At 68.2% G+C, this 56,268-nt stretch carries 50 protein-coding genes and 2 pseudogenes (2 of these 52 running past the window's edge); 9 read left to right on the top strand and 43 right to left on the bottom strand.

The genetic code is table 11. The annotated features are described in order from the left end of the window. Both U1F38_RS08500 and U1F38_RS08495 read left to right on the top strand, forming a co-directional pair. Nucleotides 1-282, top strand: partial view of a family 1 encapsulin nanocompartment shell protein gene (locus U1F38_RS08500; RefSeq protein ID WP_409986619.1) — the 3' end only. Its footprint begins 528 nt before the window's first position; only the last 282 of its 810 coding nucleotides appear in the window; its start codon lies off the left edge, out of view; its stop codon occupies nt 280-282. A 55-nt stretch (nt 283-337) separates the two neighbouring features. Next, nucleotides 338-955: a Maf family protein gene (locus tag U1F38_RS08495; protein ID WP_409986618.1), complete on the top strand. Its 618-nt coding sequence runs from the start codon at nt 338-340 to the stop codon at nt 953-955. 24 nt (nt 956-979) lie between these two features. Here the strand turns inward: U1F38_RS08495 and U1F38_RS08490 are convergent, their stop codons facing one another. The 7 genes from U1F38_RS08490 to U1F38_RS08460 form a co-directional block, all read right to left on the bottom strand. Next, the gene (locus U1F38_RS08490; RefSeq protein WP_409986617.1) at nt 980-2,584 is read right to left on the bottom strand and encodes a cytochrome D1 domain-containing protein; all 1,605 of its coding nucleotides are present in this window, start codon (nt 2,582-2,584) and stop codon (nt 980-982) included. 184 nt (nt 2,585-2,768) lie between these two features. Next, a complete protein-coding gene (gene nirJ / locus U1F38_RS08485) occupies nt 2,769-3,983 on the bottom strand; it encodes a heme d1 biosynthesis radical SAM protein NirJ (RefSeq protein ID WP_409986616.1) in 1,215 nt (404 codons plus the stop codon). 3 nt (nt 3,984-3,986) lie between these two features. Continuing rightward, nucleotides 3,987-4,466 (bottom strand): Lrp/AsnC family transcriptional regulator, encoded by a 480-nt coding sequence (locus U1F38_RS08480; protein ID WP_409986615.1) that lies wholly within the window; start codon nt 4,464-4,466, stop codon nt 3,987-3,989. Next, a complete protein-coding gene (locus U1F38_RS08475) occupies nt 4,456-4,932 on the bottom strand; it encodes an Lrp/AsnC family transcriptional regulator (RefSeq protein ID WP_409986614.1) in 477 nt (158 codons plus the stop codon). Before U1F38_RS08475 ends, U1F38_RS08480 begins: the two co-directional genes overlap by 11 nt. Then, nucleotides 4,919-5,932, bottom strand: coding sequence for an Lrp/AsnC family transcriptional regulator (locus U1F38_RS08470; protein WP_409986613.1), 1,014 nt, complete (start codon nt 5,930-5,932; stop codon nt 4,919-4,921). The genes U1F38_RS08475 and U1F38_RS08470 overlap by 14 nt, the downstream gene beginning before the upstream one ends. A 3-nt stretch (nt 5,933-5,935) precedes the next feature. Beyond that, complete coding sequence (locus U1F38_RS08465; RefSeq protein WP_409986612.1) at nt 5,936-7,165, bottom strand: cytochrome D1 domain-containing protein; 1,230 nt, start codon at nt 7,163-7,165, stop codon at nt 5,936-5,938. A gap of 10 nt (nt 7,166-7,175) precedes the next feature. Continuing rightward, on the bottom strand, nt 7,176-7,514 hold the full coding sequence (locus tag U1F38_RS08460) for a c-type cytochrome (RefSeq protein WP_409986770.1): 339 nt from the start codon (nt 7,512-7,514) through the stop codon (nt 7,176-7,178). A 142-nt stretch (nt 7,515-7,656) separates the two neighbouring features. On the opposite strand from U1F38_RS08460, the gene cobA reads away from it, so the two are divergent. Then, nucleotides 7,657-8,481, top strand: coding sequence for a uroporphyrinogen-III C-methyltransferase (gene cobA / locus U1F38_RS08455; RefSeq protein ID WP_409986611.1), 825 nt, complete (start codon nt 7,657-7,659; stop codon nt 8,479-8,481). 50 nt (nt 8,482-8,531) lie between these two features. Continuing rightward, a complete protein-coding gene (gene rng, locus U1F38_RS08450; protein WP_409986610.1) occupies nt 8,532-10,022 on the top strand; it encodes a ribonuclease G in 1,491 nt (496 codons plus the stop codon). A gap of 28 nt (nt 10,023-10,050) precedes the next feature. On the opposite strand, the gene U1F38_RS08445 is transcribed toward rng, so the two are convergent. From U1F38_RS08445 to U1F38_RS08415, 7 genes are all read right to left on the bottom strand, one after another. Further along, nucleotides 10,051-11,016, bottom strand: a complete 966-nt coding sequence (locus U1F38_RS08445; RefSeq protein WP_409986609.1) for a zinc-binding dehydrogenase — start codon at nt 11,014-11,016, stop codon at nt 10,051-10,053. An 80-nt stretch (nt 11,017-11,096) separates the two neighbouring features. Beyond that, nucleotides 11,097-11,846: an enoyl-CoA hydratase-related protein gene (locus U1F38_RS08440; protein ID WP_409986608.1), complete on the bottom strand. Its 750-nt coding sequence runs from the start codon at nt 11,844-11,846 to the stop codon at nt 11,097-11,099. 16 nt (nt 11,847-11,862) lie between these two features. Further along, a complete protein-coding gene (locus tag U1F38_RS08435) occupies nt 11,863-13,518 on the bottom strand; it encodes an acetolactate synthase large subunit (RefSeq protein ID WP_409986607.1) in 1,656 nt (551 codons plus the stop codon). 69 nt (nt 13,519-13,587) lie between these two features. Then, nucleotides 13,588-15,078: a coniferyl aldehyde dehydrogenase gene (locus tag U1F38_RS08430; protein ID WP_409986606.1), complete on the bottom strand. Its 1,491-nt coding sequence runs from the start codon at nt 15,076-15,078 to the stop codon at nt 13,588-13,590. Further along, entirely contained in the window at nt 15,075-15,923 is an 849-nt protein-coding gene (locus U1F38_RS08425) for an SDR family NAD(P)-dependent oxidoreductase (protein WP_409986605.1), read from the bottom strand. Before U1F38_RS08425 ends, U1F38_RS08430 begins: the two co-directional genes overlap by 4 nt. Continuing rightward, nucleotides 15,920-17,554, bottom strand: coding sequence for a GMC family oxidoreductase (locus U1F38_RS08420; protein WP_409986604.1), 1,635 nt, complete (start codon nt 17,552-17,554; stop codon nt 15,920-15,922). The genes U1F38_RS08425 and U1F38_RS08420 overlap by 4 nt, the downstream gene beginning before the upstream one ends. A 51-nt stretch (nt 17,555-17,605) precedes the next feature. Continuing rightward, nucleotides 17,606-19,213 carry an FAD-dependent oxidoreductase gene (locus tag U1F38_RS08415; RefSeq protein WP_409986603.1) on the bottom strand — a complete coding sequence of 536 codons (1,608 nt, stop codon included), beginning with the start codon at nt 19,211-19,213 and terminating at the stop codon, nt 17,606-17,608. Nucleotides 19,214-19,298: 85 nt separating this feature from the next. Here U1F38_RS08415 and U1F38_RS08410 point away from each other — a divergent pair, with 85 nt between their 5' ends. Next, on the top strand, nt 19,299-20,324 hold the full coding sequence (locus tag U1F38_RS08410) for an AraC family transcriptional regulator (RefSeq protein WP_409986602.1): 1,026 nt from the start codon (nt 19,299-19,301) through the stop codon (nt 20,322-20,324). Nucleotides 20,325-20,414: 90 nt separating this feature from the next. Here U1F38_RS08410 and pdxK read toward each other — a convergent pair whose 3' ends face one another. The 14 genes and pseudogenes from pdxK to U1F38_RS08340 form a co-directional block, all read right to left on the bottom strand. Next, nucleotides 20,415-21,278: a pyridoxine/pyridoxal/pyridoxamine kinase gene (pdxK, locus tag U1F38_RS08405; RefSeq protein WP_409986601.1), complete on the bottom strand. Its 864-nt coding sequence runs from the start codon at nt 21,276-21,278 to the stop codon at nt 20,415-20,417. Further along, the gene (locus U1F38_RS08400; RefSeq protein ID WP_409986600.1) at nt 21,275-22,105 is read right to left on the bottom strand and encodes a YggS family pyridoxal phosphate-dependent enzyme; all 831 of its coding nucleotides are present in this window, start codon (nt 22,103-22,105) and stop codon (nt 21,275-21,277) included. The genes pdxK and U1F38_RS08400 overlap by 4 nt, the downstream gene beginning before the upstream one ends. 218 nt (nt 22,106-22,323) lie before the next feature. Continuing rightward, nucleotides 22,324-23,148 carry an SDR family oxidoreductase gene (locus U1F38_RS08395; protein ID WP_409986599.1) on the bottom strand — a complete coding sequence of 275 codons (825 nt, stop codon included), beginning with the start codon at nt 23,146-23,148 and terminating at the stop codon, nt 22,324-22,326. 37 nt (nt 23,149-23,185) lie between these two features. Further along, complete coding sequence (locus tag U1F38_RS08390; protein ID WP_409986598.1) at nt 23,186-24,208, bottom strand: zinc-dependent alcohol dehydrogenase family protein; 1,023 nt, start codon at nt 24,206-24,208, stop codon at nt 23,186-23,188. Nucleotides 24,209-24,254: 46 nt separating this feature from the next. Continuing rightward, a complete protein-coding gene (locus U1F38_RS08385) occupies nt 24,255-26,066 on the bottom strand; it encodes a CocE/NonD family hydrolase (RefSeq protein ID WP_409986597.1) in 1,812 nt (603 codons plus the stop codon). A gap of 161 nt (nt 26,067-26,227) precedes the next feature. Then, entirely contained in the window at nt 26,228-27,793 is a 1,566-nt protein-coding gene (locus tag U1F38_RS08380) for a cation:proton antiporter (protein WP_409986596.1), read from the bottom strand. Further along, the gene (locus U1F38_RS08375) at nt 27,780-28,445 is read right to left on the bottom strand and encodes a flavodoxin family protein (protein ID WP_409986595.1); all 666 of its coding nucleotides are present in this window, start codon (nt 28,443-28,445) and stop codon (nt 27,780-27,782) included. The genes U1F38_RS08380 and U1F38_RS08375 overlap by 14 nt, the downstream gene beginning before the upstream one ends. 208 nt (nt 28,446-28,653) lie before the next feature. Continuing rightward, nucleotides 28,654-30,648, bottom strand: a complete 1,995-nt coding sequence (locus U1F38_RS08370) for a CocE/NonD family hydrolase (RefSeq protein WP_409986594.1) — start codon at nt 30,646-30,648, stop codon at nt 28,654-28,656. Between the two features lie 13 nt (nt 30,649-30,661). Next, entirely contained in the window at nt 30,662-31,810 is a 1,149-nt protein-coding gene (locus U1F38_RS08365; RefSeq protein WP_409986593.1) for an aldo/keto reductase, read from the bottom strand. Nucleotides 31,811-31,852: 42 nt separating this feature from the next. After that, nucleotides 31,853-32,734, bottom strand: a complete 882-nt coding sequence (locus tag U1F38_RS08360) for a formylglycine-generating enzyme family protein (RefSeq protein WP_409986592.1) — start codon at nt 32,732-32,734, stop codon at nt 31,853-31,855. Continuing rightward, nucleotides 32,731-33,564 carry an SDR family oxidoreductase gene (locus tag U1F38_RS08355; protein WP_409986591.1) on the bottom strand — a complete coding sequence of 278 codons (834 nt, stop codon included), beginning with the start codon at nt 33,562-33,564 and terminating at the stop codon, nt 32,731-32,733. The genes U1F38_RS08360 and U1F38_RS08355 overlap by 4 nt, the downstream gene beginning before the upstream one ends. Continuing rightward, nucleotides 33,561-34,454, bottom strand: coding sequence for an aldo/keto reductase (locus tag U1F38_RS08350; RefSeq protein WP_409986590.1), 894 nt, complete (start codon nt 34,452-34,454; stop codon nt 33,561-33,563). The genes U1F38_RS08355 and U1F38_RS08350 overlap by 4 nt, the downstream gene beginning before the upstream one ends. Nucleotides 34,455-34,474: 20 nt before the next feature. Next, on the bottom strand, nt 34,475-35,491 hold the full coding sequence (locus U1F38_RS08345; protein WP_409986589.1) for an aldo/keto reductase: 1,017 nt from the start codon (nt 35,489-35,491) through the stop codon (nt 34,475-34,477). Between the two features lie 90 nt (nt 35,492-35,581). After that, nucleotides 35,582-35,992, bottom strand: a pseudogene (locus tag U1F38_RS08340) (alpha/beta hydrolase); the annotation flags it as partial. A 176-nt stretch (nt 35,993-36,168) separates the two neighbouring features. Here U1F38_RS08340 and U1F38_RS08335 point away from each other — a divergent pair. Continuing rightward, nucleotides 36,169-37,395, top strand: a complete 1,227-nt coding sequence (locus tag U1F38_RS08335) for an ISL3 family transposase (RefSeq protein ID WP_409986588.1) — start codon at nt 36,169-36,171, stop codon at nt 37,393-37,395. 10 nt (nt 37,396-37,405) lie between these two features. On the opposite strand, the pseudogene U1F38_RS08330 reads toward U1F38_RS08335, so the two are convergent. The 5 genes and pseudogenes from U1F38_RS08330 to U1F38_RS08310 all read right to left on the bottom strand — a co-directional run. Continuing rightward, nucleotides 37,406-38,062, bottom strand: a pseudogene (locus U1F38_RS08330) (alpha/beta hydrolase); the annotation flags it as partial. A 41-nt stretch (nt 38,063-38,103) separates the two neighbouring features. After that, nucleotides 38,104-38,769, bottom strand: coding sequence for a carboxymuconolactone decarboxylase family protein (locus U1F38_RS08325; RefSeq protein WP_409986587.1), 666 nt, complete (start codon nt 38,767-38,769; stop codon nt 38,104-38,106). 88 nt (nt 38,770-38,857) lie between these two features. Continuing rightward, on the bottom strand, nt 38,858-39,325 hold the full coding sequence (locus U1F38_RS08320; protein WP_409986586.1) for a cupin domain-containing protein: 468 nt from the start codon (nt 39,323-39,325) through the stop codon (nt 38,858-38,860). Nucleotides 39,326-39,562: 237 nt separating this feature from the next. Further along, a complete protein-coding gene (locus tag U1F38_RS08315) occupies nt 39,563-40,495 on the bottom strand; it encodes a LysR family transcriptional regulator (protein ID WP_409986585.1) in 933 nt (310 codons plus the stop codon). Between the two features lie 3 nt (nt 40,496-40,498). Continuing rightward, nucleotides 40,499-41,401: a LysR family transcriptional regulator gene (locus U1F38_RS08310; RefSeq protein WP_409986584.1), complete on the bottom strand. Its 903-nt coding sequence runs from the start codon at nt 41,399-41,401 to the stop codon at nt 40,499-40,501. A gap of 336 nt (nt 41,402-41,737) precedes the next feature. Here U1F38_RS08310 and U1F38_RS08305 point away from each other — a divergent pair, with 336 nt between their 5' ends. Then, entirely contained in the window at nt 41,738-42,514 is a 777-nt protein-coding gene (locus U1F38_RS08305) for a type 1 glutamine amidotransferase (protein WP_409986583.1), read from the top strand. Here U1F38_RS08305 and U1F38_RS08300 read toward each other — a convergent pair. From U1F38_RS08300 to U1F38_RS08285, 4 genes are all read right to left on the bottom strand, one after another. Then, complete coding sequence (locus tag U1F38_RS08300) at nt 42,432-42,986, bottom strand: VOC family protein (protein WP_409986582.1); 555 nt, start codon at nt 42,984-42,986, stop codon at nt 42,432-42,434. The two genes, U1F38_RS08305 and U1F38_RS08300, sit on opposite strands and share 83 nt — an antisense overlap. A gap of 67 nt (nt 42,987-43,053) precedes the next feature. Beyond that, on the bottom strand, nt 43,054-44,694 hold the full coding sequence (locus U1F38_RS08295) for an FAD-dependent monooxygenase (RefSeq protein ID WP_409986581.1): 1,641 nt from the start codon (nt 44,692-44,694) through the stop codon (nt 43,054-43,056). Between the two features lie 149 nt (nt 44,695-44,843). Further along, nucleotides 44,844-45,809, bottom strand: coding sequence for an MBL fold metallo-hydrolase (locus tag U1F38_RS08290; RefSeq protein WP_409986580.1), 966 nt, complete (start codon nt 45,807-45,809; stop codon nt 44,844-44,846). Nucleotides 45,810-45,863: 54 nt separating this feature from the next. Further along, a complete protein-coding gene (locus tag U1F38_RS08285) occupies nt 45,864-46,733 on the bottom strand; it encodes an IclR family transcriptional regulator (protein ID WP_409986579.1) in 870 nt (289 codons plus the stop codon). A gap of 87 nt (nt 46,734-46,820) precedes the next feature. Between U1F38_RS08285 and U1F38_RS08280 the strand changes: the two genes are divergently transcribed. Both U1F38_RS08280 and U1F38_RS08275 read left to right on the top strand, forming a co-directional pair. After that, the gene (locus U1F38_RS08280; RefSeq protein ID WP_409986578.1) at nt 46,821-47,372 is read left to right on the top strand and encodes an NADPH-dependent FMN reductase; all 552 of its coding nucleotides are present in this window, start codon (nt 46,821-46,823) and stop codon (nt 47,370-47,372) included. Nucleotides 47,373-47,532: 160 nt separating this feature from the next. Continuing rightward, on the top strand, nt 47,533-48,045 hold the full coding sequence (locus U1F38_RS08275) for a disulfide bond formation protein B (RefSeq protein WP_409986769.1): 513 nt from the start codon (nt 47,533-47,535) through the stop codon (nt 48,043-48,045). 12 nt (nt 48,046-48,057) lie between these two features. On the opposite strand, the gene guaD is transcribed toward U1F38_RS08275, so the two are convergent. The 6 genes from guaD to xdhC form a co-directional block, all read right to left on the bottom strand. Then, complete coding sequence (gene guaD, locus U1F38_RS08270; RefSeq protein WP_409986577.1) at nt 48,058-49,332, bottom strand: guanine deaminase; 1,275 nt, start codon at nt 49,330-49,332, stop codon at nt 48,058-48,060. Nucleotides 49,333-49,511: 179 nt separating this feature from the next. After that, nucleotides 49,512-50,813 carry an NCS2 family permease gene (locus U1F38_RS08265; protein WP_409986576.1) on the bottom strand — a complete coding sequence of 434 codons (1,302 nt, stop codon included), beginning with the start codon at nt 50,811-50,813 and terminating at the stop codon, nt 49,512-49,514. Nucleotides 50,814-50,842: 29 nt separating this feature from the next. Continuing rightward, nucleotides 50,843-51,814, bottom strand: coding sequence for a LysR family transcriptional regulator (locus U1F38_RS08260; protein ID WP_409986768.1), 972 nt, complete (start codon nt 51,812-51,814; stop codon nt 50,843-50,845). Between the two features lie 97 nt (nt 51,815-51,911). Further along, nucleotides 51,912-54,344, bottom strand: a complete 2,433-nt coding sequence (xdhB, locus tag U1F38_RS08255) for a xanthine dehydrogenase molybdopterin binding subunit (protein WP_409986575.1) — start codon at nt 54,342-54,344, stop codon at nt 51,912-51,914. Nucleotides 54,345-54,376: 32 nt separating this feature from the next. Further along, entirely contained in the window at nt 54,377-55,942 is a 1,566-nt protein-coding gene (xdhA, locus tag U1F38_RS08250; protein WP_409986574.1) for a xanthine dehydrogenase small subunit, read from the bottom strand. Nucleotides 55,943-56,077: 135 nt separating this feature from the next. Further along, nucleotides 56,078-56,268, bottom strand: partial view of a xanthine dehydrogenase accessory protein XdhC gene (gene xdhC, locus U1F38_RS08245; protein ID WP_409986573.1) — the 3' portion only. Its footprint extends 697 nt past the window's final position; only the last 191 of its 888 coding nucleotides appear in the window; its start codon lies off the right edge, out of view — the gene reads right to left on this strand; it ends in the stop codon at nt 56,078-56,080.

Here is a 56,268-nt window from a genome sequence, read left to right as displayed (position 1 = left end):
GAGGCCTACACCGCGCTGCAGGAGGCCAACGACAAGGGCTATCCGGTGCTCAACCACATTCAGCGCCTGGTCGGCAGCGAAAACATCATCTGGGCGCCGGCCATCGAGGGCGCTTACGTGCTGTCCACGCGCGGCGGCGACTTCGAGCTGAACCTGGGCGCCGACCTGTCGATCGGCTATCTGAGCCACACCGACTCGAAGGTGCGGCTGTACCTGGAAGAAACGCTCACCTTCCGCCTGCTCACCGCCGAGGCGGTGGTGGCGGTGCTGCCCAAGGGCTGAAGCCGCCCGCGGGCACCGGCGCGGCCACCGCCGCCCATGCCCGCTGCGACCGGACATGACCGATTTCATCTACTTGGCCTCCCAGAGCCCGCGCCGGCGCCAGCTGCTCGATCAACTGGGCGTGCGCCACGTGCTGCTGCTGCCCCATGCCGCGGGCGAGGAGGCCGAGGACGCGGAGGGCCTGGAGGCCGCGTTGCCCGGCGAGTTGCCCGACGCCTATGTGCAGCGCGTGACGGCGCTCAAGCTCGACGCCGCCGTCGCCCGCCACGCGCGCCGCGGCCTGCCGCCGGCGCCCATCCTGTGCGCGGACACCACGGTGGCGCTGGGCGAGCGCATCTACGGCAAGCCGGCGGACGCGCGCGACGCGGCGCGCATGCTGGCCGAGCTGTCGGGCCGCGCGCACCAGGTGCTGACCGCCGTGGCGCTGCAGGCGGGCGCGCGGCGCCTGGCGGCGCTGTCGGTCTCGCGCGTGCGCTTTGCCGCCATGACGGACGCGCAGATCGCCGCCTACGTGGCCAGCGGCGAGCCCATGGGCAAGGCGGGCGCCTACGGCATCCAGGGGTCGGTGGCGCAGTACGTGGAACACCTCGAGGGCAGCTACACCGGCATCATGGGCTTGCCGCTGTTCGAGACCGCGCGGCTGCTGCGCGATGCCGGGGTGCTGCGCGATTGAGGCCCGCGGTGGAGCGCCCTGGCTTCAGTGCGAGGTGCCCTCGCTGCGCGTGATCTTGTTCCACACGTTGTACTTGCCCACTGGCTTGCTCATGGGCAGGCGCTTGACTTCCTTGAACGTCGCCGCGTCGTAGACGACGATGGCGCCGTCCATCTCCCACACACTCGCCAGGGCGTAGCGGCCGTCGCGGGTGAATTCGATGTGCGCCAGCGTCTTGCCGGGCTCGCGCACCTCGGCCACGGAGGCCAAAGTGCGCTTGTCGATGATGGTCAGGCGATCCTTGGCGTCCTTGCTCATCATCGAATCGGTCCAGGCGTAGGGCGTGTTTTCGTGGCTGCGCATGAAAAAGCCCGCGCCGGGCGTGGGGATGGTGCGCACGGTCTTCCAGCTCTGCATGTCGATCACGTCCACCCCGGTGCCGCCCAGGTTGGGGCTGGCCAGCACCGTGCTGCCGTTCCAGGCGAAGGTGATGCCCGAGCCCAGGTGCGGCATGCCGGCAATCGGCAGGTCGGCGATCTTGCGGCGCACATCCAGGTTCACCACCTGGGCGCTGGCCTGCTGCGATGGGCCGCCCTTGGCGCGGGTGGCGCCCAGCACATGGCGGTAGCTCTGGTCGAAGAAGAAGTCGTCCAGCGGCTCATCGAGCGGCGTGCGGCGCACGCCCAGGTAGCCGGGCTTGGCCAAGCCTTCCTTCATCCGGTAGTCGTGCACCAGGCCGTCGTAGATCGGTGCGGCCTTTGGGTCGTAGGAGATTTCCCAGATCTCGGGGATGTCCTTGAGTGCGACGACAAAGCTGCTGCGCGGCGTGGCGTCGTACACCGCCGATACGCGAGAACTGGCCTTGCCGTCCAGCGTTTGGGCCTCGTAGGTCTTGACCAGATTCAGGTCCGCGTCAAACAGAGCCAGGCTGTGCGGCAGGTAGTTGGCGGCCATGACCCAGCGGCCGTCGCCACTGACCGCCACGTTGCGCATGTTCAGGCCGGCGCGCACCTCGGCCACCACGGCCAGGCGCCACAGGTCGTACTTGGTGATCCAGCCGTCGCGCGATCCAAAGAACACGTAGCGCCCGTCGGGCGTGAACTTGGGCCCGCCGTGCAACGCGTAGCGGCTGGCAAAGCGGGTGATGACGGTGAAGCGGTCGCCGTCGAGCAGCGAGATGTGGTGATCGCCCCCTTCGACGACCACGAACAGGTTCATCGGGTCGGCATCCCACTTGGGCTTGACGGGCTCATCCTGGGGCAGCGGCGTGGCGATGCGCGAAGCCCGGATGTCGGCCTCGTCCCAGCGCGGCGCGGGCAGCACCGGGGTGCGGATCCAGTCGGCCAGCGCCTTGATTTCATCCTTGGACAGTTGCTCGGCAAAGCCGGCCATTTGCGTGGCCTGGCGCCCCTCGGTGATGACGCGCAGCACCTCGGCGGGCCGTGTGCGCTCCAGGCTCTCGGGCAGCAGGGCCGGGCCCATCAGGCCGGTGCGCTGCGCGCCGTGGCAACTGGCGCAGTGTTGCTGGTAGAGGGCGGCGGGATTGGGCTGGGCCCCGGCCGGAGTCCAGAGGGCCAGTGCGAGGAGGGCGGCGGGGAGGACGCGGGGGAGGATTCGCAGGGACAAGAGTATCTCCAAAATTGATAGCATTTCGCGCTTGATGGGCGGACGCTGGGCGTTATTTCTCCCTCCCCCTCTGGGGGAGGGCTGGGGTGGGGGCCAGAGGTGCGGGTGCTCAGCGGGCCCCGAGCCCCCATCCCAACCTTCCCCCAGAGGGGGAAGGAGCTGAAGACCGGCGTTCAGCAAGCGCAATGCGCTATCAAAATCATAATTTTCAGGCCGCCACCACCTCGATGCGCCGGCGCTTGGGCGGTGCCGGCTCGAACGGCGTGCTGGCGGCGCCCACTTCGGCGTCGGTGAGGTAGCAGCCCGGGTCTTCAAACCAGAAGTTGCCCGTGAGTTGCTGCGCGCGCACGCGGGTGTTGCCGTTGCAGATCGCCAGGTGCCGGCATCCGGCACAGCGGCCCTCGACGGGGCGCGGGTGCTGCTTGAGGCCCGCCATCAGCGGGTCGCTGGTGTCGTTCCAGATCTGCGAGAAGGGGCGCTCGCGCACGCAGCCCAGGTCGTGGTGCCACCACATGGTGTCGGGGTGCACATGGCCCAGGTTGTCGATGTTGGCGATCTGCTGGCCGCTGGCGTTGCCGCCCCAGGCAATCAGGCGCGCGCGCAGCGGCTCTACCCACTGCGGCAGGTGCGCCTGCACCCATTGCAGCAGGTAGGCGCCGTCGGCGTCGTTGTTGCCGCTGACGTAGTCGTCCATGCTGCCGGCCTGGGCGGCGGCCCAGGCGCGGTCGAACAGCATGTCCATCGCGGCGCGCGTGGCCTGGTGGTGCGCGTCCTTGCCGCGGTGGATGTTGCCGCGCCCGGCGTAGTTCAGGTGCGAGAAGTAGAACTTGTGCGCGCCCACCTCCTGCATCAGGTCGAGCAGTGCCGGCAGATCGTGGCCGTTCATGGCCGTCATGGTGTAGCGCAGGCCGACCTTGACCCCGACCTTGTCGAGGTGGCCGATGGCGGCCAGGCTGCGGTCGAAGGCGCCCTCCAGGCGGCGGAACTTGTCGTGCGTGGCCTTCAGGCCGTCCAGGCTGATGCCGACGTAGTCGAAGCCCGCGTCGGCAATGCGCCGCGCCATGGGGGCGTCGATCAGGGTGCCGTTGGTGGACAGGCCGGTGTAGAAGCCCATCTCGCGTGCGCGCGCCGAAACCTCGAAGATGTCGGCGCGCAGCAGCGGCTCGCCGCCCGAGAGGATGAGCGCGGGCACGCCAAAGGCCTTCAGGTCGTCCATGACCGTGAAGACTTCCTGCAAAGACAGCTCGCCCGCGTATTCGTGGTCGGCCGAGAAGGCGTAGCAGTGCTTGCAGGTGAGGTTGCAGCGGCGGATCAGGTTCCAGATCACGACCGGGCCGCGCGCCTTGCGGTCCTTGACCACGGGATAGGCGCCGGTGGCTTGGGCTTGCGCGAGTTCGCGCATGTATTGGCTGATGCGAAACATGGTTCAGTCCTTCAAACGCAGGCCGGTTTTCTTCAGGATGGCCGTGGAATACAGAATGTCGTGGCTGCGGCAGGCGTTGCCCAGCAACCGCGCGATTTCTTCGGCTTGCTCCGCCACGGCCTCGCGGCTGGTGCCGTGCAGCATGGCAAACAGGTTGTAGGGCCAGTCGGGCAGGTGGCGCGGGCGGCGATAGCAGTGGCTCACGCCCGGCAACTGCGCTACCCTGGCGCCGAGCTTGGAGACCTGCGCGTCATCCACATCCCACACGCTCATGCCATTGGCGGTATAGCCCAGGCGATAGTGGTTGGGCACGGCGCCGATGCGGCGCACCAGGCCGCCCTTCAGCATCTGCGCCAGGCGCTCGCGCACCTGCTCGCCGGGCACGCTGAGCATGGCACCCACGGCTTCGTAAGGGCGCGCCACCAGGGGCAGTCCCCCTTGGGTGGCGGCGATCAGGGCGCGGTCGAAGGCATCAAGCGCCATCGCGGGCCCCCGTTGCGGCGAGAGCCGGCAGGCGCAGCTCGACGAAATACTCTTCCTCCTTGGGGAACGCGTAAACCTTCAAGCCCACGGCGTCCTCGATGCGGGCGATGGCGTCGGCCGCCTGCGCGGGCGACTCGGCCGCCACGACGAACCACATGTTCAGTGCGTGCGTGCGCCGGTAGTTGTGCGCCACTTCGGGAAAGCTGTTGACCACCGCATTGACCGCGTCAAAGCGGTGCTCGGGCACGGCAATGGCCGCCAGCACGAACTGGCCGCCCGCGCGCTCGATCTGAAACAGCGGGCCAAAGCGCGTGAGCACGCCCTGGGCCAGCAGCTGATGCAGGCGCTCGATCACGCGCTCTTCGCTCCAGCCCAGCGCCTTGCCGACGGCGGCAAAGGGACGATCGACGAGCGGAAAACCGCCGTGCAGGTGGTCGATCAGGCGGGCGTCTTCAGGCGTGAGCATGCGGCGCTCCCTGGGTCTTGGGGATATGGTGGGCAAAGCGCCGCGCGCCGGTCTGCTTGAAGCGGCGCAGCGAAAACAGCGTGGCCTGGGGCTTGTCGCGCAGACCAGCCTGGGCCACCGCCTGGGCCACCGTCTGGCGCACACTGGCGCGGTCGCGCCCATGCACCATGCAGTACAGGTTGTAGGGCCAGCCATGGGCCCGCGCGCGCTGGTAGGCCAGCGTCACGCCGGGAACCTGCGCCAGCGCCTCGCCGCAGGCATCCACCTCGTGCGCGGGCACGTCGAACACCGTCATGGCGTTGGCGGTATAGCCCAGCTCGTGGTGGCGCACGACCACGCCAAAGCGGCTCAGGGTCTTTTGATCGAGCCAGCACTGCAGGGTGTGCAAGACGGCCTCGACCGGTTGCCCAAGCTGCCGGCTCCAGGCATCGTAGGGGCGCTCCACGAGGGGAAGGCCCTGCTCGGCCAGGGCGGCCAGGGGTTCGTCGGCCAGCGCCAGGCGTGATGCCGCCCAGTGCGTGGCGCCGGTGGCATCGGACTGGCTGGCGCGCAGGTCAAACCCGGTGTCGATGCGGTAGGGCCGCAGCATGGGCAGGCGCAGCACGGGCAGCCGGGTGTCGGCCTCGATGGTGCGCAGCAGTTGCTCGACCGCCGCGTCATCACGCCCGGTGGCGACGAACCACAGGTTGGTGGCGTGTTCGCGCTCGTAGTTGTGGTTGACGCCGGCGTGGCGCGACACGTCGATGGCCACGCGCTCGAGCCGATCCTGCGGCACGGCCATGGCCGCCAGCAGCGACGCGCCGCCTGCGCCCGGCGCAAACACCGCGCCGATGCGGCTGAAACTGCCTTGGTCTTGCAAACGCGCATAGTGGGCCAGCACCGCGGACGCATCGACGCCGACGCTGCGGCCGATGGCGGCGAAGGGCTCGCGATCGAGCGGAAAGCCGCGCTGCCATTGGTTGAGCAGGGTCAGCTCCAGGGCGCTGTGCGGCTTGTGCATGCTTCAGAACCCCATGCGCTGCGCGCGCGCGGTAAAGAAGATGCCGCTGGGTGCATCGACAGCCAGGCTGGCCTGCAGCTGGCGCGTGTGCGTGTCATAGACTTGTACGCGGTTGTCGTCGCGGCAGCTGATCCAGACCGACTCGCCGCGCGGCGTGAACTCCATGTGCAGCACGGCCTTGCCGGGCTCCAGGGTGTCGATCACGCGCTGGCTGGGCGTGTCGATGACCTGGACGCGGTTGTAGTCCGGCACCGAGAAGTTGACCCAGACCTGGCGCCCGTCGGGCCGCGCCATGACGAACACCGGCTGGCCGGCCACCGGGATGCGTGCCACCTCCTGCCAGCTTCCGGTATCGACCACCAGCACCTCGTGCCGGCCAATGGCGGGCAGGTAGGCGTGGCGCCCGGCCATGGCCCAGCCGCGCAGGTGCGGCATCTTGTACACCGGCAGGGGCTGCTGGCCGCGCCCGTAGCCGGCGAGGATGCGCCGTGCCTGGGGCTGCTCGTCCCACAGATCGACCATGGCCAGGCCGTCCTCGCCGAACAGGCCGGCAATGTAGTGGCGGCCGTTGGGCGAGACCAGGGCGTCGTAAGGCTGGCGGCCAATGCCCTGCAGCGTGGTGATGCTTGGCTGGCGCGGCTTGCTGCAGTCGGCAATGCAGATCGCCTCGGCGTCGAACAGGCTGTAGATGAAGCGCCGCTCGGGCAGATCGGCCAGGCCCACGACGCGCGAGCGCTTGCCGTCGGCCATGGCGGCGGGCACATCGGACAGCAGCTCCAGCGTGCCGGCATCGAACACCTTGATGCCGCCGGGCTGGTAGTTCTGCGCTACCACCAGGCTGCCGTCGGCGCTGATGGCGCCGCCGATGGAATTGCCCGCCTGCATCTCGCGGTGGGTGATGCGCTGGGTCAGGATGTCCACGCGCGTCAGGCCCCCGTCGCGGCCGAAGACGTAGGCAAAGCGCTCGTCGCGCGAGAACACCACCGAGGCATGGGACAGATCGCCCAGGCCCTCGACACGGCCGATGGCGTCGCGCCGACTGGTGTTGACGAGGGTGAGTGCGCCCTTGGCGCGCTCCACGACCACGCCGAGGTCGCCCGTGCCTTGCAGGGCGGGCGCTGGAGACGCGGCCTCGGAAGAGGGAGAGGAAGCAATGGGCGCCGATGTGGCCGCGCAGCCTGCAGCGAACAAGGGGGCGCTGGCACTCAGGGACAGCAGGGCGCGACGCTTCATGGATCGGCTTTCAGTGTTTTTCTTCAGGGAATCCGCGGGCCAGCTGCTGGGCGATCCAGAGGGCCTCGCTGCCCTGGAGCATGGCGCTCCAGGGCGGCATGGGAGTGCCGGGAATGCCGTGCGTGATCACGGCGGCCAGGAACTCCGGGGGCTTGCCGGCCAGGGCCTCGCGGGTGAGCGCGGGGCCCAGGCCGCCGGTCAGGCGCATGCCATGGCACGAGCCGCAGTCCTGCCGCACCATGCGCACCAGCTGGGCGGCGCGTTCGGGCGCCGGCGGCGTCGGCGCCTGGGCGCAAGCCGCGCCGGCGGCCAGCGCCAGCGTGAGTGCGAGGGGTGCGTTGCGTGCCATGGCGGTGCGGGCGATCCGGTTCTTTCTGTGATTGGGATCGTGCCGCGGGTATTCCCTGATGTCCTTGAGCTGCATCAAGGACGGGTGTGCCATGGTCTTTGAACAATCAAGCCTGATGCACGATCAGTCAAGGAACACCGCCATGAGCTTTGTAGAAGACGCGCGCTGGTTCGCCGTCCCGCCCACCGCGCCGGCGTGCGGCACGTCCGGGCGGGTGACCTTGGTCGGCGCCGGACCGGGCGATCCGGAGTTGCTGACCTTGCGAGCGGTCAAGGCGCTGCGCGGCGCGCGCCTGGTGCTCTACGACCACCTGGTGAGCAAGGACGTGCTGCGCTGCGTGGCCGATGATGCGGACCTGATCTACGTCGGCAAGCAGGCTGCGCGACACACCCTGCCGCAGCAGTCCATCATCGACCTGATGATTCGCCTGGCGCAAAGCGGGCGCAGCCTGGTGCGGCTGAAGGGCGGCGACGGCTTCATCTTCGGGCGCGGCGGCGAGGAGGTGCAGGCGCTGGCCGAGGCCGGCATTGCCTTCGATGTGGTGCCGGGCATCACGGCGGCTCAGGCGGCGGGGGCGTGCGCCGGCATCCCGCTGACCCACCGCGACCATGCGGCGACGCTGGTGTTTGCCTCGGGTCACCTGCGGGGCGACAACGAGGTGGCGCTCGACTGGGAGGCGTTGGTGCGCCCCCGCCAGACCGTGGTGATCTACATGGGCGTGGGCACGCTGGCGGTGATCTGCGAACAACTGGCGCGCCACGGACTGGCCGCCGACACACCGGCGGCGCTGGTCGAGCAGGCCTCGCTGCCGGGCCAGCGCTGCATCACCGGCACGCTGGCAGAACTGCCCGCGCTGGCGCAGCAGCACGGGGTGCGCCCGCCGGCGCTGATCGTCATCGGCGAGGTGGTGGCCCTGCAGCCGCAGCTGATGCGGGGCATGCGGGGCGTTCAGCCCGCGCTGGCATAGCGCCACGCGCTGGCCTTCAGGCATCATGGGCGCCTTCCAGGAAGGTGCCCATGCAACAAGACATTCTGATCAACTGGTCTCCGCAGGAGACGCGCGTCGCGGTGGTGGAAAACGGCGCGGTGCAGGAGCTGCACGTCGAGCGCACGCTGGAGCGCGGGCTGGTGGGCAACGTGTATCTGGGCAAGGTGGTGCGCGTGCTGCCGGGCATGCAGTCGGCCTTCATCGACATCGGGCTGGAGCGCTCGGCCTTTCTGCACGTGGCCGACCTGTGGCAGCGGCCACTGGACGGCGAGAGCCTGCCCGCGCACCGCAACGGCGGCGCCCAGCGACCGATCGAAAAGCAGGTGTTCGAGGGCCAGACCCTGATGGTGCAGGTCATCAAGGACCCCATTGGCACCAAGGGCGCGCGCCTGTCCACGCAGATCAGCGTGGCTGGGCGCATGCTGGTGTTTCTGCCGCAGGACGAGCACATCGGCGTGTCGCAAAAAATCCCGGCCAGCCTGCGCGATGCGCTGCGCGCGCGCGTGCAGCAACTGGCGCACGCCGCCACGCCCGAGGGCAAGACCGGCGGCTACATCCTGCGCACCAACGCCGAGGACGCGACCGACGCCGAACTGGCCGAAGACGTCGCCTACCTGCGCAAGACCTGGACGCGCATCCGCGAGGCGGGCGCGCGCCAGCCACCGGCCTCGCTGCTGCACGAGGATTTGCGCCTGTTGCAGCGCGTGCTGCGCGACCTGGTGGGCGAGGGCACGCAATCGATCCGCCTCGATTCGAAGGAGCAGTTCGACGCCTTGATGGCCTTCGGCAAGGAGTTCATGCCGGCGGCGGCCGCGCGCCTGTCGCACTACCGCGGCGAGCGGCCCATCTTCGACCTGTTCAACGTGGACGACGAGATCACCAAGGCGCTGGGCCGGCGGGTGGATCTGAAGTCGGGCGGCTACCTGATCATCGACCAGACCGAGGCGCTGACCACCATCGACGTCAACACCGGCGGTTTTACCGGCTCGCGCAACTTCGACGACACGGTGTTCAAGACCAACCTGGAGGCCGCGCAGGCCATTGCGCGCCAGCTGCGGCTGCGCAACCTGGGCGGCATCATCGTGGTCGATTTCATCGACATGGCGCCCGGCGAGCATCAGCAGGCCGTGCTGGCCGAGTTTCGCAAGCAGCTGGCGCGCGACCGTGTGAAGACGCAGGTGGGCGGCTTTTCGCACCTGGGCCTGGTCGAGATGACCCGCAAGCGCACGCGCGAGTCGCTGGCGCAAGTGCTGTGCGAGCCCTGCGAGCAGTGCCAGGGCAGCGGGCGCGTGCGCACCGCGCGCACCGTGGCCTACGACATCCTGCGCGAGATCCTGCGCGAGGCGCGCCAGTTCAGTCCCAAGGAATTTCGCATCGTCGCCGCGCCCGCCGTGGTCGAGATGCTGATCGACGAGGAAAGCCAGCACCTGGCGGGGCTGTCGGACTTCATCGGCAAGCCGATTTCGCTGCAGGCCGAAAGCGCCGTGGGGCCGGATCAGTACGACATTGTGCTGTTGTAGGGCGTGGCGCGGCGCGGTGCAGCGCCGCTCAACGCGTCAACACCACCTTGCCGCCGGTCTCGCCATTCATCATGAGTTGAAAAGCCTTCGCTGCCTCGGTCATGGGCAGCTCGGCGCCGATCTGCGGGCGGATGCCGGCCTGCACGCAGAAGCTGAGCAAATCGGCCAGTTCGCTGCGGGTGCCCATGGTCGAGCCGATGATGCGCAGTTGCAGGAAGAACACACGCTGCAGCTCGCTGGCGGTGGCGTCGCCCGTGGTGGCGCCGCAGGTGACCAGCACGCCGCCCGGCTTGAGCGCGCGCAGCGAGTGCGACCAGGTTTGGCGGCCCACGTTGTCAAACACGCCATCAACCCGATCGGGCAGGCGCGCGCCGGACTCAAACGTGGCGTGCGCACCCAGCTTTTGCGCCAGCGCACGCTTGGCCTCGGTGCGGCCGGTGGCCCACACCTGCATGCCGGCCGCGCGGCCAAGCTGAATCAACGCGGTGTTGACGCCGCCCGAGGCGCCTTGCACCAGCATGGTTTGTCCGGGCCGCAGGCCGGACTTGACGAACAGCATGCGATACGCGGTGAGCCACGCCGTCCCCATGCACGCGGCTTCGCTGAAGGACATCGACGCCGGCTTGGGCAGCACATTGGCCTCGGGCACGACCACGGTCTCGGCAAACGTGCCCTGATAGCGCTCGGTCAGCATCGACCGGTTGGGGTCCAGCGTCTCATCCCCGCGCCAGCCGGGCGAGGGGATCACCGAGTGGATCACCACCTCGCGCCCGTCGTCGGTGACGCCGGCCCCGTCCATGCCCAGGATCATCGGGAACTGCTCGGCGCGAATGCCCACGCCGCGCAGCGTCCAGACGTCGTGCATGTTCAGGCTGGCGGCGCGCACCTTGACGGCAACATGACCTGGCGGCACCTGGGGCGCCGGGCGCTCGCCCACGACGAGCGCTGCGAGCGGGTCATCGGGCTTGGGTTCGGCGGCATAGACTGCAAACATGGATTCATTCCTTCCAGCGGATGTGTGCCATGCCCATCATGGCGTTCAGGCCCATTGTGCCGGCAAGCGCGGGCCGGCGTTCATCGACCCTGCCATTGCGGCGTGCGCCGCGCCTTGAAGGCGGCCACACCCTCCTTGGCGTCGGCCGACTGCCGGGCCACCGTTTTGGCGTGCTCGGTCAGCGCCCAACCCCGGGCGTCGTCCTCGGCGTTCAGCGCCTCCAGCGCCGCCAGCGTCTCGCGGACGGCCAGCGGCGCCCGGCCCGCGATCTGCCGGGCCAGCGCCAGGGCTTGCGTCAGCGCCTGGCCCGGTTCGGTCAGGTGGTTGACCAGGCCGAGGGCGTGGGCCCGCTCGGCACCCAGCGGCGCGCCCGTCAGCAGCAGCTCGCGGGCGATGTTGAGCGGCAGGGCGCGCGGGCCGCGAAACAGCCCGCCGCACTCGGCAATCAGGCCCAGCCCGACTTCAGGCAAGGAAAACGACGCGGTGGTCGACGCCACGATCATCGACGCGGACAGGGCGATCTCGAAGCCGCCGCCGGCGGCGATGCCTTCGACCGCCGCAATGATGGGTTTTTGCAGCCGGCGGCCGGCGATGCCGTAGGGGCCGCCGCGCGGCGTGGGCTCGCCGGCCCAGGCCACCACGTCCGTGCCGGCCGAAAAAAACTGCGTTCCCCCGGTCAGCACCGCCACGCGCAGCGCCGGGTCGTCCTCGTAGGCGTTCAGCGCTTCATCCAGGGCCGCCGTCAGCGCGCGGTCAAAGGCATTGCGCTTGTCGGGCCGGTCGAGCGTCAGCACGGCCACCGGCCCCTGCTTGTCGAAGTGAACGGGCATGATGGCTCCTGCGGTTTCAGGGCGAGATCGCGCGCTTGAGCACCTGCGCCACGGGCTGCGGCAGGTGGGGCGTGGCGCCCAGCACCCAGGGCAGCACCTTGCGCTTGGCGCCGGCGATCGATTCGGGCACCAGGGCCTCGATCAGGTGCGGGCCGGGGGTGGCCAGGGCGTATTCCAGCGCGGTGCAAAAGGCCTCGGCGGTGTCGGCGCGCACGGCGTGCACGCCCATGCCCTGGGCCAGCCGCGCAAAGTCGAGCTGCGGGCCGCCCAGGTCAAGCTGCGCGCGCGAGCGCGGCCCGGGCTCGCCGGCGCCCACGCGTTCGAGCTCGATGTTGAGCACCGAATACGAGGCGTTGTTGAAGATGACGCTGATCACGTGCAGTTGCTCGCGTGCCATGGTCCACAGCGCCTGCACCGTGTACATGGCCGAGCCGTCGCCCTCCAGCACGATCACGGGGCGCTGGGGGCAGGCAATGGCCGCGCCCACCGCGCTGGGCAGGCCCTGGCCGATGGCGCCGCCGGTGAGCGTGAGCAGGTCGTGGCGCGGCGCGCCCGCCGTCATGGCGCCCAGCTTCTGGCCGGAGGTGATGGCCTCGTCCACCAGGATGGCGCCCTCGGGCAGCAGGTGGCCTACGGCCTGGCAGACCTTGGCGGCGGTGAGTTGGCCCGTGGGGCGGTCGGGCCGGGTGGCGGTTTGCAGTACGGGCTGGGCGGTGCCCGCGCCCAGCGCGGCGACGAGCTGCTCCAGGCCGGCCAGCGCGTCCTGGTCGGGCGCGGCCAATGTGTGCACCGTGCAGCCAGGCGGCACCAGGTCGCTGGCCTTGCCGGGGTAGGCAAAGAAGGAGACGGGCGACTTGGCATCGACCAACACCAGATGCTGCAAGCCGGCCAGCTGCACGCCGGCCAGCTCGGCAAAGTAGGCCAGGCGCTCGATGGCGGGCAGGCCGGCGCCGCGCTCGATGCGGGTGGGAAAGACCTCGGCCAGCAGCTTGACGCCCGTGGCCGCCGCCAGGCGCGACGCGGCCAGCAGCGCCGGCTCGCGCAGGGCGTGGCCGCCCAGCAGCAGCGCGGCCTTCTGGCCCGAGCGCAGGATGTCGGCGATGACCTTTACCGTGCTGTCGTCGACGGCCCGAGTTGCTGCCGGCGGCGGGGGCGGGCAGGGCACGCCGCCCTCGCTCCAGGACACGTCGGCCGGCAGGATCAGCGTGGCGACCTGGCCGGGCAGGCCGCGTGCGGCGGTGAGGGCGTCGGCCGCGTCCTGGCCCAGTTGCGCGGTGCTGGTCGAAGTGCGAACGAATCCGGGGGACACATTGCGCGCCACGGTTTCGATGTCGGACTGCAACTGCGCATCGTATTGCGTGTGATAGGTCGCGTGGTCGCCCACGATGTTGACGATGGGCACCTTGCCCTTGCGCGCGTTGTGCAGGTTGGCCAGGCCGTTGCCCAGGCCGCAGCCCAGGTGCAGCAGCGTGGCGGCGGGCTTGCCGGCCATGCGCGCGTAGCCGTCGGCGGCGCCGGTGGCCACGCCCTCGAACAGGGTCAGCACGGCGCGCATGCGCGGTTCGGTGTCGAGCGCGGCGACGAAGTGCATCTCGCTGGTGCCGGGGTTGGTGAAGCAGACTTCGACGCCGGCGTCGGCCAGGGTCTTGAGCAGGGCTTGAGCGCCGTTCATGAATTACTCCATTTTTGATAGCTGCCCGCGCTTGCCGAGAAAGCGCTTGAAGCCGATCGGACTAAAAATTTAGCGGTTGCGCCACAGCATCAGGTCCAGCATCTTGCCGGGCAGGCCAGTGTAGGGCGGCTGCAAAAAATTGACCGTGCGCAGCGGCCCTTGCCGAAAGACGGGGCGCAGCTTGGAGAAGGTCAGAAAGCCCTCGCGCCCATGGTAGTGGCCCATGCCACTGTGGCCCACGCCGCCAAAGGGCAGGTGGTGCTGGCCGGAGTGCAGCAGCGTGTCGTTGAGCGTGACGCCGCCCGACAGCGTCTGGCTGAGCACCTGCTCCTGCAGGCGCCGGTCGTTGCTGAACAGGTACAGCGCCAGCGGGCTCGGGCGGTCGTTGATGTGATGCAGCACTTCATCCATGCTGCGGTAGCTGCGGATGGGCAGCAGCGGGCCGAAGATCTCGCGCTGCATGACCTGCATGCCGTCGTGCACGTTCAGCAGCGCGACAGGCGGCATGATGCGCCGCGCCGCATCGCCCGGCGCGCCGGGCATCAAGGGCACGGCCTGCGCGCCCTGGGCGATGGCGTCTTGCAGCATGGCCTGCAGGCGCTGGTACTGGCGCTGGTCGATGATGGCGGTGTACTCGCCGTTCAACAGGTCCGGATAGCGCTGCGCGACGATGCGCTGCGCGTGGGCGATGAAGGCCTGCTCCTGACCCTCGGGCAGAAAGAGATAGTCCACGTTGGTGCAGATCTGCCCGGCGTTGAGCATCTTCACCCACAGGATGCGCTCGGCGGCCTTCTGCAAGGGGTAGTCGGGCGCGACGATGGCGGGCGACTTGCCGCCCAGCTCCAGCGTGACGGGCGTGAGGTTGGCGGCGCAGTTGGCCATGACGGCCTTGCCGGTCTGCGGCGAGCCGGTGAAGAACAAATGGTTGAAGGGCAGCTGGGTGAACAGCGGGCCGATGCTGTCGCCGCCCTCGCCCGCGTCTTCGAACAGGCTCACCTTGTCGGCAGCAAAGTAGCGCGGCAGCAGGCTTTGCAGCAGGCGCGCCAGGTGGGCGGAGTTTTCGGACATCTTGACCATCACGCGGTTGCCCGCCGCCAGCGCGCCGATCATGGGTTGCACGGCCATGCCGATGGGAAAGTTCCAGGGCACGACGATGCCGACCACGCCCAGCGGCTGGGGCTGCACCCAGGCGCTGGCCAGTGGGTATTGGGTCACGTCGAGCGAGCGTCTTTGCTGCTTCATCCAGCGCGGCAGTTGCCGGATGGCGTCCAGCGCCGCCTCCTGCCCCTGCAGCAGCTCGGTCATCAGGGTCTCGAAGCGGCTGCGGCAGCCGAAGTCGCGGTTCACGGCGTCGACCAGCGCGTCGCGGCTTTCGACCAGCAGGCGGTGCAGGGCGCGCAGGTCATTGCGGCGCTCTTGCAGGTCGGGGTTGCGCGCGTTCTGAAAGGCGGCGCGCTGCGCGTTGAAGCAGTCGCGCAGCGGGGCTGGGATGTGGGCGTGGAGGGGCTGGGTGACGTGGGCCGCCAGGTCGTCCGTGCGGGGTGTGGGGTGGGTGGTCATCGATGGTCCTTGGTGGCATGGCGCAGGGCGCGGACAGCGATGGCGTCACCGATGCGGCGCGACAGGCGCGGGGTGTGGCGGGACAGAAAGGCGGTCAGGGCCGGGCGTGGACCGTCGGTGATCTCGAACCTGCGCCGGGCGATGCCGTGCAGCAGTGCGGGCACGGAGGCATCGAGCGTGCGGCTGCCGGCAAAGGCTTTCATGGCGGCCGAGATGGGGTGCATGTGGCGCTTTTCCTGCAGCACCATGGGCGTGATGATTTCGCCGGGGCAGCACAGGCTCACGTCGATGTCCTGCAGCCGCAGCTCAAAGCGCAGCGCCTCGGCCAGGCCGCGCACGCCAAACTTGGAGGCGCAGTAGGCGGTGTAGCCAAAGTTGCCGGTCAGCGCCGCCAGCGAGGCGATGAACACCAGATGGCTGCGCGCCTGCATGTGCGCCAGCACGGCGGCGGCAAAGTGGCGCGAGCCCTTGAGGTTGATGTCGATCACGTGTTCGAAGTCGTGCGCCGTCGATTGCGCCAGGGGCCCGTTGTGCAGCACGCCAGCGCTGTGGATCGCCAGGTCGGGCGTGCCCAGTTCGGCCACGGCCTGGCGCACGGCGGCCTCGATGGCGCCACCCTGGGCCACGTCGGCACGCCAGGCCGCAAAGCGCTGCGTGGGGCTGCGGGCGGCGGCGCGCAGCTCGGCCAGCACCTCGTCGGCGCCGCTGCGGTTGAACAGGGCGATGTGCACGCCCTCGGCCGCCAGGCGCCGCGCCATGTCGCGGCCGATGCCACTGCTGGCGCCGGTGATGAAGACGGTGCGCGGTGCGCCGTGGCGCCACGGGTAGTGCGGGGTGGCCGTCATCGCCAGTCCTCCTGCAACATGGCCGCGCCCTTTTCGCCCACCATGTAGCTGGGCGCGGTGGTGTTGCCGCCGGGGATGGTGGGGAAGATGGAGCTGTCGATCACGCGCAGGCCCTGCACACCGTGCACGCGCAGGCGCGCGTCGACCACGCTGTCCTCGGCGCTGGGCCCCATGCGGCAGCTGCTGGTGGGGTGGTAGTTGGTGCCGGCCACGGCGCGGCAGAACCGGGCGTAGTCCTCGTCCGTGCGGCAGTGCCCAGTGCGCAGGTCGGCCTTCACATGGCTGCGCATGGTTGGCGTGTCGAACACCTGCAGCACGCGGCGCACGCCCTTGACCATGGTGGCCAGGTCGTCCGGGTGCGAGAAGTAGGCGAAGTCGATCGCCGGGTCGTCCTGCCAGCGCGGGCTGGCCAGCTGCACGCTGCCCCGGCTTTTGGGGTGCAGCAGCAGCACATGGGTCGACAGGCCATGCTTGGCGTAGACCTTGCGGCCGTGTTCCATGGCCAGCACGACGACGAACTCGTACTGGATCTCAGGCATGGACGCGGCCGGGTCCAGGCGCATGAAGCCCGTGACCTCGGCGAAGTTGGTGGTGCACATGCCGCGCCTTTCCTGTCGCCAGCGGCGCATGGCCTGCCACAGGCTGCGCGCCCCCGTGGGCGAGATGCCGACCAAGTGCGGGTCACCCGGGATGTGGTGGCCCAGGATCACGTCCAGGTGGTCTTGCAGGTGCTGGCCGACGGCGGGCAGGTGGGCCACGCTGGCAATGCCCAGTTGCTGCAGCGCCGCGCCATCGCCCACGCCCGACAGCTGCAAGAGCTTGGCCGAGAGCAGGCCGCCGCAGCTGACGATGACCTCCTTGCGTGCACGAATCTGGCGCAGCTGGCCGCCGTGCACCAGTTCCACACCCACGGCACGCGGGCCCTCGAACAGGATGCGCGTCACCTGGCTGTCGCACTGCAGTTGCAGGTTGTGGCGGGTTGCCAGGTGCGGCAGGACGTAGGCTTGGCCCGCATGGTGGCGCTCGCCGTTTTTCATCATCACCTGGGTGGGGCGAAAGCCCTCTTGCGTGACCCCGTTCAGGTCTGGGTTGCAGGGCCAGCCGGCTTCGCCGCAGGCGCGCGCCAGTGTGGCGTGCCAGGGGTTGTCGGTGCGCAGCTCTTCCACCCACACCGGGCCGCCCTGGCCGTGGTGCGGATCGCTCGGATCGGTGAAGGTCTGGTTGTCCTCACTTTTTTTGAAGTAGGGCAGCACATCGCTCCAGCTCCAGCCGGGGTTGCCGGCCTGGGCCCAGCCGTCGTAATCGAGCGGGTTGCCGCGCATGTACATCAGCATGTTCAGCGCCGTGCCCCCGCCCAGGCCGCGACCCAGCGGGTGGTAGGCGCGCCGGCCGCCCAATCCAGCCTGCGGCTGGGTGTTGAAGCCCCAGTTGTAGGCGCTGCGCTTGAGGCCATAGACCAGCGAACCCAGGGCTGCGTTGCTGCCCAAGAGACCTTTGCGCTGCCCCGGTCCGGCTTCGAGCAGCAACACCTGATGGCGCGCGTCTTCGGACAGGCGCGAGGCCACGGCGCAGCCTGCGGGGCCGGTGCCGATGACGATGAAATCCACTTCGGTGGTTGCTATATCAGTCATAGCTGCTCGCGCCGGATGGACGGGCGCTGAAAGCGATTTTTATTGATGTTTTCATCCGCCTGCGATGTGCCGTGCCGCCGCCTGCGCCGTGAGGATGCAGCCCGGCAGGAAGGTGCCTTCCAGCGAGCGCTTGCCACTGGCGCCGCCGCCGCCAAAGCCCGCCGCCTCGCCCACGCAGTACAGGCCGCCGATGGGCTGCTCGCTCGCATCCAGCACGCGGCTTTGCAGGTCGGTGCGCAGGCCGCCCAGGCTTTTGCGGGTGATGAGCTGCGTCTGGATGGCGATGAAGGGCCCCGCCCCCTTTTGCTGCAGCGGCGCCGGTTTGCAGGTGCGCAGCTTGTCCGGGCCCCACTGGCGCGCGTGCAGGATGCGGCGGATCTGGTCGTCGTTCTCCAGTTTGGCGCCATTGCAAAAGTTGGCGTCGAACGCATCGGCGGTGGCTTGCAGCACCGCGGCATCGATGTCGAGCGAGGCGGTGAGCGCGTTCATCTTTGCGGCCAGCCCGGCCAGCGTGTCGGCCACCAGGAAGTGCGGGCTTTCGCTTTGCATCTGCCGCACCAGGCGGTGGTTGCCCAGCAGGGTTTCCTTCAGGAACAGCGCGAACTGCCGGTCGCGGATGCGCGGGTTGTGCTCGGCGCCCGAGATGGCGAACTCCTTAGCGGCAATGCGCCAGTTCAGCAACTGCCAGGTCCAGGGTTTGGCTTGCTGGGCCACGCGCTGGCACAGCCAGCGGGTGTCGAAGCCCGTCACCAGCGGCTCGGGGCCGATGCGCCGGCCGGTGTGATCGAGCCACAGCGCCGACTTGCATGGGATCAGCGACAGCCCATGGCCGGCAAAGTGCGGAAACGGATGCGGGATGCCGGCCGCATAGTTCCACATCTCGCCGGCGTGGGTGATTTGCGCGCCGCATTGCTCGGCCGCCCAGTGGTGCAGCCGGCCGTCGGCAAACGGATGCGCGCCGTTCAGCATGGCGGCGGGGCAGGGGCGCTCGGCCGGCCAGTTGGCGCGCGCCTCTGCGTGGCCGCCGTTGATGCCGCCCATGGCCAGCACCACCACCGGCGCTTGCAGGTGCACGTCGGCGCCGGTGGCCTCGTCGACGGCTGTCGCGCCGGTGATCTGCCCGGCTTGCTGCTCCAGGCCCGTCACGCGGTGGCGGTGCAGCAGCGTCAATCGCCCGCCGTCGCCGGCGCTGCGCAGCGCGGCAATCAGGCGCTGCGTCATGAAGCGCGAGGTGCCCCATACGATGTGATAGCGCGGCAGGCTGTTGCCGTCGCCCTGCATGCCGCGCTCGACCCAGTTGACGGCGGGCATGAACGTCACGCCCTCCCGGATCAGCCAGTCGTGAACGTGTGTGCGCGAATGCTCGACGTAGTGGCGGGCCCACTGTTGGGGGTAATGGTCGTGTGCGTCCAGCTCGCCAAAGCGCTGCCAGTCGGCCAGCGCGCGCTCGGGCGTGTCGGGGATTCTCATTCTGGCCTGCAAGGGCGTGCCCACCAGGGCCATGCCGCCAAAGGCCCACAGCGCCAGGCCGCCCAGGCGCTCGGGCGTGTCGCGATCCACCAGCGCCACCTTCTTGCCGGCGCGCAGCAGCTCCAGCGCGGTGACGATGCCGGCCAGCCCGCCGCCCACCACCAGCGCATCGGCTTGCACAGTTGTCATGTGTCAGTCCCCTCGTGCCTTGTGTTGATGCCGCCGAAGATAGCCACTACCATGCGATTTCAATTGACTTTTGAGGACACTTGAATTGACTTTTCAGGCCACGGTTTCGATGGGCTGGGTGGGCACCGTGCTGGCCGCGGCCGAGCGGCTGGGGGTCGCGCGTGAGCCCTTGCTGGCCCAGGCCGGTATTGCCCTGGACGAGCTGGCCGCCGAGCGCTGGCCAATCGACCACATCACGCGGCTGTGGCGCGCCGCGATCCACTGCACCCAGGACGCGGGCTTTGGCCTGAAGGCCGGCGCTGGCGTGGGGCCGGCCAGCTTCAACGTGGTGGGCTACCTGCTGCAGTCCGCGCCCACGCTGCGCGAGGCCTTTGCGCTGGTGCAGAAGTACCAGCGCCTGATCAGCGACGGCGGGCGCTTCCAGACCATTGCCGGCGAGCAAGCCAGCTGGGTGGTGTACCACCCGCGCCAGGGGCAGCTGGCCTTCAGCCCGCACCAGATCGAGGCGGTGCTGGCGGCCGTGGTGGTGTTTGCGCGCTGGGTCACCGGCAGCGCGCTGCGGCCCCAGCGCGTGCAGTTCAGCCAGGCGCGCATCGGCCCGCTGGCGGGATATCGCGAGGTGTTCCAGTGTCCCGTGGAGTTCGAGCAGGTCTTCAGCGGCGTGCTGCTGGCCAATGCGGTGCTGGACGCGCCGCTGCCGCAGGCGAACGCGCAGCTTGCGGCGGCGCACCACCAGCACGCGTCCGCGCGGCTGGCGGCCTTGACCGGCGGCGGACAGGCGCCGACGCTGCGCGCGTGGATCGCCAGTCAGCTGCAGGCCCAGGGGCGGGCGCCGACACGGGCGCAGGCGGCGCGCGCCCTGGGCCTGACCGAGCGCACGCTGGCGCGGCGCATGCGCGCCGAGGGCCAGAGCTATTGCGCACTGCTGGACAGCCTGCGGCGCGACGCCGCCCTGCAGGCCGTGGCGCAAACCACGCGCACGCTGTCCGAGATTGGCCAGGCGCTGGGCTACGCCGAGCCCAGCGTGTTCAACCGCGCCTTCCGGCGCTGGACGGGGGACACGCCCGGACAGTGGCGCAAGCGGGGAGCAGGGCGCGTTGGCGGTGCGTGAACCGTCGTTTGCGCTCCTTGGCGTGCGCCCTCCAACGCGCAACGACGTGAAAGCCTTCCTGCTGCTGCAAGGGGCCTTGTGTGCACGCGCTCATTCGTCCCCAGAATTCACCGCCGGCGGCAGCAGCAACTCGGCACATCGTTCCCGCTTCGTCAGGCGCAGCGCCCGTACGACTTCCTGACACGCCGCCTGCGTGGCCTGCGGCAGGCTGGCCCCGTTCAGCCAGCGCGCGGTCAGGCCGGCGCAAAACAGGTCGCCGGTGCCCTTGGGCGTTGCGTCGATGCGCGGGTGGCGGATGGGCTCGGCGTGGGTGCGGGTGACCAGGGCCACCAGCATCTCGCCGGGCGCCCAGGTGGCGGGCGCGGCGCTGGTCACTGCGATCCATTGGGTGCGGCCCGTGAGCAGCGTGCGGGCGGCGGCGGCGACCTGGTCGAACGTATCCACCGGCATGCCGCTCAGGCGCGCCAGCTCGAAGCCGTTGGGGGTCAGGCCGTCGGCCAAGGGCAGCAGGTGGCGGCGGTAGGCGTCGGCCATGCCGGGGCTGACGTATTCGCCGTGGTCGTGGTCGCCCAGCACCGGATCGACCACGACGCGCAGGGCAGGGCGCAGCGCGAGGGTCTGGTCGATCCAGCGGCCCAGGGCCTGCGCCTGCTCGGGGCCACCCAGGTAGCCGGTGACGACTGCGCGCAGCTGCTGGAGCGCGCCGCGCGCGCTCAGGTCGGCCAGGTAGCCCTCGAACCATTCGGTCGGCACGGCGCCGCCGTGGATGCTGGGGTAGTGCGGCGTGTTGCTGAGGATGACGGTGGGAACGGCGGCCACCGCCAGCCCCTGCGCCTGCAGCGCGGGCACGGCGACGTTGTTGCCGACGCGGCCATAGACCACCTGCGACTGGACGGACACCACGTCGATGGCCAGCGGGCGCAGTGCGGAGCCGGCGGCGGTGGGCGCGGTCAATGCGCTTCTCCGGCCTTGGCGTCGTCCGCTCCGGCCGACGGCCAGTAGTACGAATCCGGCATCGGCCGCGCTCCGAAGATGGCTTGGCCGACGCGCACCACGGTGGCGCCTTCCTCGATGGCGATTTCGTAGTCACCGGACATGCCCATCGACAGTTCATCCAGGCTGATGCCCTGCGGCACGTCCTGGCGCAGCCGGTCACGCAGCTTGCGCAGCAGCACGAAGCATTGGCGGACCCGTTCGGCTTCGGCCGAGAACAGCGCCAACGTCATGAAGCCGCGCACGCGCAGCGCCGAGAATGCCGGCAGCTCACGCAAGAAGGCGGCCACGTCGTCGGGGTGCAGGCCAAACTTGCTTGCCTCTTCCGACGTGTTGACCTGCACGAACACGTCCAGCCCGCGCCCCTCGGCCTGCAGGCGCCGCTCCAGCGCCTCGGCCACGCGCAGGCTGTCCAGCGCCTGAAACTCGCTGGCGCACTGCGCCACCAGCTTGGCCTTGTTGGTCTGCAGGTGGCCGATGACGGACCAGCGCAGGTCGCCCAGGTCGGCCATGGCCTCCCATTTGCGATGGGCTTCTTGCGGCTTGTTTTCGCCCAGCATGCGGCAGCCCGCGGCGTAGGCCAGGCGCAGCACGGCTTCGGGCTTGGTCTTGCTGACGGGCAGCAGGCGCACGCTGGCCGGATCGCGTCCCGCGCGCTGGCAGGCCGCCGCGATGCGCGCGTGCACGATGGCCAGGTTGTGGCGAAAGTCGTCCACCGATTCGGCCTGCGGCCATTGGCCATGCTGGTCGTGGCGGGTGGAGGTGGCCGGGTGAAGGTCGGTGCTCATGGGTCGGTCTCGCATCGCTCAAAGCATATACCCGCCTTGACTGGGACCGGAGCCCTCAAACGAACCTGCGCGATCGGCCGTACCAGATCGAACACCTTGCAGGACTGGATCGCGCCCTTCAGCACGCGATCCATCAGGTCAGCAAGACAGCGGCGCACAGGCGCCGGGCCGCAGAGCAGGCGCTGCGGCTTGAAAAACAAGCGCTGCGCGCCTTGCCATCATGAATGCCCCGCGTCCGGCCCGTAGTAGAAATTGGCCGTCGCACCACCGTCGATCAGGAAGTCGCTGCCGGTGATGAAGCCGCCTTCCGGGCCCATGATCAGCGCCGCCAGCGCTGCGACTTCGTCAGGCGTGCCGGCGCGGCCGGCGGGCATCTTCTTGAGCATGGCCTGATAGAAATCGGCACGCTCACCATACAACTCATCGTGCGCCAAGGGCGTGACGATGATGCCAGGGCTGATCGCGTTGATGCGCGCGCCGCGTTTCGCCCACTGCACTGCCTCGCCGCGCACGCGCAGCGAGTTGCAGCGCTTGGACATCTGGTAGGCGTGCAGCGTGCTCTCGACGTTCTTGACGAAGTCGAGCGCCAGCAACTCTTCCGCCGGGGCGGTCGCCAGCAGGGCATCCTGTGCGGCGGTCAAGGCCGGCATGCGGTAGCCGGACTGCGAGGAAATCACCACGCCCGAGCCGCCTTCGGCCATGACCTTGCCGAACTCCTCCAGCAGCATCGACGTGCCGTACAGATCGACCTTGAGGATCGCCTCGATCGGTGCCTGCGAGGGCGACACGCCGGCGGCCTGCACCAGCGCCTTGATGGCCCCGAGCTCCTGCGCCTTGCGAACCACCGCCTGGATGGATTTGCGATCCGAGACATCGGCCTGCATGGCGGTGGTCTCGAAGCCGGCGTTTTCGAGCAATTGGGCTGCTGCTTCGGCGGCTTCCTGACGGTGGTCCGCCAGCAGAACATGGCGGCCGCTGCTGATGCGGCGGGCAATCGCCAGGCCGATGCCGCCCGCTCCGATGACGACTGTCACATCTTTCATTTCGGTACTCCTTTCGCCTTTCGAGATTGCGGGTTACTCATTCATCCACGCGCAGCAGGGTCTTGATGGCGCGGCGCTCATCCATCGCCTTGTAGCCATCGGCCACCTGCGCGATCGGCAGCACCAGGTCGAACACCTTGCCGGGCTGGATCTTTCCCGCAAGCACGCGATCCATCAGGTCGGGCAGGAAACGGCGCACCGGCGCCGGGCCGCCCAGCATGCGCTGCTGCTTGAAGAACAGCCGCTGGCCGTCGAAGCTGACGCCATGCGGCACGCCGACGTAGCCGATGGTGCCACCTGGGCGGCACACGCCCATGGCCTGCTCCATCGACTCGCCCATGCCGACGCATTCGAGCACCGACTCGGCGCCGACGCCGTCGGTCATGTCTTTGATGCGTGCAATGCCGTCCTTGCCGCGCTCTTCGACGATGTCGGTGGCGCCGAATTCACGCGCCAGTTTTTGGCGGTCGGCATGGCGGCTCATCGCGATGATGCGTTCCGCTCCCATCTGGCTGGCGGCAAGCACGCCCATCAGCCCGACGGCGCCGTCGCCCACCACGACGGCTGTGCCGCCTTTGCGCACCTGCGCGGCATCGGCCGCGTACCAGCCGGTGCCGAGCACGTCGGACGTCGCCAGCAGGTGCGGGATCATGCGCGCGTCCGGCATCTCGGCGGTCGCAACCAGAGTGCCGTCGGCCAGCGGCACGCGGGCATAGGGCGCCTGGGCACCGGTCATGAACTCGCCGTGCTGGCAGGAAGACTGAAAACCGAAGCGGCAATGCGGACAGGTGTTGTCCGAGAGGCAGAAACTGCCCACGACGAACTGGCCAGGCTTGATCGTCTTCACTTCGGAGCCGACCTCGATGACGATGCCGCAGTACTCGTGACCCATGTGCGCCGGGCCGTCCTGCGGCGACAGGCCGCGGTACGGCCACAGGTCGGATCCGCAGATGCAGGTGGCCGACAGTTTGATGATGGCGTCGGTGGGCTTTTCGATTTTCGGATCGGCGACCTGCTCATAGCGGACATCGCCCGGGCCGTACATGAGAGTTGCGTACATGATTGACTCCTTCAAACATTGATGGGTTGGTGCTGGTCCTGTCGCATCAGTGGCCCCAGTCCAGCGGCAACGTGGTCGTGGCCGGCGCCATGCGCCGGTTGGTTTCGTCCCAGCCCGTCGGCGGGGGGCCGGAGGCGACCGTCTCGAATGCACGGTAGGCCAGCAGCGGCAGGTTGAGCGACGATGGCTCGCCCTTGCCGAAGCCGATGCGGTACACGCCGCCGGGTAGCGTCGCCTGCTGCGGCGCCGTCAGCCGGCAGGGCTCGGAGACAAAGGAAGGCTCGCCGTCCGGCGGGCAGACGCTGGCCGGGCTTTGCGTGCTCAGCACCAGCCGCACGCGGTGGCCGGGGGCCAGGCCCCATTGGCGCAAGGCCAGGAACAGGTCGAAGCGCTGCATGCGATCGGGCTGCAGGTATTCGTCGCGCAACAGCAGCGGCCAGGGCCAGATCACCGCGCCGGTGTCGTCGTGCCACGAGCGCTCGGCGTCAAGCTGGCTCTGGCTGCCGAGCAGCGCACCGATGCTGATGCGCTGCGCATCGCCGTTCGGCGCCACGTCGTAGAGGTTGGCGATGAGTTCGAGGTTGGTGTTGCTGGATGCGGCGTAGATCGTCGCGCTGATCGGGCCCGCGATCGTCGCGCCTTCGGCAAACGGATTCGAGGTGAAGGCCACGCTGCCGTCCTTGGCCTCGGGGCTACCCCAGCGCAGTGGCGCGCTGCCTTCCTTCGCGGCCATCGCCTCCGTCAGCGTGCCATCTGGTCCGAACTGCAGGCGCGTTTGCGCACGCACGACCGGGTAGCCGGCCAGATTGATCCAGCGCTTCGTGCCCATCTCGTACACGTGCATCGGCGTGGTGGTGCGCGCGATGCCGGTGTCGACCCCCTTCAGCCAGGTCTCGAACCACTGCAGATAGACGCCCACATCCAGCCCTTGCGCATGCGACCAGTCGCCGACGATGATCTGCCAGCGCGGGTCGGACCGCGCAGTGTCCATTGGCGCGTCCACGGAGCGCCCGGCCGCGGCGTTTTGCAGTGCGTGGTAGGCGTGGATGCCGCCGATCTCGTTGATGTCGGACCAGCCCGTCCACAGCAGCACCGGGATGCCGTTGGCGACGATGTCGGCCGCGCGCGAGAGCGGCAGGCGATCCTGCCAGTAGCCGTCGTAGGCCTCGGGGCCGCCGGCCATGACGCCCTTGAGGAAATCGGCGAAGTAGCTGGTGACCGAGGGCTGCTCGCCCATCATCACGCCCGCGCGTGGCGCATAGGCGCTGAGTGCGGCGTTGGGCAGGCCGTTGCTGGTCCAGACCTGCCGATGCTGCATGTCCAGGCCGATACACGAGGAGACGACCGCCTTCAGCGGGGAATCCGGGCGCACCGCCGCGGCCGTGGCCAGACCGGTCGCGGCCGGGTAGGAACAGCCGGCCATCGCCACGCGCCCGTCCGCGCCTTCCAACGTTGCGGCCCAATCCACCACCGCGGCGCCGTCGCGGCCATCCTGCGAAGTGAACTGCTGCATCTGCCCGCTCGATCCGCCGGTGCCGCGCGGGCGCACCACGGCATAGATGTAGCCGCGCTCGACGAAGTACGGAATGACGCCCACGGGCTGGCCCAGTTGCAGATAGGGCGTGAACTCGACGATGACCGGAAACGGTCCGGCCGCGCGCGCGCCGCTACGGGTATCGACCGGATAGGCCACGGTCGCGGCCAGCCGCGTGCCGTCTGCCAGCGTGATGTTGGTGTCGTGCGGCGCGCTGGCCGCGTAACGGGCCAGCGGCGGCTGCCAACGGCCGCCGGGATACGCTGTCGTTGCGACGGCCTTGGAGGCGGCGGGCGGTGTCGTTGGGGTGGATGATTTGGTCATAGTTTGTGCCTGTATGAAGAACGGGACGAGAAGAGCGGCCAGCCCTGCGATCAGGGCCTTCATCGGGCCGCCTGCGGGGCCGTGCAGACCGGGTTCAGCACGGCGACGAAGATGGCAAGAATCAAACGGCATCAGACGCATGTTTTCTCCAGTCACGGCAATCAGTTGGCGGTGGCGCCCCCGGCGGCCAGTTCTGCCCAATCCAGCTCCTGCACCAGCGCGCGGTACGCCTGCTCGCCGATGACCTCCCTGTTGCGAAGGTCGATCGCCTTGCGGCGCGCAGCCTCGATGGCCTGCCGCCGCAAGGGCCCGCCAGGAACCTCGTTCAACGGTTGCGCAGGGCCATGGCTTGAATTGAGGTCGACAACCGCCTGGTACTCCTTCCGGAGCAGCCTTGCATACGCCGATTCGTCGGCGTCGATCGCATCGAGAAGCGCCTGGTAGATCAGCGTGCGGCCGGCCCGCACTTCCGCCGTGACCGGATCGTCGTCGGACAGCTTCAGCCAGCGGATGATCGGCTTCATCGTCAGCCCCTGGATCACCAGGGTGCCGAACACCACCGCGAATGCGCACAGGAGGATGAGATCGCGAAACGGAAACGGCGACCCGTCCGGCAGCGTCTCGGGAACGGCGAAGGCGGCGGCAAGGGTCACGATGCCCCGCATGCCGGCCCAGGAGACCACGATGCCGCCGCCCCACGATCGCGTCGGCCGCTTCGTCGGCGCCTTCTTCCTGTCGCGGCGCAACACGAACGCGGTGTAACTCATCACCCACAGGAACCGTGTCGCAATGACCACGCCGAGCATCACGGCGGCGATCACGACCGCATCGACGCGGGCCGCGCCGCTGCCCAGGCGCTCCCAGATCGGCCGCAACTGCATGCCGATCAGCACGAAGGCGACCGCGTTCAAGACAAAGACCACCGTTTCCCAGAACGCGAAGATCGGCACGCGCATGCGCGCGGCAAGCCGCGGGCCGCCGCCGTGCGCCAAGGTCATCGCAAAGGCCACCATCGTCAGCACGGCGGAGAGGCCTGCCTTCTCGGCGAGGATCCAGACTCCGAACGTGGTGGCGAATTGCACGATCAGCGACGTTGGAACATGCTTGGGCGCAGTCGTCACCGGGCGCAGGACAAAGCCCAGGGCGATGCCTGCCGCAACGCTGCCGAACACCGTGAGCAGGAACACCGGCAGATAGCCGTTGAAGCCCAACGGCCCCACGATCACCGTCATCAAGGCCAGGCGATAGACGAACAGCGCACTGGCGTCGTTGAGCAGGCTCTCGCCCTCCAGGATGCCGAGCACGCGGTGCGGCAGCCCCACCTGGCGCATCACGGCCGTCGCTGCGGCTGCGTCCGGTGGCGCCACGATGGCGCCCAGGGCCACGGCAACAGCCCAGGGCATTTGTGGCACCAGCCAGCGGCAGGCCAGGGCCACACCAATCACCGTGGTGCCCACCGCCGCCACCACGAGGCCGGCGACGGGGCGCCAGCTTGCACGCAAGTCTCGAACCGACGTGTCGTACGCGGCATCGAGCAGCACCGGCGCCACGAACAAGGCCAAGGCCAACTCGGGATCGAGCGTCCATTGGGGGCTCGCCGGCAGGAACGCGAGACCCACGCCACCCAGCGCAAGCAGCGTGGGATAAGGCGCTCCGATCCGGCGCGCCAATTCGGCCAAAAGCGCTGCCGCGATCAGCAGCACGATGATCCACTCAAAGCTTGCCATGGCTTGTCGAAGCCGATCGATCGCGAGGCGTTTGCACACCGATTTGCTGCAGCCACTTGAGGACCTCGCCACGCACGGCCTCCCGGCGCTTTCCCTCGATCGCGAGATAGATGCCGTCGCGCTCCAGCCCACCCCGGGTGGAGTAGCCCCGCAACACCTTGCAGCCCGTGCACAGGCTCCGTACCTGCTGGAAGCTGCTGCCCACGCCGTAGCCGGCATGGGTGTTGAACGGGATCACCGTCTTGCCGTGCAGGTCGTATTCCTTCAGAAAGCTCTTGATCGGCGGCGGCAACTGCATGCCCCAGGTCGGGAAGCCGACGAATACGGTGTCGAACTGCCGGATATCCGCGATGCGGGTTGCGAGGGGTGGCAGGTAACCGGTTTCATCTTCCTGGGCTACCTGCGCCACGATGGCGGCGTAGTTCTCCGGATACGGCGTTGTCAGCTCGAGTCCGGTCAGGGTGCCGCCGACCGCGTCGTGGATGATTTCGGCGACGGCTTGCGTGTTCCTTGTTCGGGACAGGTAGACGATGAGAACGTTTGCTTTGTCCATCACTGCATGGCTGGCGCCTGGGTTTTGTGCCATTGCCGTGGCGCACACCAATCCGAGGTATGCCGTGAACACCAACGTGGAAATCCATCTGTATTTCATGGTGGGCACCTATTGGCTTCAAATTGCACTCGTCCGCTCACAGTCGAACCATGGCGTTATCGCTGCGGCGCCTCGACGCCGCTGAAGGCAAGAACCGCAGTCGGCAGCCGCGCGCCGTCCGCAAGTTCGATGCCCGTGCTGTGCACCGCACTGGCCGCAGAACGGGCGGGTTGCCGTTGCCATCGATCGCCGGGGTATGCGGTGGGTGTCACGGTCGTGGCAGCGGAGAGCGGGTCATGGGCGCCACGATGTGAACCGAGCGTGGCACGCTGGCATTGCGCCCTTTGCCACCCCAGTCCAGCGGCAGTGCGAACGGCTCTGCGTGCGGCCCGCCGACGGCGCGCTGGCCTTCGTTCCAGGGATAGGACAGCACGGCCGCAGGCACGGCCGGGAAGTGCTGGTAGGGCAGCATCGGCAGGTTCAGCGTGGAGGGCGTTGCCCCGCCCAGCGCGATGGCATACACCCCACCCGGCACGGTCTGCTCCTGCGGACGGGTCAGCCGGCAGGGGTCGGAGTCGTTGACCGGCGGCACGCCCCTCGCCGGGCAGCGATCAGCGGGCGTCTGGGTGGTGAGCTCCAGCCGGATGCGGTGTCCGGGTCGAACGCCCCATTGCCGTGGCGCCAGCGCCAGGTCGAAACGGTAGTCCCGGTTGGGCGTGAGGTATTCGTCGCGCGCCAGCAAAGGCCACGGCCAGGTGATCGTGCCGGCCGCGTCGCGCCATGACTTCGCCTCATCCAGCCGATGCTGGCTGCCCAGTAGCGCACCGCGGCTGATCAGCACCGCGCTGCCGTCCGGCGCCACGTCGTACAGCCGGCCGATGACCACCAGGTTGGTGTTGCTGGACGCGGCATGCAGCGTGACGCTCATGGGGCCGGCGATCGTCGCGCCCTGCGCCAGCGGCGCGCTGGTGTAGGTGAGCGTGGCGCCCGGCGTGTCGGGTTGGCCGTAGCGCAGCTCGTCGCGGCCTGCAGGCGCGCCAGCCGAAGCGGGTTGCAGTTGACCCTGGGCGCCCAGACTCCAGCGCGTGTTTTGCTCGACGACCGGATAGCCGGTGAGGTTGAGCCAGCGGTCGCTGCCGGGTTCGAACACATGCATCGGCGTGGGCGTGTTCTGGATGCCGGTGTCGATGCCCTTGACCCAGGTATCCATCCACTGCAGGAAGACACCCATGTCCAGGCCCTGCCCATGGCCCCATCCGCCCATGATCAACTGGTAGCGCGGCGTGACGGCCTGGCCGGTCGCCATCGGCGCTTCCAGCGGCCGCCGCGCATGCGCGTTCTGCAGTGCCACATAGGCACGCACGGTGCCGGTTTCCAGCACGTCGCCCCAGCCGCCCCAGAGCAGCATTGGCACGCCGTTGTCCACGATGTTGCGGGCCAGCGCCACACGCCCGCGGTCGCGCCAGTAGTCGGCGTCGTGGGCCATGTCGCCGCCTGCGAGCACGTCGTCGGCGAAGCGTTTGAAGAAGCGCTGGCCAGCGGCCGAGTTGCCGGTCAGTTGCGGTCCGAGCTCGGCGAACTGCCAGAAGCTCATGGTGGGCAGGCCGGCGTTCAACCACGACTGCCGGTGCATGTTTTCCATGCCCGAGCACGCCGCGACGGCGGCCTTCAGTGGCGAGCCAGGGCCCACGGCGGCAGCATCGGTCATGGCAATGGCGCCTGGCCATGAACAGCCGATCAGGCCGACCCGGCCGTCGGAGCCTTCCAGCGTGTGGGCGGCCCATTCGATGATGGCCTTGCCATCGAGCCCTTCACGCGGCGAAAGAAACTGGACTTCGCCGCCCGACTTGCCCAGCCCGCGCGCGCGGACCTGCACCGAGATGTAGCCGTGTTCGGCGAAGAAGGGGTTGACCTTGACCGGCACGGCGAACTGCACGTAGGGCATGTGCTCGACCACCACCGGGAAGGGCCCGCGAGCGCGCCGCCCGCTGGCGAGGTCGGTGGGATAGGCGATGCTGGCGTTCAGCACCACGCCGTCGTCCATGGTGACCGGCACGTCGTCGGTGACTGTTGCGCCGTAGCGGGCCGGTCCCGGCTCCCAGACGCCACCCGGATAGGTGGCTTTTGCGGCCAGCGCTTGGCCAGCGGAAAGCGCCATGGCGGCGACGACGCCCAGCGGCAACGCCATCGGCATGATCAACGTCTTCAGCGCAATGCAAGCTTTGACGCGGTGGACGCGTTTGGTCAGGGCAGGTTCGGGCATGATTTTTCTCCCGCTATTCGTTGTCTCGCGCCTTGCTGGCAGGGCGATTGCCCACCATGGGCAAGGCCGCGAGCGCGGTGCGGAACTCGGCCAGCTCTTCAGCCGTGAAGCGGACATCGACCGCGCCCATGTTCTCGCGCAGATGCGGCCATTTCGTAGTGCCAGGGATGGGCACGATGAAGTCGCGTTGCGCCAGCAGCCAGGCCAGCGCGATCTGCACCGGCGTCGCGTTCTTGCGCTGTGCCCATTCGCGGGCCAGGGCCACGATCTTCAGGTTCGTCTCCAGCGCCTCGGGCGCGAGGAACGGCACCGAAGCGCGGCGGTCTTGCGTGGCAAAGCGGCTGTATGCATTGAAGCCGTCGGCCAGCAGCCCGCGCATCGTCGGCCCCCAGGGCACGAAACCGATGCCCAGCTCGGCGCAGGTGTCCAGCATGGCCACTTCGGGCAGGCGTTCGAGCAGCGAGTATTCGCTCTGCACGGCCGCCACCGGCGTCACCGCATGCGCGTCGCGCAGGGTCTCGGGGTTCACCTCGGAAACGCCGAAGGCGCGCACCTTGCCGGCCTTGATCAAGTCGCCCACCGCCCCGGCGATGTCGGCAATCGGCACGCTGGGATCCATCCGGTGCAGGTACAGCAGGTCGATGCGGTCGGTGCGCAGGCGCTTCAGCATGCCTTCGACCCGCGCCTTGATGTGAGCGAGCTGGCTGTTGCGGCCGGTGACGGACGAGCCGTTGTAGCCGAAGCCGAACTTGGAGGCCAGAACCACTTCATTGCGGATCGGCGCCAGCGCCTCGCCGACGATTTCTTCGCTGATGAAGGGGCCATAGACCTCGGCCGTGTCGAAGAAGGTGACGCCCATGCGGTGCGCATCGCGGATCAGACGGACCATGGCCTGGCGCTCCGGCGCTGGGTTGTAGAAGCCCGGCGCCATGGCCATGCAGCCCAGCCCGATGGGCGAGACCTCCAGCGGGCCGAGGCGGCGACGCGGCCGTTGCCCACCGCCGGCAGCGACAGCCGGCGCGGCGGGCTGCGCCTGTGCGGCGCCCTGCGCGCCGACCGCCAGCGCCGCCGTGGTCGCCGCACCGAGCGTGCCGGCCAGGAAGTTGCGGCGACCGCGTGCGGCAGGGTCTTGTTGGCCCGGTTCTTGGTGTTCGTTGCTCATGCGTAGTCCTTCCTTGCCGGGGGGCGAGATGGGTGGAACGATTCACACCGTGCGCACCAGGCGCATGCCGATGCTGATGCCGCGATAGTCCGGGGCGTAATCGCGCCGGAAGGCCGTGCGCCAGCTCGTGGCGGTGGCATGCCAGCTGCCGCCGCGCACGACGCGGTGTGTCCCCCGCTGCGGCCCCTGCGGATCGACCGCGGGGCTGCGGGCGTAGTAGTCCGGGTCGTACCAGTCCGCCACCCATTCCCAGACATTGCCGTGGACATCGTGCAAGCCCCAGGGATTGGGCTGCTTGGTGCCGACGGGATGGTGGCCACCGGTCCGGAAGTCGCCGCCGTACCAGGCGTAGCGGTCGAGCTGGCGCTCGTCGTCGCCGAAGGAATAGCGCGTGGTGGTGCCGGCCCGCGCGGCATATTCCCATTCGGCCTCGGTCGGCAGGCGGTAGCGTGTGCCGCCTTCGAGTCGGTTCAGTGCGGCGATGAACTCCTGCGCGTCGTTCCATGACACCGTGGCCGGGTGATCGGGCCGCGTGATGCGCTCGGCCATGCCCGGCAGCTGGTAGTAGGGGTTCGAGCGATCTCGCGCATAGGGGCTTTCGCCCAGCACAGCCTGCCACTGCGCCTGCGTCACCTCGTACTTGCCGATCTGGAACGGGCGGCTGATGGTCACCCGATGCTGTGGCTTCTCAAAGGCCTGGGCCTGCCTATCGCTGGCGGGCGAACCCATCAGGAACGTGCCGGCCGGTATGGGCACGAATGCCATGCCGATGCTGTTGGTAAACGTCTTGTCCGTGCCGGCACCTTGGGCCAGCGCGCTGGCCGGCCGCGCCAGCGCAGCGGCAATGCCAACACCCGCCGTGGCACGGGCGGCCATGGTCAACATCTCGCGGCGTGACGCGAGCAAGGGGCGATCAGGCTTCATGCTTCACCTCCATTCGGCTTTGGGGCAGGTTCGACGCCAGGCGCGCGAAAGAGCTTCAGGTCTGCCAGCACCTGCGCCGGCTCCTGGTCCAGCGGCATGTTGGCGGCATCGCCTACGCCATCGGGTGCCCGGTCGAAATCAGCAGAGTCCGCCGTCACGGCCCTCAACAGCGGCGCCAGATCCGTTGGTGCGGGGCCGGTCTCTGCCACCAGCTCGAAGGTTTTGTTGCGCGCTTCATCCAGCGTGAGGCTGGCCACCAGCACTTCGGCAATCTGGCGGCGCGCCACCGCGCCATCGTCGGGCGTGCCGGCATGCCGCTTGTCGCCTTGCAGCATGACCAGCCGGTGTTGATCGACGTTGTTGTAGTCGAACCAGCCCGGCCGCACGATGGTGTAGGCGTTGCCGCTGGCGCGCACCAGCCGTTCGGAACGGCGCTTCCAGTCGTGCGCCTCGGTCCTGCGGTTGTAGGCGCTGGCGCGGTCGGTAACGCCGATGGCGGTCATCAACGCGATGTGCACCTTGCGCCCGCCCAGCGCGAAGAGGATATTGCGCACGCCGCCGTAGTCGATGGCACGGGTGTCGGCCTTGCCGCCGTTGGAGCCGTGCGTGAAGACGATGGCGTCCACGCCGGCAACGGCCTGCGCCAGCGTGTCCGGCTGCGTCAGTTCGCCGACCACGATCTGTGCTTGCGCCGGCAACCCGGCCGCCCTGGCGCGGCTGCGCACCAGGGCGCGCACGGCATGGCCGCGACGCAGCGCCTCTTCGACGACATGACGACCGACGCTGCCGGTCGCGCCGACGCACAGCACGGTCAGCTTATCGGTATTCATGCTTCAGGAATCGAGAGTTTCAGGAAGCCGGGCTGCGGCTGGTTCGGGTCGGGGCCGCCGCGCACGCCCTTGTCGAGCGTATCGATGGCGGCAAGCTCGACATCGCTGAGCGAGAAGTCGAAGATGTCGAAGTTCTCGGCAATGCGTGTCGCGTGCGTGGACTTGGGGATGACCTGGCGGCCCTGCTGGATGTGCCAGCGCAGCATGACCTGGGCGGGTGTCTTGCCGTGGCGCTGGCCGATGCCCACCAGGGTTGCATCGGTGAAGGTGCTGGTGGCGTGCGAGCCGTAGTAGTGGGTGATGCCGCCGATGGGCGACCACGCCTGGGTGAGGATGCCGGCAGCGGCGTTGGCCGCCACGTTGGCGCGCTGGGTGAAGTACGGATGCAGCTCGATCTGGTTCACCGCCGGCACAACCGAGACCTCTGGCAGAAAACGCGCCAGGATCGCCGGCGTGAAATTGCTCACGCCGATGGCGCGAACGCGCCCGTCGGCCAGCAACTGCTCCAGCGCCTGGTAGGCCGCGATCGTCAGCCCGAAGTCCTCTACGCGCGGCTGGTGCAGGATCAAAAGGTCGATGGCATCGACGCCGAGCTTGGCGGCCGCCTTGTCGAAGGCGTGCAGCGCCGCGTCGTAGCCGTAGTCGGTGACCCACACTTTCGTCTCGATGAAAACCTCGTCGCGGGCAATGCCGCTGCTGCGGATGGCGGCGCCAACCTCGCGCTCGTTACCGTAGGCGGCAGCGGTGTCGATGTGGCGGTAGCCGGTCTTGAGCGCGGCGAGCACGGCGGCAGTCGTCTCGGCCGGTGGCGTCTGGAACACGCCGAAGCCGATGACCGGGATCTCCACACCATTGTTCAGGGTGAAGTGCGGGATGGTGGTTTCGTTCATGGTGGTTGTCCTGTATTGGTTCAGCGGCTTGCCGGCGGCGCGTCACGCCCGACCATCGCCAGTTGCTGCGGCGCGTAGCGCTCGCCCTCGATGTGGATCTGCGCGGCCGCCTGCTCGATCTCGCGCAGGTCGTCAGCCGACAACTCGACGGTGGTCGCGCCGATGTTTTCCTCCAGCCGGTGCAGCCTGGTCGTGCCCGGTATCGGCACGATGTACGGCCGCTGCGCCAGCAGCCAGGCCAGCGCGATCTGCGCGGGCGTGGCGCCCTTGGCTGCGCCGACGCGACGCAGCAGATCCACCAGCGCCTGGTTTTTCTCCATCGCCTCAGGGGCAAAGCGCGGTACCAGACTGCGGAAATCGCCCTCGCCCAGCTTGGTGTCCTTGTTCATCGCGCCGGTCAGAAAACCCTTGCCCAGCGGGCTGTAGGGAACCAGGCCGATGCCGAGCTCGTCGCAGGCGGCCAGGATGCCGTTGGTTTCCACCCCGCGCGTCCACAGGCTGTACTCGTTCTGCAGCGTGGTGACCGGCTGCACGGCGTGGGCTCGGCGCAGCGTGGCGACGCCCGGCTCTGACATGCCGAAGTGCTTGACCTTGCCCTCGGCGATCAGCACCTTGACCGTGCCGGCCACGTCCTCGATCGGTACGTTCGGATCGACGCGGTGCTGGTACAGCAAGTCGATGGTGTCGATGCGCAAGCGCTTGAGCGAACCCTCGACGGCCTGGCGGATGCGCTCCGGCCGGCTGCACACGCCGCGGTTCTCACGCGTGGCGAAGTCGATGTCGAAGCCGAACTTGGTGGCAATCACCACCTGCTCGCGCACCGGCGCCAGCGCCTCGCCCACCACTTCTTCGTTGGCGAAGGGGCCATAGACCTCTGCGGTGTCGAAGAAGGTCACGCCGCGCTCCACCGCCGCGCGTATCAGTGTGATGCCGTCCTGCTTCGACAACGGCGTGCCATAGGCCTGGCTGATGCCCATGCAGCCGAAGCCGAGGGCGGAGACTTCGAGTCCATTGCTTCCGAGTTGGCGTGTCTTCATGATGCGCATCTCCTCAGGCTCAAAGCGTTCTGGTGTAGAAACCTATACCGTGTGGGGTGGGTGCTGTGGCTGTCCATGGGGTTATGGCTTTCAGTTCAACTTTTTCCGGGTCAGAAACTGCGACACCAGGTCGGCGATCTGCAGGTTGTTCAGGTCGGACATCAGAAAGTGGGTGTTGCCCCGCACGCCGACCTCGGGCAAGTGCACCAGTTGCGCATCACCTCCATGCTTGTTGATGGCGGCGACCCAGAGCCGCGCCATGGCAAGCCGCACGCGCCAGTTGTCCTGCCCGCGTTCCGCGGTGGGCTCGCTGGGGAAGTTGTCGCCGTAGTAGATGACGATGGGAATGCGCGTCAGCTTCTCGAAGTCCGCGAGCGATACCGCTTCGGGCTTCAAGGTACCAGCTGAGCTTGGCATGTCGGCGGGCAACTCGCCTTGCGGAAAGATGAAGCCGCTGCCCGGCTCGAAGGCGACGATGGCCTTGACGTTGGGATTTTTTATGCCTCTCTTGAATTTTGAGTGGGCGGAATCGAGGGTGTTTTGGTTGCTGGCCGGGGTCAAGGGCAGGCGAAGCCCGGCGCAGCGAACCCTTGACGCTGGCCAGCAACCGGTACGCTGTCGTCTTGGCCGATGCGGCACGTTGACGCATCGGCCATGACAAACAGGGAGCGATTCGCATGCATGACAAGTTGTTCGAAGCGGCGCTCGGCATCACGCAGCCGTGGTTCGTTGCCGGCGTCCGCTTCGACGAGGCCTCCAAGGTCTTGACGGTGGGTATCGACTTCACCGCCGGCAGCTGCTTTGCCGTCGAGGCGGTGGCCGGCGAGCATCCGGTGCACGACACCGTGACCAAGGTCTACCGGCACCTGAACTTCTTCCAGCACGAATGCGTGCTGCAGGTGCGCACGCCGCGCGTGAGGCTGCCCGACGGGCGGGTAGCGCTGATCAAGCCGCCGTTCGCAGGTAAACTCTCGGGCTTCACGCTCTTGTTCGAGGCGCTGGTGCTGATGCTGGCGCCGCAGATGCCGTTTGCGGCGGTGGCGCGCATCGTGGGCATCTCGGCGTACCGGGTGCTGGCCATCTGCCGTCGCTATGTCGAGTTGGCGCTGGAGGCCGCCGATTTCAGTGACGTCACCGCGTTGGCCATCGACGAGACCTCGCGCGCCAAGGGCCACGACTACATCACGCTGGCCGCCGATGCGCAAAAACGCCGAGTGCTGGCCGTGACCGAAGGACGCGATGCCAAGACGATCACAACCATCGCTGGCGAACTGGCCAAGCACGGCTGCCCGCCCGAGCAAATCGACTCGGTCAGCATCGACATGTCGCCGGCGTTCATCAAGGGCTGCACCGATGAGTTGCCCAACGCCCGCATCACGTTCGACAAGTTCCACGTCGTCTGGCATGCCAATGCGGCCGTGGACAAGATGCGGCGCATCGAGCAGCGCAGCGACAAGTCGCTCAAGGGGCTGCGCTGGTCGCTGCTGAAGGATCGCGCCAGTCTCAACCCCGAGGCCGCTGCCGATCTCGATGCGCTGGTCGCCAGGATGACCACGGTGCGCACGGCTCGCGCCTGGGTCTACAAGGAACGGCTGCGCGAGATCCTCGAGCGCAAGCAGATCAACGTCGTGCGCTCGATGCTCGAGCACTGGTGCACCTGCGTCATGCGCTCCAAGGTCGAGCCGATGAAAGACGTCGCCGCCCTCGTGCGGCGTCACCTCGAGGGCATCGTCGCCTGGGCACAAACCCGCCAGACCAATGGCTTCCTCGAAGCACTCAACGGCCTGTTCCAAGCCGCCAAGCGCCGAGCCCGCGGCTTCGCGACCTTCAACACGATCAAGGTCGTCGTCTTCCTGATCGCCGGCAAGCTCGACTTCCATGCCGTCAACCCTCATGCCCGGTAACCCACTCGATTTTCAACAGAGCCTTTTTTATGGCTGTGAGCCAGCCCGGACCGCCACCCTGCGAGTGGGTGAACAGGATGGCCGGCCCGAGCTTGGCGAACAGCGCCGACATGGCGTCCGAGATCACGCCGGCGTCGTAGGGGCCGGTGTTGGGCGTGACCGATCGCAAGAACTGGTCGAGCGTTTCAGGCTTGCGATCAAACTGCACGTTGTCGAAGTAGTTCGGCCATTTGCCGATGCGGAACTGGTCGAAGAGCAGCTGGTCGTTGGGCGTCGGCTCGACGGTTGCGGCAACGGTGCTGTTGCCGGCCCGTCCGCGGCGCGGCTGATCGACCAGATAGACCGGAAAGCCGCGCCGCAGGAAGATGGTCTGGAACCCCTCGCGGCCGTCCGAGGTGGTCTCCCAACTGCGGGCCGACTGGAAGGCGCCGTGCAGCATGACGATGGGCAACGCCTTGGGGTTGGGCGGCACCTGATAGAAGGCGTAGAGGTGGTCGCCGTGGAAGCTTTGCCCTGCGGCCGTCGGCTGGTTGTTGTTGTAGGTTCCGGGGTTTTGCGTCACCGTCCCGCCGACGGCAAAGCTGCCCTGGGCCTGCACCACCAAAGGGCCGGAGGCACTGCCAGGACTGTTGGGCTGGGTGGTGCAAGCGATGAGCAGGGCCGCCATGGCCACCGCAGCGGCCCACCGGATTCGGGAGGCTTTCACGGTCAACCTCCGGGCGCGGCAGCCAGCGCCTGCGTGAGGGCTTCGCTGGCACGCTTGGAGGCGCCTGCATCGCCACGCTCGGCCAGTACCTGCGTCAACTGCCGCAATTGCGCAGCGCTCAGACCCACGCGCATGCTGGCGCGCATGTGCGAGCGCAGTTGCGCCTCCACGCCCGGCGTGGCGGCCAGTGCGCCGACGGTGGCCAGTTCGCGACTCTGCCAATCGAGGTTGTCGCGCTCGAAGATGTCGCCGAAGAGATGGGCCTGCAAAAACTGGTTGATGGCGGGCGCAAAGTCAAACAGCGGACCCTGAACCGATCCACCGGAAATCGTGGTCTGGTTCGCCTTGCCCGCCGCCACCAAGGCATCGCCGGTGGGGATGGCACGGCTGGGTTCGCGGCCCGGCGCATCCTGTATGCCGCGCTGCTGGCGCGCCTGCACCACCTTCAGCAACTCGCCCAGCGCGTTGAGGCTCTTGGGAAAGCCGGCGTAGGCATAGAGCTGCACCAGAATCTCCTTGGCCTCGCTGACGGTCAGGCCCGCGTCCAGCCCCTGATTCAGGGCGGCATGGAGTTTGGGCATGTCGCTGGCGGCCATGAAGGATGCGATCAGAGGAATGGCCTGCTGCCTGGCGGACAGGGTGTCTGTGGCCTGTTGGACATTCGTCATGGGGTTGGGCTCCTGTGCGTTGGGTGCCTGTGCGACGGTGGCGCCGGATGCCATTGCCAGCACGAGCGCCACCGCAACAGTCCGGCGCCTAGCGGGCGTTGTATTGCTCATCACTCACCAGCTCCTTCCAGTCAGCGCTTTTGCCATCCTGCATGTAGGCGATGGCCAGGTGACTCATGCGTGTGTTGCTGGCGGCGCCGTGCCAGTGCTTGATGCCGGCTTCGATCCAGACCACGTCGCCCGACTTGATTTCGCGCGCGGGGCGGCCGTCTTCCTGTACCCAGCCTTTTCCCTCGGTGACGATGAGCAACTGGCCGACCGGATGGGTATGCCATGCAGTGCGCGCGCCGGGCATGAAATCGACCATGCCGACGCTGCCATGCTTGCCGCTGTCGCCGGCTGACTTGATGTCCACCGCGACCTGGCCGGAGAAGTTCTGGGCCGCACCGAAAGCCGTGGCAGTGGCGCCGACGGGTGTGATGCTGATGCCTTCGGCCTGCGCGGATGCGGCGCCCATCAGCACGGTGGCGCCCGCGGCGATGAGATGCTTCTTCATGGATGTACCTTTTGGCTGAGGTTGGCGACTGCGCTGGTCGGGCCACTGAACGTCGCCCGTTGCACTTCAATGACTGAAATGGTAGGCAGACCGGCGAGGCGGATAAAGGCGCCAATTGCGCATGCACTCGTGAGCCAGACTCATAAGTGACGATGGGGCCGGATGGGCAGGTACACGCATGGCCGGGCACCCGCAACCCCGTCCAGGATCAGCGTGAAGGCGCGCAGCGCCCGGTTTTCAGCGCTTGCGTGCGGCGGGCCGCGTGCGCGGCGGCTCCCGGTGCCGCAGGGCTTCGACGATGACCGACAGCGGAAGCGAGGGCTCGAGGCGATTCGGGTAGTACAGGTAGTAGCCCGGATAGGGCTGGCACCAGTCGTCCAGCACGCGTACCAGCTGCCCCGCGGCCACATGCTCCAGAACCATGTCTTCAGGAACGAAGGCCAGACCGTAGCCGGCCAGCGCGGCCCTGACGATGGGCGTGCTGCCGTTGAAGACCCATTGCCCGGCAACCCGGCAGTTGAGCTGCCTGCCCTGCTTCTCAAAGTCCCATTGCAGCAGGCCGCCATGCGTGGGCAGGCGCAGGTTGATGCAGTTGTGCCTGGCCAAATCAGCGGGTGTGGCGGGCCGGGGACGCGTGGCAAAGTAGGCCGGCGAGGCGACGACGGCCATGCGCTGGTCGGCGCTGATGCGCACGGCGATCATGTCCCGCGCCACCTGGTCACCCAGGCGCACGCCCGCGTCGAAGCGCTGGGCGACGATGTCCGACAGCGCGTAGTCCACGCTGATTTCGACGTGGATGTCGGGGTGCTGGTGCAGCACCGGGGACAGCTTGGGCCACAGCACGCTGTTGACGGCGTGCTCGGCCGCGGTGATGCGAATGGTGCCGGCGGGCTTGTCGCCCATCGCCACCACGGCGGCCACTTCGGCGTCGATCTGCTCAAAGCGCGGCGCGACGTGGGTGTACAGCCGATCGCCCGCCTCGGTCGTCGCAATGCGGCGCGTGGTGCGCGTCAGCAACTGCACGCCCAGCCGCGCCTCGAGCCCCTTGACGGCGTGGCTCAAGGCCGATGGCGATACGCCCAGCAACGCAGCGGCGCGCGTGAAGCTGCCTTCGCGCACCACATGGACGAAGGCCAGCACGTCGTTGAAGCTGTCACTGCCGCGCGGCATTCGTCATTTCTCCCGGGCTGGATGGCGCAGCGCCTCGATCAGCACCGACATGGCGCGCGTGGGCAGGCTGCGATTGGGGTAATAGAGGTGGTAGCCCGGAAACGCCGGGCTCCAGTCCGCCAGCACCTGCTGCAGCTGGCCTTGGTCAAGATGGGGCCGCGCCATGTCTGCCAGCACGTAGCCCAGGCCAAAACCATCGAGCGCCGCATCGAGGATCTGGTGGGGCTCGTTGAACACCAGTTGCCCCTCGACACGCGCATTGACACGCTGGCGGCCCTTCTTCAGCTCCCAGGCGTACAGGCCGCCCTGGCTCATCAAACGCTGGTTGATGCATGCGTGGCGGAGCAAATCCTGCGGGGTCGCGGGTGGCGGATGCCGAGCCAGATAGGCGGGCGACGCAACGATGGCCACCGGCATGTCGGCGCTGATGCGCACCGAGGTCGTGTCGCCCGCCAGCGTATCGCCCAGGCGCACGCCCATGTCGTAGCGCTCGGCGGCGATGTCCGCCAGGCGGGGTTCGATGATGACTTCGACATGGATGTCCGGGTATTGCGGCAGCAGCTTGGCCAGGCGGGGCCAAAGCACTGCCCGGGCGGCGTGTTCGGTGGCCGTGATGCGCACCGCCCCGGCCGGCTTGTCGCGCAGTTCGCCCACCGCCGTCAACTCGGCCTCGATCTCCTGGAAGCGCGGTGCGACATTGCGCATCAACCGCTCCCCCGCCGCCGTCGGGCTGACGCTGCGCGTGGTGCGGGTCAGCAGGCGCACGCCCACGCGGGACTCCAGCGCGCGGATGGTGTGGCTGAGCGCCGATTGCGACACACCCAGCCGGGCCGCCGCGCGCGTGAAGCTCTGCTCGCGCGCCACGGCCATGAAGGCCAGCAGATCGTTGTAGCTTGCGCCAGGCATTGATGAAATCAGCTCAAAAGCACTTGATGTTTTTACCATGCGATCAGGTCAGCGCATGACTCCTGTCGTCGTTTCATACTGGCTTGGTGCATGGACGGACTTCCTCGCAGAAACCCCAAAACCCGCTCACTGAACGATCGCGGTCGCATGGGGCATGCTGCGTCGGTGCAGCGATCGGTATATTTGGGAACAGCCGTCAGGCGCACGAGCACCGCGTCACCTGCCCGAGCTTGCCCATGGGCGATGCGCCGTCCGCGCTGTTGCGCCTGAACCCTGGGCCTTGCTGATCGCAACGCATCGGGTCAGGGTGGTGCCGAAACACCCCCAAGGAAGTTCATGAAGGTTCATTTCGTCATCCATGAATCGTTCGAGGCTCCCGGTGCCTATGAAGCCTGGGTCAGGGACCGGGGCCACCAGGCCAGCTACTCGCGCGTCTACCAGTACGAGCCGCTGCCGCAGTCGGCCGATGGCATCGACCTGCTGGTGGTGATGGGCGGCCCGCAATCGCCAAGTACGAGTTTGGCGGAGTGCCCGCATTTCGACGCCGCCGCCGAATGTGCCCTGATCGCGCAATGCGTGGCCGCCGGCAAAGCGGTCGTCGGTGTCTGCCTGGGTGCGCAACTGCTGGGTGCGGCGCTGGGTGCGCCCCATGAGCGCAGCCCGCACAGGGAGATCGGTCAATTTCCCATCATGCTCACGGCAGATGGCAAGGCGAACGACAAGTTCGCCGACTTCGGAAGCAGCCTGCCGGTCGACCACTGGCATGGCGACATGCCCGGACTGACCCCGGACGCGAAAGTCATCGCATTCAGCGAAGGATGCCCGCGTCAGATCGTCGATTACGGCGATCGGGTGTATGGCTTTCAGTGCCACATGGAGTTCACGCCGCAGGTGGTCGAACGGCTGATTGCGGCGTCCGAGCGCGAACTGGCAGCGCTGGGCACGCAGCGCTTCGTGCAGCAGCCTGCGGCCTTGCGCGCCAACGACCATGGCGCCATGAACCAGAAGCTGTTCGGCTTTCTGGACCGACTCAGTGCGGCCCCACGCGCCCGCTGCCGTCGTGCATCCAGCGCGCGTGGGTGGGGGCCTTCTTGGTGCGGTCCCATTCGTTGAGCATGTCCCACTTCACCTGGTCCAGCGCCTTGTCCATCTCGGGCGTGGCGGTGTTGACGGCCAGCTCCAGCCGGTGGCCCGAGGGGTCGCGGAAGTAGATGGACTTGAAGATGGTGTGGTCGGTAGGGCCGATGACCTCGATGCCGTCGGCTTCCATGCGGGCCTTGACCTTCATCATGGTGTCGATGGAATCGGTCTTGAGCGCCAGGTGCTGCGTCCAGGACGGGGTGTTGGCGTCGGACGGGGCCAGCATCTCGGCCTTGGTGGGCAGCTCGAAGAAGGCCAGGATGTTGCCGCCGCCGATGTCGATGAAGATGTGCATGTACGGGTCCGGCTCCTTGGTGGAGGGCACCTCGTTTTCGGCAATGGCGAGGATGAAGTTGGCGTCCAGGTATTTTTGATACCACTCGACGGTCTGCTTGGCGTTCTTGCAGCGGTAGGCGACGTGGTGGACGCCGTTGAGATTGGCCATGGAAAGTCTCCTTGCGGTGGTTGGGGTGAAGGGGTCAGACGCCGTCGCGGGCCGCGGCGGCGGTCCATCAGAGGGACATGGCGGCACGGCGGCCCATGACACGTTGCAACGCATCGCCCACGGCCTGGCCATCGCCAGATGCGCAGACGGCGGCGATATGCGCGTCCGGACGCACCACCCAGACTTCGTCCGGGCGGGCCTGCAGTGCCTGTTGCAGAGCGCCTTCGGCATCGATGTCGGCGATGCGAAGCACGCGCAGCGGCGCGCTGGTGGCGTTTTGCGCCTGCTCGCGCAGCAGGTGCAGGTCCACCGCGCTGCCGGTCAGCAGCAGCAAGCCGTCGCGCGCCACTTGCCGCAAGCGCGTGCAGTCCATGCCCGCGATGCGCACCGGTACGTCGGGCACTGCGACGCCCGGCCCGGGCGGCGGCACGTGGCCGCGTGGCGGACGACCGGCAAACGGGTGCTTCGCATCGGGTGTGGTGAGTGGCGAGTCGACATACCAGAAGGGCTCGGACAGGCGGCCCGAGTCGATCTGCGGATGCACCGAGGGGTCGGTCAGCGCGGCCGTGAGGCGCTCGACGCGGATGCGGTGCTGCTCGGCGGTTTGCGGCACCAGAAAGTCCATGGTGTGGCCGGTGACTTCGATGTTCTCGCGCGAGGCCGCGCTGCGCTCGCTGTCGTAGCTGTCCAGCAGCACGTCACCGGCCCAGCCGCGCAGCACGAAGGCCAGCTTCCAGGCGGCGTTCTCGGCGTCCATCACGCCGGTGTTGAGCCCGCGCGCGCCAAACGGCGAGACGATATGGGCAAAGTCGCCGGCCAGCAGCACGCGCCCCACACGCATGCGGTCGACCATGCGCGAGTGAAAGCGGTAGACCGACTTCCAGACGATTTCGTAGGGATTGTCGCCGATGATCTGGCGGATGCGCGCATCCAGGGCGCCGCTGGCTTCTTCCTGCTCGATGTCGTAGTCGCCCGGCACCTGCCAGTCGATGCGAAAGGTCGAGTCGGGGCAGGGGTGGATCAGCACCTGGCGGCCGGGGTTCCACTCGGGGTCGAAGTAAAAGCGCCGCTCGCGCTCCCAGCCCGGCAGGTCGGCGCGGATGTCGCAGATCAGAAACTTGTCGTCAAAGCTGCGGCCGTTGAAGCTGACGCCCAGCTGGTGGCGCAACTCGCGCGGCGCCGAGCCGGCGGCGACGATGGCGTAGGGGGCACGCACGTCGATCGGCGTGCCGTCGGCGCGGCGGCAGTGCAGGGTGACGCCGTCCGCGTCCTGCTCGATCTGCTCGACGCCGTGGTCCCACAGCGGCGTGATCTGCGCCGTCGCCGCGATCTGCTCGTCCAGCAGCTCTTCGGTGCGGGTCTGCGAGATGTTGACGAAGGGTGGGAACACCGAGCGCCCGGTGTCGACGAAGGGCTGGGTGAACAGCGTGGCGTCCTTGTACAAGGTGGTGGCGCGGTCCCAGGTGAGGCCTTCGGCGGCGATCTTGTGGCCGACGCCGACCGACTCCCACACGTCGAGCACGTCGCGCTGCTGGCAGATGGCCTTGGAGCCGATGACATCGCGCTGCGGCCGGCGATCGACCACGACGCAGTCAATGCCCCAGCGCGCCAGCAGCAGGGCGGCGGTCTGGCCGACGGGGCCGTTGCCCACGACCACCACCTGGGTGTGGTGCTGGGTCGTGGCCGGTTGCGAATCGGGCTGGCTCATGGCTTGTCTCCGTGCAGGCTCACGGGGCCCGCTTCATGATAAAAATCAGCTAAAGCGCTTGTGAATCAAGCGCCACAAGCTATCAAAATAATATTTTTCAACAGGTGCGATCGGCCAGGGTGGTGGTGGAAACCCCGGCCACACCTCGTTCAGTCGGCCTGCAGCGCGTGCCACATCTGCTGGTCGCGCTCGGCCGTCCAGATGCGCGGGTGCTGGATGCCGCTGGCCTCGTCGTGCGCGCGCGTCACGTCGAAGGGCATGCAGTGCTCGTAGATGAAGACCTGGGCGAACTTGGGGTCCATGGTCTTGCGCACGTGGGTCATGGTGGCCTTCAAGTCCATGCCTTTGGCGACGGCTTCTTGCGCGCCCTTGTACAGCGTGCTGGTGAAGTCGCGCGTGTAGGCCAGGCCTTTCTTGACCTCGGCCGGACTCATCAGCGTGGGCCCGCGGCCGGGCACCAGCTTGTCGAAGTTCATCGCCGCGAGTTTGTCCAGCGTCTGCGGCCAGTCGGTGAAGTACGCGTCGCCCGCATAGCACGCGGCATCGGCTTCGACCAGGTCGCCCGAGAAGCAGATGTTCTGCGACGGCAGGTAAACGATGGTGTCGCCCTTGGTATGGCCGCGGCCGATCTGCTTGATCTTGACCTCCAGCTTGCCCAGCCACAGCGTCATCTCGCCCTGGAAGGTCAGCGTCGGCCAGGTCAGGCCGGGCACGCTCTCCACCGCCTGGAACAGGCGCGGAAAGCGGCCGATCTCCGAGTCCATGTCCTGCTGGCCGCGCTCGACGATCAGGTCCCAGGTGTCCTGGCTGGCGATGATCTGCTGAAGGCCTTCGTTCTTGTAGCCCGAAGCGCCCAGCACGCGCACGGCGTGGTAGTGCGTGAGCACCACGTACTTGATCGGCTTGTCGGTGATCTCGCGGATCTTGGCGATGACGCCTTGCGCAGCCACGGGCGTAGCGGTCGCGTCGATGATCATGCAACCGTCATCGCCAATGATCACGCCGGTGTTGGGGTCGCCCTCGGCGGTGTAGGCGTAGGCGTTGCTACTTAGCTTGTCCCAGCTGATTTTTTTTTCTTCGAGGTCGGCCTGGGAGGCGAATTTCTTGTCGGACATGGGGGCTCCATCGGGTTCGGGATGGAGGGATTGTCCGATTAAATTAGATGTATGTCAACGAATTTGCTGATGTTTAATTTTGACCAAGGCGGGATTGAAGCCCAGCCGGCGCGACACCGCATCGGCGTGCTTTCGCAGCAACTGCCCCGCCGGGCCGTTGATCTCGGCGTCGAACAGGCCGTGCGGGCCGATCACGGTGAACACCAGGGCGATCTTGCCGTCGGCGTCGAATACCGGCGCGCTCAGGGTGTTGACGCCCGGCTGCGGCGTGGACAGGCCCCGGCCCATGCCGGCGGCGCGGATGTCGGCCAGCATCTGCCGCACCTCGGCGCTGTCGTAGGCGCCCGAGCCGCCGCCGACCACGCGGCGGTGCTCGTCTTCCAGCACCGAGCGCACCATCCGTTCGGGCAGGTAGGCGGCAAACACCCGCCCGGTGATGGTGTTGAACACCGACATCACCGTGCCCACGCGCAGGTTCACGTGCAGCGGGTAGCGCGGCTCGTCCAGCCGCACCACGGTGGGGCCCAGGTGGCCCCACACGCACAGCGCCACGCTCAGGTCGGCCTGGTCGCACAGCAGGGCGGCTTCCTGGCTGGCCTCGGTCAGCGCGTCGAGCTGCTGCAGCGCGGCCAGGCCCATTTGCAGCGCCATGGGGCCCAGCTCGTAGTGGCCCGTCAGCGGGCTTTGCTTGACCATGCCGGCCGCCATGAAGCTGACCAGGTAGGGGTGCGCCTTGCCCGGCGGCATGTCGGCGCGCTGGGCCAGCGCCTTCAGCGGCAGCGGGCGGTGCTCCTCGGTCAGTGCCTGCAGCACGCGCATGCCCACGTCGATGGATTGGATGCGCCGCTGCGGGCGCACTTCACCCTCGGGTGCGGGATCGACCCGGTCTTGCGTCGCGCCGATGGAGGGGGCGGGCTTGCTCATGGGCTGCGATTATTGTCACGGCTGCGCCGATTCCAAAAATCCGCGATCATCGCGCCTTTGCACCGTGGCTAGACAAGGAGATCACTCATGGCCCAGCTCAACATTGCCGTCGTGGTCGGCAGCCTACGCAAGGAATCCTTCAACCGCCAGTTTGCCCAGGCGCTGGTCAAGCAGTTTCCGGCCGACGTGAAGGCGCATTTCGTGCGCATCGACGACCTTCCGCTGTATGACCAGGACAGCGACGGCGCGCCACCGGTGCCGGCGGTCAAGCGCCTGCGCGACGAGGTGGCGGCCGCCGACGGCGTGCTGTTCGTCACGCCCGAGTACAACCGCTCGATCCCCGGCGTGCTCAAGAACGCCATCGACCAGGCGTCGCGCCCCTGGGGCCAGAGCAAGTGGGGCGGCAAGCCGGCGGCGGTGTGCGGCGTGTCGATCGGCACGATCGGCACGGCCGTGGCGCAGTCGCATCTGCACAGCGTGCTTGCGTTTCTGGACATGCCCCAGCTCGGCCAGCCCGAGATGTTCATCCAGTGGAAGGAAGGCCTGGTGGTGGATGGCGTCATCGGCAAGGCCAGCCATGAGTACGTGCAGAAGTTCGTCGATGCGCTGGTGGCGTGGGTGCGCAAGCACCAGGGCTGATATCTCATAAAATCAGCCGCTTGCGCATGATGGATGGGCGCAAGCAGCTATCTTTTTGATAGTTTCTTGTGCCCGCCGCAACGCCCGATGCGCGTGGGCCGGGAACCTTGTGGGTCCAAACCCACTCCCTGCGGGCACCTTTGACAAGAAACCCAAGCCAATCGTGATTGCCTCCCTGTTGTCCAACCCGCGGCGCGTGTTCGCGCTGATCGCCCTCGTTTGCGCGGCCATGCTGGCCTTCGGCATCCTGTATCTGCAAAACGTGGTGGGGCTCGACCCGTGCCCCATGTGCATCGTGCAGCGCTACGCGCTGATCATCGTCGGCGTGTTCTGCGCGCTGGCCGCGTTTGGCAAGGGCGCCGGCAGCTGGCGCCTGTGGGGCCTGCTGGCCGTGGCGATGTCGGCCTTTGGCGCCTTCACCGCGGCGCGCCAGAGTTGGCTGCAGTGGTATCCGCCCGAGATGGCCACCTGCGGGCGCGACCTGTACGGCATGATCGAATCGTTTCCGCTGCAACGTGCGATTCCGATGATCTTCAAGGGCGGCGGCGATTGCAGCGCGGTGGACTGGACCTTTCTGGGCGGCAGCATCGCCAACTGGTCCTTCGTGTGGTTCGTGATCTTTGCGCTGGTCATCCTGATGGCCCTGACGCGGGCGGGCCGCGCCGGGCGCTGACCGAAACGTCGATCAGGCTACCACCACCTTCTCGATCACGCGGTCGTCGCCCAGGACGATCAGCGAAAACAGCAGCTCGTCCAGGTTCTGCGCACGCCCCGTCTTGCGCGCCAGCAGCGGCGTGGCCTTGGGGTTGAGCACCAAAAAGTCCGCCTCGGTGCCGGTTTGCAGGGTGCCGATCACGCCTTCCAGCCCCAGCGCGCGCGCGGCGGCGCCCGTGTGCGCCCACCACAGTTGCGAGGGCGTCAGGCTCAGGCCCGGTTTGCTCTGGCCCTCGCGCCCCACGTAGTAGGCGGCCAGCATGGTGTGAAAGGGGCTGAAGCTGGTGCCACCGCCCACGTCGCTGGCCAGGCCGTGGGGCACGCCGTGCTTCATGGCCGCCTCGAAGTCGAAGAAGCCGCTGCCCAGAAACAGGTTGCTGGTGGGGCTGACGGCCGCGGCCGTGCGGGTGTCGCGCATCAGCTGGCGGTCGGCGTCGTCCAGGTGGATGCAGTGCGCATACACGGCGCGCTGGCGCATCAGGCCGAAGTCCTGGTACACGCCCAGGTAGGAGCGCGACTTGGGGTAGAGCTCGCGCACCCATTTGACCTCGTCCTTGTTCTCGGCCACGTGCGAGTGGATCCAGGTGTCGGGGTATTTGGCGGCCAGCGCGCCGGCGCCGCGCAGCTGCGCCTCGCTGCTGGTGGGCGCAAAGCGCGGGGTGATGGCGTAGCCCAGGCGGCCCTTGCCGTGCCAGCGCTGGATCAGGGTTTCGGTGTCGATCAGGCTTTGCTCGGTCTCGTCGCGCACGCCGTCGGGCGAGTTGCGGTCTTGCATGACCTTGCCGCCGATCATGCGCAGGCCGTAGTGCTCGGCGCGGGTGAAGAAGGCGTCGGTGGAGGCGGGGTGCGAGGTGGGAAAGACCACCGCGGTGGTCACCCCGTTGCGCATCAGCTCCTCGAAGAAAACGCCGGCCACCTCGGCAGCGTATTGCGGATCGACAAAGCGCGACTCGGCCGGGAAGGTGTAGTTCTCCAGCCAGGGCAAGAGGCCTGCCGCCGGCGCGCCGATGATGTCGGTCTGCGCGTAGTGCACGTGCATGTCGATGAAACCCGGCGCGATGATGCGCTCGGGCCAGTGGGTGATGGGCACCTGGGGATGGCGCCCCGCCAGGGTGCGGTAGGCGCCGGCGTCCACCACCCGCCGCACGCCGCTGGCGTCGCCATCGACCACCAGCAGGCCGTCGCTGTCGTACAGTGCCTGCCCTTGGGAATCAAAACGGAGCAACTGCGCTCGATACGCTTGCATGTCAATGTCCCCAGGCGCCTGGCAAAGTGCACCGCGCGCCAAACCCAAAGGCCCCGATGGCCGCGGAGCAGGCCGCGCCAGTGATCGCCGCGGCCGGGGTTTCCCCGGTCGTTGGCGATGCCCCCGCGAGGGGGGAGGCGCAACAACGCGCAGCGTGTGGAGATTGGGGGTGTGCCATTTCAATCTCCGCCGACGTAGATGAACTTGAAGAGGAAGATGGCGGCGATGATCCACACCATCCAGTGCGCCTCACGGCCGCGGCCCGTCAGCAGCTTGATGCCGGCGTAACTGATGAAGCCGAAGGCCAGGCCGTTGGCAATCGAGTAGGTGAAGGGCATCATCAGCGCCGTGATGGCCGCGGGCACCACTTCGGTGGAGTCGTCCCAGTCCAGCTCGGTCAGCTCGCGCAGCATCAGGCAGGCGACGAAGAACAGCGCCGGGGCGGTGGCGTAGGCGGGCACGGCGCCGGCCAGCGGGGCGATGAACAGCGCGGCCAGGAACAGCACCGACACGGTGAGGGCCGTCAGGCCCGTGCGCCCGCCCGCCTGCACGCCGGCGGCGCTCTCGACATAGGCGGTGGTGCTGGAGGTGCCCAGCAGCGAGCCGGCGAAGATGGCCACGCTGTCGGCAAACAGCGACTTGTTCAGGCGCTCCATGCGGCCGGGCACCAACAGGCCCGCGCGCTTGGCCACGCCCATCAGGGTGCCGGTGGCGTCAAACAGCTCGACCAGGAAGAACACCAGCACCACGTTCAGGAAGCCGTGCGAGATGGCCGACTTGATGTCGAGCTTGAGGAAAGTGGGCTCGATCGAGGGCGGCATGTCGAAGATGCCATGGAACTGGTTGCCGCCGAAGAAGAAGGAGGCGATGGTGACGGCGATGATGCCGATCAGGATGGCGCCGGGCACGCGGAACTTGTCCAGCGCGACGATCAGCAGAAAGCCCAGCGAGGCCAGCACCACGGGCGGCGAGTGCAGATCGCCCAGGGTGATGTAGGTGGCCTTGGAGGCCGCCACGATGCCGGCGCTCTTGAGCGCGATCAACGCCAGAAAGAGGCCAATGCCCACCGTGATGGCGTTGCGCAGCGACTGCGGGATGCCCCGGATGATGAGCCCGCGCAGGCCGAAGATGGTGACCGCCATGAACAGGCAGCCCGAGATGAACACCGCGCCCAGCGCCGCCTGCCACGGAAAGCCCATGCCCAGCACCACGGTGTAGGCGAAGTAGGCGTTCAGCCCCATGCCGGGGGCCAGCGCGATGGGGTAGTTGGCGTACAGCGCCATCACCGCCGTGCCCAGCGCGGCGATCAGGCAGGTGGCCACGAACACCGAGGACTTGGGCATGCCCGCGTCGCCCAGTATGGCCGGGTTGACGAAGATGATGTAGGCCATCGTCAGGAACGTGGTGACGCCGGCGATGACCTCGGTGCGCACCGTGGTGCCGTGGTCCTGCAGCTTGAACAGGTTTTCGGTCCAGCTCATGGGGTTGTCTCCTCCGGTTGGGGCTTGGATCAGGGTTGGGGGCAAGGGCCAGGGGCGTGGCCGCTCGCCAGGCTGGCGGCCACGTCCTTGGTTCGGTCACGCAGCCAGCGAGCGCTGCTCGACTGGTGGCTGCGCGGATGCCACAGCTGGTAGTACAGCAGCGGGGGCATGGCGATGGGGCAGGGCAGGATGACCACCGGCAGGTGCGCGGCCACCCGCTCGCAGTACTGGCGGCCGGTGGTCAGCACCAGCAGGGTGCCGGCCACCATTTCGGCGACCAGGCTGAAGTAGGCGCAGCGCGCGGCGATGTTGCGCTGCAGGCCCTGGCTGTCCAGGATCTGATCGATGATGCCGCGCGCGCCGGGGTGCATGGGGGTGGGCGCGATGTGGTCGGCCTGGAGCCAGTCGGACTCGTCCCAGCCGCGACGCACGGCCGGATGGTCCCGGCTGACCAGGCACACCACCTCGTCGCTGAACAGGCGCGCCAGGTGCAGGTCTTCGGGCGGTTGCAGCCAGTTGCCGATGACCAGGTCGATGTCGCCCTGGCCGAGGTGGGCGCGGTAGTCGCTCTCGCGCGTGAGGGCATGGATCTCGATGCGCGTGAGCGGCGCCTGGCGTTTGACGTCGGCCACCAGGCGCGGCAGGAACGATGGGTCCAGGTAGTCGCTGGCGGCAATGCGGAAGGTGGCGGTGCTGGTGCGCGGATCGAATTGGCGCGCCTCGGTGAACAGCGCCTCGGCGGCGCCCAGGATGTGGGCCGCGGGCTCGACCATGCGCCGCCCGGCGTCGGTGGCCACCATGTGCGCGCCGTTGCGCACCAGCAGCGGATCGCCCGCCAGCTCGCGCAGGCGCTTGAGCGCGGCCGACACGGCCGGCTGGTGCATGCCCAGGCGCAGGGCCGCGCGCGAGACGCTGCGCTCGGTCAGCACGGTGTGCAGCACGCGGATCAGGTGCAGGTCGATGCGGTCGAACAGCGTGCGCTCGGCGACCGCGCTGGCCATGCCACCGGGTGCGGTATCTCCGGCCGGTGGGCCCAGGGGCGATGAGGTCATGGTTCAGCGCCTGGACGGGGCCAGGGCAGGTGCGGTGGTCGGTGGATCAGGCGGCCTGTCGTACGGCGGTGAGGGCGCGCAAGATGGCTTCGCTGGTGGCGGGTGCTGTCAGGGGCGGATCGACCCGGTGCCCGCCGGCGGCCGAAATGGCGTCGCGGATGGCGAAGAACACCGAGAAGGGCAGCAGCAGCGGCGGCTCGCCCACGGCCTTGCTGCGGTGGATGGAGTCCTCGGCGTTGGGGCCGTCGAACAGCCGCACGTTGAACACCGGTGGGCAGTCGTTGGCGGTGGGAATCTTGTAGGTGCTGGGTGCGTGCGTGGTGAGCAGCCCGGTCTTGGGGTGCCACACCAGCTCCTCGGTGGTGATCCAGCCCATGCCCTGGATGAAGGCGCCCTCGACCTGGCCGATATCCACCGCGGGGTTCAGCGAGCGGCCCGCGTCGTGCAGGATGTCGGCGCGCAGCAGCTTCCATTCGCCCGTCAGCGTGTCGATCACCACCTCGCTCACGGCGGCGCCGTAGGCAAAGTAGTAGAAGGGGCGGCCCTGCATCCTGTCCTTGTCCCAGGACAGCCCAGGCGTGGCGTAGAAGCCGTCGGACCACAGCTGCACGCGATCGAGATACGCCTCGCTGATGACCGTGTTGAAGGCCAGCGTCTTGCCGCCCACGTACACCTGGTCGTTGGCAAAGCGCACGTCGGTGGCCCGCCCGCCGTGGCGCGCCGCGGCGCTGGCGGCCAGGCGCTCGCGCAGTTGGCTTGCCGCGTCCTGTGCGGCCTTGCCGTTCAGGTCGGCCCCGGTCGACGCGGCCGTGGCCGAGGTGTTGGCCACCTTGCTGGTGTCGGTGGCGGTGCAGCGCACGCGGTCGAAGCCCACGCCCAACTCGTGCGCCACCACCTGTGCCACCTTGGTGTTCAGGCCCTGGCCCATTTCGGTGCCGCCGTGGTTGACCAGGATGGAGCCGTCGGTGTAGATGTGCACCAGCGCGCCGGCCTGGTTGAAGTGCTTGACGTTGAAGCTGATGCCGAACTTCAGCGGCGTGAGCGCCAGGCCGCGCTTGAGCACCGGGCTGTCGGCGTTGTAGGCGGCCACGGCGGCGCGGCGGGCTTGGTAGTCGCTGCCGGCCTCGAGCTGCTCGACCAGCTCGTGGATCACGTTGTCGGTCACCGTCTGGCGGTAGGGCGTGACGTTGCGCTCGTCCTTGCCGTAGAAGTTGGCGCGGCGCACCGCCAGCGCATCGCGGCCCAGCTTGCGCGCGATGCTGTCCATGATGTATTCGATGGCGATCGCCCCTTGCGGGCCGCCGAAGCCGCGAAACGCGGTGTTGCTTTGCGTGTTGGTTTTGCCGCAATAGCCGTGCATGGCGACTTCGGGCAGCCAGTAGGCGTTGTCGAAGTGGCACACCGCGCGCGTCATCACCGGGGCCGACAAATCGGCCGAGTGGCCGCAGTGCGACACCATTTGCAGCGTGACGCCCAGGATGCGGCCGTCGTCGTCGTAGCCCACGTCGTACTCGTACCAGAAGCCGTGGCGCCGGCCCGTGATGAGAAAGTCGTCGTCGCGATCCAGCCGCAGCTTGACCGGGCGGTTCAGCGCGCGCGCGGCCACGGCGGCGATGCAGGCGAACTGCGCCGACTGCGATTCCTTGCCGCCAAAGCCGCCGCCCATGCGCCGGCACTCGACCAGCACCGCGTTGGAGTGCACGCCCAGCGCGTGCGCCACCAGGTGCTGCATCTCGCTGGGGTGCTGGGTGGAGCAGTGCACGTGCATGCCGCCGCCTTCCTTGGGGATGGCATAGCTGATCTGGCCTTCGAGGTAGAACTGCTCCTGTCCGCCCACGTCCCATTCGCCCGTCAGGCGGTGCGGCGCGGCGGCGATGGCGGCGCGGATGCCGGCCTCGTCCCGGCCGCTGGTGCTGCGCAGCAGGTGCATGGGCGGCACCACGTACTGGCCCTTGGCGTGGGCCTGGCGCGGCGTCAGCACCGGCTCGGCCGGCTCGATCTGCAGCACCTTCCTGGCCAGGGCGGCGGCGCGGCGCGCCTGGTCGCGCGTTTGGGCGACGACGGCGAACACCGGCTGTCCCAGAAAGCGGATCTCGCCGTCGCACAGGATGGGGTCGTCCGGCACCGCCGAGCCGCAGTCGTTGACGCCCGGGATGTCTTCGCCGGTGATGACCCTGACCACGCCGGGCATGGCGCGCACGGCATCCAGGTCCATTCCCAACAGCTTGCCGGCAGCCACCGGCGACAGGCCCAGCGCGCAGTGCAGTGTGCCGGCCAGCTCGGGAATGTCGTCGGCGTAGGTGGCGGTGCCGGTGACGTGCAGCACGGCCGACTCGTGCGGCAGGCTAATGCCCACGCGCGCGCCGGCGTCTTGCGCGCGGCTTTCGCCTTCGGTGTCCAGCCGATGTTCGAGGTTGGCGCGGTAGTCGGCAAAGGGCTGGGCCGGGCGCAGCAAATGGTCGATAACGGGCTTGTTCATGGTGATCTCCTTGAACCGCGGTTGCTGCCGCTTCAGGCCGTGGCGTGCGGCAGGACGCTGAACACGCTGGTGTCGCCGGGCGCCAGCGGCGCGTCGGAGCGGGTTTCCAGCCACAGGCGCTCGATCAGGTTTTGCGCCACCTGCAGGCGATAGCCGTCGCTGGCGCGCATGTCGGTCAGCGGTTGATAGTCCTGCTTCATGGCCTGCTGGGCGGCGCGCACGCTGGCCTGTGTCCAGGGCTGGCCCAGCAGGGCGGCCTCGGCGTGGGCGGCGCGCTTGACGATGCCGGCCATGCCGCCGTAGGCCAGGCGGATGCTCTTGACCTTGCCGCCATCCACTTCGATTGCCATGCCGGCGCACAGCGCCGAGATGTCGCAGTCAAAGCGCTTGCTGATCTTGTAGCCACGCACCTGGCGTTTGAAGGCGGCCAGCGGCACGGCCACGGCCTGCACGAACTCGCCGTCCTGCAGGGCGTTCTTCATGTAGTCCAGATAAAAGTCGGTCAGCGGCATGCGGCGCACCGCGGCGCCCTTGCGCAGTTCGATCTGCGCATCCAGCGCCATCAGGATGGGGGGCGAATCGCCGATGGGCGAGCCGTTGGCCACGTTGCCGCCCATGGTGCCGGCGTGGCGGATGGGCGGCGAGGCAAAGCGCAGCCACACGTCGGTGAGCTGCGGCGCGCGCTGCACCAGGGCGCGCCAGGCGTCCTCCAGCGAGGCAGCCGCGCCGATCCACAGCTCGTCACCGCACTCTTCGACGCGCTGCAAATCGGCCACGCGGCCGGTGTAGATCAGATCGCCCACGTCGCGAAACTGCTTGTTGACCCACAGGCCCACGTCGGTGGAGCCGGCCAGGATGCGCGCCTGGGGCTTGGCCAGGCGCAGGGCGGCCAGTTCGTCGGCGCTGCGCGGGGCGTGGAAGTGGTTGGTGCGCTCGCCCTGCGGCGTGCGGGTGGCGGCGGTGTAGTCCAGCGCGGCGGGGGCCTTCAGGCCCTCGAGGGCGCGCACCACGGCGGCACGGTCGAGCCGCACGGCGGGCAAATCGAACATGCGCTGGCCGGCGTCGAGAATGGGGCGATAGCCGGTGCAGCGGCACAGGTTGCCCGACAGGTCATCGGCCAGCTGCTGGCGCGACGGACGGGTGCCGGCCTGCTGGTGCGCCTCGTAGGTGGACCACATCGACATCACGAAGCCGGGGGTGCAAAAGCCGCACTGCGAGCCGTGGCACTCGACCATGGCCTGCTGCACGGGGTGCAGGTCGGCGTCGTGGGCCCGCGCGGCCTGCTTGTCCTGGCCCAGCGCCTGCAAATCCTCCACCGTGAACAAGGCCTTGCCGTCGAGCGTGGGCAGGAACTGGATGCAGGCGTTGACGCTGGCGAGCTGCAACTGGCCCTGGGCGTCCAACTCGCCCAGCACCACGGTGCAGGCGCCGCAGTCGCCCTCGTTGCAGCCTTCCTTGGTGCCGGTGGCGCGCTCGCGCTCGCGCAGCCAGTCCAGCACGGTGCGCGTGGTCGGCTCGCCGGTGACGGTGACCACGGCGCCGCGGTGGAAAAAGCGGATGACTTGAGAGGGCGTGGCGGCGGATGTTGGATGGGTCATGGCGAATCTCCCGGTCAAGGGCACGGGCGCAACTTGGCGCCTGGCGGGCTATGCCGCAATGGTGCGCCTTTCTTTTGCATCGTGGCATATCGGATGTTCCATATCCGACATGTTGCGGGCCGCATAACACCCGGGTTAACCCGGACAATGGGCGGCGGATTGCGCCGTTTTCGGCAGGGTTTGCGGCCGGGCGCCCGGCCCGGGGGGCGCCATCAGCAGCAGCTGCGCGGCGGTGGCCACGGCAATCACCTCGGGCTCCTTGCCGGTGATGCCGGGGATGCCGATGGGGCAGGTGATGCGCGCCTGCTCGGCCTCGCTGAAGCCGC

The sequence above is a fragment of the Ottowia sp. genome (assembly GCF_046348305.1).
GTDB lineage: Bacteria > Pseudomonadota > Gammaproteobacteria > Burkholderiales > Burkholderiaceae_C > Ottowia.
This window is presented reverse-complemented; position numbering and strand designations above follow the sequence as displayed.

Coding starts and splice junctions, on each gene's coding strand:
- U1F38_RS08495 (WP_409986618.1), top strand. CDS start 338: ATGACCGATTTCATCTACTTGGCCTCCCAGAGCCCGCGCCGGCGCCAG.
- U1F38_RS08490 (WP_409986617.1), bottom strand. CDS start 2,584: ATGCTATCAATTTTGGAGATACTCTTGTCCCTGCGAATCCTCCCCCGC.
- nirJ (WP_409986616.1), bottom strand. CDS start 3,983: ATGTTTCGCATCAGCCAATACATGCGCGAACTCGCGCAAGCCCAAGCC.
- U1F38_RS08480 (WP_409986615.1), bottom strand. CDS start 4,466: ATGGCGCTTGATGCCTTCGACCGCGCCCTGATCGCCGCCACCCAAGGG.
- U1F38_RS08475 (WP_409986614.1), bottom strand. CDS start 4,932: ATGCTCACGCCTGAAGACGCCCGCCTGATCGACCACCTGCACGGCGGT.
- U1F38_RS08470 (WP_409986613.1), bottom strand. CDS start 5,932: ATGCACAAGCCGCACAGCGCCCTGGAGCTGACCCTGCTCAACCAATGG.
- U1F38_RS08465 (WP_409986612.1), bottom strand. CDS start 7,165: ATGAAGCGTCGCGCCCTGCTGTCCCTGAGTGCCAGCGCCCCCTTGTTC.
- U1F38_RS08460 (WP_409986770.1), bottom strand. CDS start 7,514: ATGGCACGCAACGCACCCCTCGCACTCACGCTGGCGCTGGCCGCCGGC.
- cobA (WP_409986611.1), top strand. CDS start 7,657: ATGAGCTTTGTAGAAGACGCGCGCTGGTTCGCCGTCCCGCCCACCGCG.
- rng (WP_409986610.1), top strand. CDS start 8,532: ATGCAACAAGACATTCTGATCAACTGGTCTCCGCAGGAGACGCGCGTC.
- U1F38_RS08445 (WP_409986609.1), bottom strand. CDS start 11,016: ATGTTTGCAGTCTATGCCGCCGAACCCAAGCCCGATGACCCGCTCGCA.
- U1F38_RS08440 (WP_409986608.1), bottom strand. CDS start 11,846: ATGCCCGTTCACTTCGACAAGCAGGGGCCGGTGGCCGTGCTGACGCTC.
- U1F38_RS08435 (WP_409986607.1), bottom strand. CDS start 13,518: ATGAACGGCGCTCAAGCCCTGCTCAAGACCCTGGCCGACGCCGGCGTC.
- U1F38_RS08430 (WP_409986606.1), bottom strand. CDS start 15,078: ATGACCACCCACCCCACACCCCGCACGGACGACCTGGCGGCCCACGTC.
- U1F38_RS08425 (WP_409986605.1), bottom strand. CDS start 15,923: ATGACGGCCACCCCGCACTACCCGTGGCGCCACGGCGCACCGCGCACC.
- U1F38_RS08420 (WP_409986604.1), bottom strand. CDS start 17,554: ATGACTGATATAGCAACCACCGAAGTGGATTTCATCGTCATCGGCACC.
- U1F38_RS08415 (WP_409986603.1), bottom strand. CDS start 19,213: ATGACAACTGTGCAAGCCGATGCGCTGGTGGTGGGCGGCGGGCTGGCC.
- U1F38_RS08400 (WP_409986600.1), bottom strand. CDS start 22,105: ATGAGCACCGACCTTCACCCGGCCACCTCCACCCGCCACGACCAGCAT.
- U1F38_RS08395 (WP_409986599.1), bottom strand. CDS start 23,148: ATGAAAGATGTGACAGTCGTCATCGGAGCGGGCGGCATCGGCCTGGCG.
- U1F38_RS08390 (WP_409986598.1), bottom strand. CDS start 24,208: ATGTACGCAACTCTCATGTACGGCCCGGGCGATGTCCGCTATGAGCAG.
- U1F38_RS08385 (WP_409986597.1), bottom strand. CDS start 26,066: ATGACCAAATCATCCACCCCAACGACACCGCCCGCCGCCTCCAAGGCC.
- U1F38_RS08380 (WP_409986596.1), bottom strand. CDS start 27,793: ATGGCAAGCTTTGAGTGGATCATCGTGCTGCTGATCGCGGCAGCGCTT.
- U1F38_RS08375 (WP_409986595.1), bottom strand. CDS start 28,445: ATGAAATACAGATGGATTTCCACGTTGGTGTTCACGGCATACCTCGGA.
- U1F38_RS08370 (WP_409986594.1), bottom strand. CDS start 30,648: ATGCCCGAACCTGCCCTGACCAAACGCGTCCACCGCGTCAAAGCTTGC.
- U1F38_RS08365 (WP_409986593.1), bottom strand. CDS start 31,810: ATGAGCAACGAACACCAAGAACCGGGCCAACAAGACCCTGCCGCACGC.
- U1F38_RS08360 (WP_409986592.1), bottom strand. CDS start 32,734: ATGAAGCCTGATCGCCCCTTGCTCGCGTCACGCCGCGAGATGTTGACC.
- U1F38_RS08355 (WP_409986591.1), bottom strand. CDS start 33,564: ATGAATACCGATAAGCTGACCGTGCTGTGCGTCGGCGCGACCGGCAGC.
- U1F38_RS08350 (WP_409986590.1), bottom strand. CDS start 34,454: ATGAACGAAACCACCATCCCGCACTTCACCCTGAACAATGGTGTGGAG.
- U1F38_RS08345 (WP_409986589.1), bottom strand. CDS start 35,491: ATGAAGACACGCCAACTCGGAAGCAATGGACTCGAAGTCTCCGCCCTC.
- U1F38_RS08335 (WP_409986588.1), top strand. CDS start 36,169: ATGCATGACAAGTTGTTCGAAGCGGCGCTCGGCATCACGCAGCCGTGG.
- U1F38_RS08325 (WP_409986587.1), bottom strand. CDS start 38,769: ATGACGAATGTCCAACAGGCCACAGACACCCTGTCCGCCAGGCAGCAG.
- U1F38_RS08320 (WP_409986586.1), bottom strand. CDS start 39,325: ATGAAGAAGCATCTCATCGCCGCGGGCGCCACCGTGCTGATGGGCGCC.
- U1F38_RS08315 (WP_409986585.1), bottom strand. CDS start 40,495: ATGCCGCGCGGCAGTGACAGCTTCAACGACGTGCTGGCCTTCGTCCAT.
- U1F38_RS08310 (WP_409986584.1), bottom strand. CDS start 41,401: ATGCCTGGCGCAAGCTACAACGATCTGCTGGCCTTCATGGCCGTGGCG.
- U1F38_RS08305 (WP_409986583.1), top strand. CDS start 41,738: ATGAAGGTTCATTTCGTCATCCATGAATCGTTCGAGGCTCCCGGTGCC.
- U1F38_RS08300 (WP_409986582.1), bottom strand. CDS start 42,986: ATGGCCAATCTCAACGGCGTCCACCACGTCGCCTACCGCTGCAAGAAC.
- U1F38_RS08295 (WP_409986581.1), bottom strand. CDS start 44,694: ATGAGCCAGCCCGATTCGCAACCGGCCACGACCCAGCACCACACCCAG.
- U1F38_RS08290 (WP_409986580.1), bottom strand. CDS start 45,809: ATGTCCGACAAGAAATTCGCCTCCCAGGCCGACCTCGAAGAAAAAAAA.
- U1F38_RS08285 (WP_409986579.1), bottom strand. CDS start 46,733: ATGAGCAAGCCCGCCCCCTCCATCGGCGCGACGCAAGACCGGGTCGAT.
- U1F38_RS08280 (WP_409986578.1), top strand. CDS start 46,821: ATGGCCCAGCTCAACATTGCCGTCGTGGTCGGCAGCCTACGCAAGGAA.
- guaD (WP_409986577.1), bottom strand. CDS start 49,332: ATGCAAGCGTATCGAGCGCAGTTGCTCCGTTTTGATTCCCAAGGGCAG.
- U1F38_RS08265 (WP_409986576.1), bottom strand. CDS start 50,813: ATGAGCTGGACCGAAAACCTGTTCAAGCTGCAGGACCACGGCACCACG.
- U1F38_RS08260 (WP_409986768.1), bottom strand. CDS start 51,814: ATGGCCAGCGCGGTCGCCGAGCGCACGCTGTTCGACCGCATCGACCTG.
- xdhB (WP_409986575.1), bottom strand. CDS start 54,344: ATGAACAAGCCCGTTATCGACCATTTGCTGCGCCCGGCCCAGCCCTTT.
- xdhA (WP_409986574.1), bottom strand. CDS start 55,942: ATGACCCATCCAACATCCGCCGCCACGCCCTCTCAAGTCATCCGCTTT.